Genomic DNA, 50,567 nt, shown 5'->3' with positions numbered 1-50,567 from the left:
TACAAAGTACAAAGTACAAAGTACAAAGTACAAAGTACAAAGTACAAAGTACAAAAATGCTGAAGTTATAGGTTACAGGTGGTTGGTGGAAAAGACACAACAAAAAAAAATACAATATCGGATGGTAAAGGATTGAATTTACAAGAACACTCAATAACTCTAAAGATGCACCAAGAAATTGGGCGATAAATAAAAATGAGCAGATGTCATTTCAATGCGCTATAAAGCTTTCATTGCCATTGGCTATAGCCAACGGTTTAATTAAATTGACAATCTTCTTTACTAAATGGAATTGAGATTTATAATCTCAATTATCAGCTATTCGCGATTATAAATCACGAATAAATATAATCTAAAAAATTAACAACCTACTTTGTACACCGTACTCAGTACCCAGTACTTTTTTATCTTCAATTAATTCCTTACTTTCATCTAATCATAACTAAAGATTAATACTATGTTAAAACGTTTAATTGTTTTCATAACAATTGTTTCCCTAAGCTTGGGAAATCTATTTGCAGATGAAGGCATGTGGTTGCCTTTTTTATTGGGAAAGAATTATGATCAAATGAAAAAATTGGGTTTAAAGATTACACCCGAACAAATTTATTCTGTTAACAATGCAAGTTTAAAAGATGCCATCGTAAATTTTGGAAATTTTTGTACGGGTGAAGTTATCTCGCAAGACGGATTAATATTGACCAACCACCATTGCGGGTTTGATGCAGTACAATCGCATAGCAGCATTGAACATGACTATATTACAGACGGTTTCTGGGCAATGGATCGTTCAAAAGAACTGAGTAACCCAGGTCTTTCAGTAACCTTCTTAATTCGGATGGAAGATGTTACCGAGCGATTTGCAAATAAGACTGAAGAAGAAAAAGCCGCGCTTACAAAAGAATTAGAAAAAGAATATGGCGAAGCAAATGATTATACGATTGATATAGAAGATTTTTTTGCAGGCAATCAGAAAATAGTATTCGTTTATCAAATATTTAAAGATATACGTTTGGTAGGTGCTCCACCCTCTTCTGTTGGAAAGTTTGGTGGAGATACAGACAATTGGATGTGGCCCAGACAAACAGGTGACTTTTCATTGTTCCGTGTATACATGAGCAAAGACGGCAAACCAGCAGAATATTCTAAAGAGAATGTGCCTTATCATCCACGTAAGCATTTATCTATTTCTACCGCAGGTGTAAAGAAAAATGACTTCTCCATGGTTATGGGTTACCCAGGCGGAACAGATCGCTACATGACTTCTTTTGAAGTTGCAATGAATTACAACCAAAGCAATCCAGCAAAAATCAAAATCAGAGAAACAAGACTTGCGCTCATGAAAGCAGATATGGATGCAAATCCAGCTGTTCGTATTCAATACGCTTCTAAATATGCACGTGTTAGCAATTATTACAAATACTTCATAGGCCAAAATCAAGGTTTAAAACGCTTACATGTAATCGATGATAAAAAAGTAGAAGAAGCTGCATTTGCTGATTGGGTAAATCAAGATAGTAGCAGAGCTGAATACCAAGATATACTGGCAAATTACAAACAATTATTCGAAGCGTATAGCAAAGTTAATCTACCCTATATTTACATTCAAGAAGCAGCCTTTGGCACTGAAATATTAGAATTCGCCTATAAATCAAATGCATATTATGGTTTATTAAAATCGGATAAATTTGATGCAGCGGCAAAAGAAAAAATGATTGCAGCGGGCGACGACTATTTTAAAGATTACAATAAAGGAACCGATCAAAAAGTATTTGCAGCTTTATTAAAAATGTATTATACAGACATTGATAAAGCCTTACATCCTGGCATCTTTACTGTAATAGAAAAAAAATACAAAGGAGATTTTGATAAATATGCGACAATGGTTTTTTCAAAATCTATATTTGCAAATAAAAATTTGTTTGATGCGTTTATGGCGAACCCAAGCGCAGCAGCATTAGAAAAAGATCCGGGGTTTGCATGCATGACTTCCATCCTTGGTGATTTCAGACGTGATGTAGGACCAGCTTTGGGTGCATTATTTGGAAGGCTAGAATTAACAAATCAATTGTATTTAAAAGGTATTCTTGAACAACGCAAGAATCAAGTATTGTATCCAGACGCAAACTTTACCATGCGTTTAACCTATGGCACGGTGCAAGACTATGTACCAAGAGATGCAGTACACTATAATTTCTACACAACACTTGAAGGTTTAATGGAAAAAGAAGATTCGACCAACGAAGAATTTATTGTTCCTAAAAAATTAAAAGATTTATACAATTCCAAATCGTACGGAGACTATGCGAACGAGGAAGGCAAACTACCTATTTGTTTTATTACAACGAACGATATAACAGGTGGCAATTCTGGCAGTCCTGTCATGAATGGAAACGGAGAATTGATCGGTGTTGCATTTGATGGGAACTGGGAAGCAATGAGTGGTGATATTATTTATGAGCCATCCTTACAACGATGTATTTCTGTTGATATTCGATATGTATTATTCATGATCGATCAATATGCAGGTGCAAAACATTTGATTGACGAAATGACACTTGTTAAATAAATAGTACGAATAAGATTCACATGAAAAGGTCCTGTAACAAATTGTTACAGGACCTTTTTAAATATATTTAGACTTAGAATACTAAACAAATAAACTGTTTGCAAATTCTTGTGTGAGTGGCTTTACAATATAATTTTCAGCTCCCAATTGATTCATTTGAATGACATCCTTAATATCATCCGAGCTTGACAATGGATATACGCTTGTATTGCTAAACTGAGAAGCAAAATCTTGATGAAATAATTCTAAAAATTGAAATCCATTCATGATAGGCATATTAATATCTAAAAATATAATCCCACGTTTGGTATTCTTTTTATTCTCCATTAAGGCTTGTAATATTTGAATACCCACTTGACCATTTGTAGCTACAATTATTTTACTTTCTGGTACAAATTTGCGAATAATACGCTGATGAATGAAATTTTGTATTTCATCATCGTCTAACAACAGTACCCAGTCAACAATACAATTCATAATACTATAAAAATATTTATACAATTTAGTAAATTAGCACCCGTAAAAGCAAATTAATCCTCTAAAAGTACATAATCAGTTTAAATGATAACCTAAATATTAAAGTACTCGTAGAAGACGGTAGATGCGTGATACAAAACGCCAACCTCTACTTAAAATAAGTGAGACTGTTTTAAGCAAGCGATTGACGTCGGTTTTCTATCTTTATTACACGATTAAAATATAGAAAGCCGTCACCAAAAAAATTAATTTGTTGAATATGTAATTTAAAGTGGCATGAACATACCTGTAAACGCAAGGATTGAATTAATCCTGAAACATTTTAATTTGAATCAAAAACAGCTGGCAAAGCAAGCTGGGCTGCCAGAAAACACCTTATCTAATGCCAAGAAAGGTAAAAATATTCCCAATATTGAGTTTTTCAATTCAATATACAAGGCTCTACCTACGATAAATCCGCATTGGTTGTACATGGGGAATGGAGATATGCTGGCAGATGAAGCAACAATAGCCAACCATCCGATGCGAGAAGAAGGCGAGCTGCTTAAAAAAATAGATAACATGGCGCGGGAAATCGACTATCTAAAAGAACAAATTCGTGACAAAGAAGAAATCATTAATCTATTGAAATCGAATCGCGTCATTTGAGGAAGTATTTGAGGAAGTATGGAGTATAGAGTACTAAGTACGAATATAGAACATTAAAAACCATAAAAAATAGCTCAAACAAATTTGTTTGAGCTATTTTTTATGGTTTTTTTAAATAAAACAACGTCATTATTTAAAACTTGATCCAATTGTTATTTGTGTTCGCAATATCTCTTATCTATGATATTTAAGGCTTTAAGCACTATTCTGAAAATGCTCCATTAATAATTCATAACTTCTAATTCAATGCCGTTTAGTAATGGAAATTTGTATTGTCACTTAAACAGTTGACTAAAGCCAACGGCAATGAATGCTGCGTAGCGAATTATAAGAACATCTACTCGGCTTTCATTGCCGTCCAATTTATTTGACGGTTTTTAGATTTATTGAGTGTTCTTATAAATTCTATCTTTAATAAAAAGACATTACCTTATAATTACTTAGTACTCTATACTTCGTACTAAGTACTTTTTTACTTTCTGCTACTCAATTTGGCCAGCAATTTCAAAATCTCAATGTACAACCAAACAAGTGTTACCAATAAGCCAAACGAAGCATACCACTCCATATATTTAGGTGCACCATTCGCTTCTCCTTTTTCAATAAAATCAAAATCCAAAACTAAATTCAAGGCTGCGACAACGACTACAACTAAGCTGAAAATAATACTGAATATCCCATTTCCATGAATGTATGGAACAGAGATTCCGAAAAAACCAAGAACGAAAGTCACCATATAAATCAGAAAAATTGCGCCAGTTGCTGCTACAATTCCCAATTTGAAATTTTCAGTTGCTTTGATTAATCCAGAACGGTAAGCCAATAATAAACATAAGAATGTTCCGCAGGTTAATAACACTGCTTGTATCGCAATTCCTGGATACATTTTATCCATAAAACCCGAAATAGCTCCTAAAAACACTCCTTCAAATAAGGCATAAGCGGGCGCTGTATATGGCGACCAAGTTGGCTTAAATGAAGTAGCTAAACCAAGTATTAAAGCGATTATAGCAGCTGCAACTACATAAATAATACCGCCTTCTAAATTGGACATGAAATCCCAAGACAATAAAGCAGTTGAAAAAACCAATGCAATTAAAATAAAACTTTTATTCACTGTGCCCTGAATGGTCATCTTTTCTTCCCCTGCTAATGCATAGGTATCAAACGTTGAATCATTTAAAGCCGGATTTGATGTTCTCATTGTTCTTTTTGGTTAATATGAATGGTTATACAAAAATACTACAAATTACCACTTTTCCATGCTATAAGAAATAACTAACTTGCAGCTTCATAAACATGAATAATCGCTTTAAAATTCCTTATGTCTGAAATTCGTAAAACATATTCGCCCGTTGAAGTAGAAAGTAAATGGTATGCGTATTGGTTGGAAAACAAATTCTTCCATTCTGAACCAAATGCAGCTAAAAAACCCTTCACGATTGTAATTCCACCACCCAATGTTACGGGAGTGCTACACATGGGACATATGCTAAATAATACCATACAAGATGTATTGATCCGAAAAGCACGTATGGAAGGTAAAGAAGCCTGTTGGGTACCAGGCACCGACCATGCATCTATAGCTACTGAAGCTAAGGTTGTTGCCTTATTACGCGAGCAAGGAATCAAAAAAAGTGATTTATCTCGAGACAAATTTTTAGAGCATGCATGGGTATGGAAAGAAAAATACGGCGGAATCATTTTAGAGCAATTAAAAAAATTAGGTGCTTCGTGTGACTGGGAAAGAACCCGCTTTACGATGGAAGAAAACCTTTCTGAAGCAGTAATCGAAGTATTCAACAAACTGCATACAGACGGCATGATATACCGTGGATTCCGTATGGTAAACTGGGATCCAGAAGGTAAAACGGCGCTATCAGACGAGGAAGTTATTCACAAAGAAGTTCAATCCAAATTATATTATATCAAATACCAAGTTGTAGGTTCAGACGAATTTGCAGTTGTTGCTACTACCCGACCAGAAACAATTTTAGGAGATACTGCTGTGTGTATTCACCCGAAAGACGATCGTTGGAAACACTTAAAAGGTAAAAAAGTAATCGTTCCACTTATCAATAAAGAGATCCCAATTATTGAAGATGAATACGTGGATCTTGAATTTGGTACAGGTTGCTTGAAGGTAACACCGGCACACGATGTGAATGATTACCAACTCGGACAAAAACACGGCTTGGAAGTAATCGACATCATGAATAATGACGGTACCTTCAATGAAAACGCACAGTTGTATGTAGGTCTTGATCGTTTTAAAGTACGCAAGGAAATTTCTGCTGAACTAGAAGAAAAAGGGTTTTTAACGAAGACAGATAATATCACCAACAACGTTGGTTATTCAGAACGTACCAATGCCGTTGTAGAGCCACGCCTTTCCTTACAGTGGTTTGTAAACATGCGCAGCTTCATGGACAAACATCCAGAAGTATTGTCATCTGTGATGAATGATGAAATTAAATTGCACCCTGCGAAGTTTAAAAACACCTACAAACATTGGATCGATAATATTAAAGATTGGTGTATCTCCCGCCAATTGTGGTGGGGACAGCGTATACCTGCTTGGTATTTAAGCGACGGAAAATATGTTGTTGCATTAAATGAAACCGAAGCGCTAGAAAAAGCGAAAACACTTACTGGAAATGCATCAATTACATTAGCCGACTTAAAACAAGACGAAGATGTATTGGATACCTGGTTCTCTTCTTGGTTGTGGCCTATCTCTGTATTTGATGGTTTTAAAGATCCAAAGAATAAAGACATCGATTACTACTACCCTACCAATGACTTGGTAACGGCACCTGAAATATTATTTTTCTGGGTTGCTCGTATGGTTATGGCAGGTTATGCATTTCGTGGAGAAAAACCATTTAGCAACGTATATTTAACGGGTATTGTGCGCGACAAACAAGGTCGTAAAATGTCTAAATCCTTAGGGAATTCGCCCGATCCATTGGATTTAATTACAAAATTCGGTGCAGATGGCGTCCGCTTTGGCATGTTGTTGAGTTCTCCTGCAGGCAATGATTTATTGTTTGACGATAAGTACTGCGAACAAGGCAGAAACTTTACGAATAAATTATGGAATGCATTCAGACTCATTAAAGGTTGGGAAGTAGATACGAATCTTCCTTACATAAATGAAGCACCCGTAGAATGGTTGAATGCAAAAATAAATGCAAGCTTAGTAGAGATTGAAGATCATTTCAGCAAGTATCGTTTATCGGATGCGTTGATGAGTGTATACAAATTGGTTTGGGACGATTTGTGCTCTTGGTATTTAGAAATGATCAAACCTGAATATGATAGAGAACTAGATAAAAGTTTACCAATTGATGAACAAACGTATCTGAAAACCTTAGCGATTTTCGAAAAGGTATTGAAGATTGTTCATCCGTTTATGCCTTTCATTACTGAAGAGTTATGGCATGATATTAAAGAGCGCGATGCTAAAGATTGTGTAATTATAGCTGAATGGCCAACAGTAACGGACTCGAAAGAAACAGAAATTAGTATTTTATCATTTGTCGAAACTACCTTAAAACCTGCTATCAATACAATTAATAGCCATATTCAAAAAAACAATTTAAAAAGAACGAGTAAACTAAAAAGTCTTTTTATCGTTCCTGCGAATGCTACTAATCCAACTGAATATAAAACTGCTGAATCATTTTTACCCTACATTTCAAAACTTTCTAAATGTGATTTTGAAATAGAAATACTTCATAAAGAGAATCAACAGTTTCAACAGTTCTATCCGTATTCTATTAACAGTAACTATCAAGTTCAGATTGAAAAAGAGAATAATCTCGACTCAGAAGCTGAGAAAGATCGTCTTGAAAAAGAGCTTGTTTATGCAAAAGGCTTTTTAATTTCGGTTGAAAAGAAACTTAATAACGAAAAATTCGTACAAAATGCAGCAGCCTCTGTGCTCGATAATGAAAAACAAAAACAACAAGATGCCATTTCTAAGATAAAATCAATAGAAGAAGCTCTAAAAGAACTTGTTGCATAATTAATTATTAAATTACGAATCCCTAATCGAATGAAACATCTTTTACGAATTTTACTATTAGCCCTAGTGTTATCTGCTACGGGTACTTTTGAGGTTTCTGCTCAAAACCCAGCACAAAGTAAGAAATACAAAAAGAAAGCTCAAGCGGCGAAAAAGAAAAAGAAAGACCCATATACTCCTGTCTACCACGATGCAGATTCGGATAAAGATGGTGTACCAGATAGCCGCGATCAATGTATACGCACTCCAAGAGGCGAACCTGTAACAACATTTGGTTGTCCGTATGATGTGGATTTTGATGGTATTTTCGATTACGAAGATTCTTGTAAAAATGAAGCAGGTCCAAGAGAAAACTTTGGTTGCCCATGGGGTGATCGCGATGGTGACGGCATCATGGATAACGTCGATGATTGTCCAGACGTAGCAGGTTTAAAAATGTATAAAGGTTGCCCCGATACAGATGGCGACGGCATACCTGATAATAAAGATAAATGCCCTAAAGTACCTGGCATTGTTAAATTTGAAGGTTGCCCACCTCCATATAGTGATATTGATGGTGACGGCGTTGAAGACTACAATGATTTATGTCCAAGTACACCTGGAGCAAAAACCAACAGAGGGTGTCCAGAGTTGAAACCTGCAGAAAAAGCAGCGTTACAGAAAGCGTTTGATAATTTATTATTCGAATCGGGTTCCGATGTAATTGTATCTTCTTCTTACCAATCTTTAGATGATTTGGCAAAAGTGTTGAGAAACAATTTGAAATTCGGTTTATTAATTGAAGGCCATACAGACAATGTTGGTGACGATGATGCAAACTTAGATTTATCGAAACGTAGAGCTATATCTGTTAAAAACTACTTAATATCTAAAGGAGTTGCAGCTGCACGTTTAACAACAGACGGATTTGGAGAAAACAAACCAGTTGGAACAAACGACACCCCTGAAGGACGAACTAAAAACAGACGTGTTGAAATGAACATCCTTCAATAAGTTTAAGGCTTAATGCCTAAAGCTTAATGCTCGTGTAGCGTATGCATTGACGATGAAACGCTAACATATATAAAATAAAAAAGAGGCTTGATTTGAATATTCGAATCAAGCCTCTTTTTTATTTACTAGATCCTCAAATTCTTGCTCTCAAGAATTGTAAGAGTTAAATATCATTTTTTACTATCGTTCTAGTTGCTTGTTAATCAACTAGTGTAAAAAGAGAAAATGTATTTTTAAAAGAAACATACATGATTTCAAAGATAAAATGGTAAACAAATGTTAATTCAATTTTTTAAATTTAAGTTACAAAAATTTGAATGTTAATTACTTAGTATTTAATAACTATTAAAATGTAAAATATAATTATAACTTTGCACTACTTATAACGTACATAATAAAGAAATTTATTTTTTAATGAATTTAAGTATGACAAATTTTATTTGTAACAATATGAAACAGCTAGTACTAATCGTATTACTTATTACTTTACTACCTATATCTGAATCTTTTGGTCAGTGTGCTGTAGATGTTAATCTTGGACAGAATCAAGTTGTTAATGGTGATTTCTCACAAGGTTACACAGGTTGGACCTATACTCCAGATTCAGATGGTGATTTAAATACACCTCCAGGTTCGCCAGATGGCTACAAAGTATTTACCGGAGGTTTTTCTGTACCAGGAAATATCTACGTTGGTACAGGTGCAGACATGTATGGATTTAACAATGCATTTAATCAACCATTTAATGGCCATACTACAGGTGCTGCAAATGATAAATTTTTAATGGTAGATGGTGTTTGTGTTGTTGGTATTAAACTTTTTAGCCAATCAAATATTCCTGTAATTCCAAACACAAGGTATTACTTTTCTATTTGGATAAACTCATTAAAAGATCAACCAAATTATCCTGGGATTTTAAATTTTGATGTTAACGGGACTAATCTTGCCACCGGAATTATTGCTCCTGCAATAGGTGGAGGTAATGTAGGTGGAGCATGGAGAAAAGTAGAAGCATTCTGGGATTCAGGTATTGCCCCCCCTACTACCGTAACGATTAGTATTAAAGGAAATCAAACGATCGGTTGCGGAGGAAATAGCGGTGAATCAGATTTTGCAATTGATGATGTTTCTTTCATTCCTGGTTGTGGATATTCTGATAATGGACCTATACCAAATTTAGGAGCAGACCGCACCATTTGTGGTACAGGTGGTTCTATAACACTCGATTCCAATGTGCCACACACAGATTCAACGTTGGTAACGTGGAGTGCCAATACACCTGGTATTAATTCTGGTTTCGGTTTAGGAGCTCCATATTCTAAAGTTATAACAGCCCCTGGAACGTATTCTGTTTGTGTTACTGCCGGAAATGCATGTACAAAATCAGATATTATTGTCGTTTCAAGTACCTTTACACCAAACAGAACGCCGGATGCAGATCTTTGTGGCATACCTACTGCACCCTTAGATGCTGTATTTACAGGTATTGGCGTTACATATCAATGGAAGCTGAATGGCTCTAATCTACCTGCACCGAGTACCAATAGAACCTATGGTGCTACCACAGTCGGAGCATATACCGTTGATGTTACTGTTCTTGGTTGTGGTACAGTAACAAGTGGCACGACTACAATTACGTCTAGTGCAACAGCAGCACCCACTACTTCCCCTGGCGCAGATCTTTGTAAAACCAATCCAGTACCTTTAGATGCTGTTTTAACTGGTACCGGTATTACGTATCAATGGAAACGTGATGGTGTTAATTTACCAACACCAAGTACTAACAAAACATATACAGCTACATCTACAGGTACATATACCGTTGATGTTAAATTACCTGGTTGTACTACTACGACAAGTGGTAATACAGTGATTACTTCTAACTCATCTATAACCCCAACAAATGCATTTTACTGCGCAACTGGCCCTATTGTAGATCCCATAACATTGAAAGCAACCGGAACAAATAGCGCAACCTTTAACTGGTATACAACATTAAATGGTGTAACTTCATTTAACACGGGTTCTTCATATACATTTACTCCACCAGTAGGTACAACAGGTGATATAACGTATTATGTAGAGGATAATACCATTACAAATGGTACTGTGGGACCAACAACTAAATTTACAACAGGTAGTGCATCTGATTTAGATGCAGGAAATGTTCAAGGAAATCAATATGGCGTTAATTTTACAACCACTCAAGATTTCACTTTAAACTCTTTGCAAATACCTATTCGTGTTACGAATGGAAAAGCAGGCACTCCAATGGTTGTAACTTCTATAAAACTACGTGTCTATTTAGATAACAATGCAACGCCAGGTAGCCAAACATCAACTAGTCTTGTATTTACATCCACCTCTGCACCAGTAACGATAGCCGGTGGTGGCGCTAATGTTGCAGTCGATTCGTTATATACCTTTAGCTTTACAAATTTTGATATCCCAATTTCCTTAGGGACTAAATTAGCTTTAAAAATAGAAACAATTTCGACCGTTTATGAAACATGGAGATATAAAGTTGGCGGTAGAACAGGCCTTACAAACCCCTATCCATATGCATCAACTATTACGCCAAACCCTGTAACCATAGTAAGTTCGTCGCTAAGTAATAGTAAGAAAACGGATGCATATTTTAGCTTATACAATTGGAATATTTCTGCTAAAACCCCTTGCTCTCGCACTCCAGTTGTTGCAATTAACAACTGTGTTACTCCAGTTACTTGGACCTCATTCTATCTTGTTCCACAAAACAATGCGTGTAAATTGGTTTGGAATACTGCGGAAGAAACCAACAATGCCTATTTTGTTGTTGAACGTTCTACAGATGGTATAAACTTTGAAAGTATTGCTACTCTTTCTGGCGCTGGCAACAGAGACATTGCTTCAAATTATTACTATATAGACAATGCACCTGTATCGGGTAATTCATATTACCGTATCACACAACACGATTACGACGGCAAGTCTTCTTCTACAGCAATGCAACCGTATTCATCAGAAAGTTTTGTAAAAGTAACAATATACCCTAACCCGTTCCAAAATAATACAACGCTTTTAGTAAACGGATCCAATGCAAGCACATATACGTATATGCTTTATAGTGTAAGCGGACAATTGGTAGAACAAGGTTCAGGCACAATGAATCAGGCTCAATCTATTGGAGAAGCACTGGCGAAAGGAATGTATATGTTAACGGTTCTTACAAGTACAGATATTGTTACAAGTAAGATTGTGAAACAATAAAAGCTGAAGGCGGAGGGTTTAAGGCCTAAAGCAAATTGGCGCATATATTGAAAATGAAACATTAACACACAAAGCAAAAAAATAAGGGTTGATTTGAATATTCAAATCAACCCTTATTTTTTTGCTTCTGTTTTGTGCTCAATTTTCAAAAATCTAGCGCATCACCGCTTTAGGCCTTCAGCTTTAGGCGTTACGCCTTCATTAAAACATACTTGCCGTTAACAGCTTAATATCCTTATAAGACACATTGTATTTTTTTGCCATAATAGAATTGGTTAGATATCCTTTATAGGTATAGATACCATTCATAAACCAGTCTTTGTGGTGTATCATCTCTTCTACCCCACCCGATTCTGCTATTTGCAAAATGATTGGTGTGAATATATTGCTTAGGGAAATCGTTGCTGTACGGGCTACACGCGATGGAATATTAGGGACGCAATAGTGAATCACATCATATTTTCTGAAAATAGGTTCAATGTGGTTTGTTATTTCAGACGTTTCAAAACAACCTCCTTGATCGATACTTACATCTACAATAATAGAGTTTGGTTTCATCTCTGCAACCATCTCATCTGTTACCAAACAGCTTGTACCCTCTTCTGCTCGCAAGGACCCTATAACAACATCTGCTTCTCTAAGTTCTTTTCTAAGGTTTACCGTATCAATCACGGAAGTGTATAATTGCAAACCCAAATTCAATTTCAAACGACGTAGGCGATACAAATGACTGTCGAATACTTTCACCTCTGCACCTAAGCCTATAGCCGTTCGCGCAGCATATTCGGCAACTGTACCTGCTCCTAATATTAATACTTTGGTTGAAGGTACGCCTGTAACTCCACCTAGTATAACACCCATGCCGTTTTTAGAAATAAGATATTCCGCTGCAATTTGCATTACAGCACTACCTGCAATTTCACTCATGGATTTCACAACCGGCTTACCTGCTGCTTTGTCTTCAATAAACTCAAAGGCAATACCCGTAATACGTTTTTTATTAATTTCAGAAATGTAACCTGGGTGCAAGGTAGACATCTGCAAAGCAGAAATTAATGTCTTCCCGGTTTTCATATATCCAATTTCTTCAACCGTTGGTGGGTCTACTTTCAATACAATTTCAGAGTCAAAAACTTCTTGTTTTGAATACACAATCTTCGCGCCTGCTTCACTGAATTCACGATCAGAGTATTTTGCATTTAGGCCTGCACCTGTTTCGACCTGAACAATGTGCCCATTATTTACAATCAATGCAACGGCTTCGGGTGTCAAACAAACCCTATTTTCAATACCATCTATTTCTTTCGGAATACCAATACACAATTGGGGTAATTGCTTACGCACCTTTTGTAATTGCTCTTTTGGATAAAGAATTTGTTCTTTAACCAACACGTCTAATTCAGACTTCTTTTTCATGAGACAAGATTGTTCATTGTATTAAAATCACCTTGCTACTGTCGTAGAAATACCCTCCACTCGAGTAATTGTATACACTCTTGTTTCTTCACTTAGAGCGTTAATTTTTATATGAATATACTTTTCTGGAAGCAAGGTTGGTATACGCGATGCCCATTCAATAAAACATAGATTTCCTGAATAGAAATAATCCTCGCACCCAATTTCATATGCTTCACGTTCAGCATTGATTCTATAAAAATCAAAATGATAATATATTTTTCCGCTATTGGATCTGTATTCATTCACAATTGAAAAAGTAGGACTTGTAACGTGTTCTACAAAGCCTAAAAATAAACCGCATTGTTTTACAAATGTAGTCTTGCCTGCACCCATTTCTCCGTCCAAAACCCAAATATGAATGCCCCTTGAAAATAACATCAACTCCTCCATAAAAGCAGTACTTTCTTCTGGGGTGTGACATTCAAATTGCAAAACGGAATTTGTAGATTCTAACGATGCCATGAACACGTATTTAGTAGTTGAATCTACTAAGAAAAGTTGGTGTATGAAAGAGCGTTTGAAAGAAATTGTTGGTGTAACCCCAAAACTTGCGGTACGACCAATTGTAGATCATCATTAACAACAATATGATCTGCCAATGCTTTTTTTTCTTCTTCGGACCATTGCCTAGAAATGATGTCACGTATTTGTTTTTCAGTTCGCTGTGGATCACGCTTCATCACCCGATTGATACGCAATTCCAAAGGAGCGGATACAACAATCATACTGTCTAATTCTTTAGCTGAACCAGATTCAAACAATAAAGCAGCCTCTTTTACAACGTATGGTGCACCTTCTTGCGTGATTACCCAGGAAGCAAAATCTTTGGCAACTGCGGGATGAATAATTGCATTTAATGTCTGTGTTTTGGTAGCATCTGCAAATGCAACAGCTGCTAAAAAGGGCCTATTTAAAGATTCTCCAATAAATACTTCAGAGCCAAATATTGCAATCAATTCTTTCCGTATCTGTGGATCTTGTTCGGTAAGCCATTTGGATCGAGCATCTGCATCGTAAGTAGGAATACCAAGTACCGAAAAAATAGAACAAACAATAGACTTCCCTGTTCCAATGCCACCTGTGATACCAACTTTATACATATATTATTCCGTAAAAGGGCGTTTATGTTTGGTTACGTTAAAAGATACTTCCACTTTATTTGTGTTGTATTTTATTTGGCTATTCGTAGATTTTGAAATTGAAATGGTTTCCTTATACGCATCAGAAATATTTTTTTCTGATAGCTTCAATAATATTTTATGGGACATGGTATCCATTATGGATGCTGGTCCCGTAGCTATAATGTATTCTGGATTGATACGTATATTCCCATCAATTTTATAATCCTCATCTAAAAAGGAATAATCGCGATCTACATAAATTTTAAATCGTTCTTTTTTGACTTTATCTAAACCCGTAAAAATGGTATCGGATGAAAAATATCGAATTTCGACTACGGGTAGTTTATCTTCTAAGTACGGACGAATATCCGAAGTTAATAAGTATTTATATCGCTTTTTAGATTTTAGATTTATCTCAATAGGATCTACAAACCAATTCAACTTTAACTTTAATAAATCCCAACCCAAACCATAGGCATGAAATTCAATCATTTTTTGCTCATCACTATCCAACATCAATTCTTGATGGTCGTATTTAAAAACAATCGGGTAATACACATCCGCCAAGTGATATCTATTCATAGCATTTAACAACCAAATACTAATCGTAGCCACTAGGCATAAAAACATTACCTTCCAATCATACTTTCGTTTAAATAATCTAATGATGGCTTTCAAAATGTGCATTGTGGGATATATTAAAATAAAAACCTCCAATGAAGTAGTAATACAAACAATGGAGGTTTTAACGAATATGTGTTAAACTTATTCTGCCTTAGTAGAAATACCTTGAACAGCAGATTTTTCAAATTTCATACGAATACGATCTACAATTAATATAATTGTTCCATCATCTTCAAGACTTGCAATTGTTCCATGAAGTCCACCTATCGTTTGAATACGATCACCAGGTTTCAAATCTGCACGAAATTTTTCTTGATCTTTTGCTTTCTTTTGTTGTGGGCGAATCATGAAGAAATAAAATACCCCAATCATTAAAGCAATTAAACCAAATTGCATGTAACCACCACCTGCACCACCTGGAGCTTGTAATAAAATTAATTGAACATTCGCCATTTTTATTTTTATTTAGAAATTGAATTATAAATTAAAACTGATGATACTATTAATTCGCATCTTTGATATAAGGACCAGAGATATCTTTCTCTTTTGCAATTACATGTCCTGTAATTGTAATAACAGTTGCTTCAGGTTCTGTATTAGCTAAAACAGTAACTGTTTTATGGAAATCACCCGGCCTGCCGCTGCTATTAAATTGCACTAAAATTTTACCTTCGCCACCAACAGGAATGGTGTCTTTTGTCCATTCTGGAGTTGTACAACCACAAGAAGCTTTTGCGTCTCTAACATACAATGGTTCTGTACCCGTATTTTTGAAAACGAATTCATGTTTTCCAAATTCTCCTTCATTGATATCTCCAAACTCATGTTCAGACTCAACAAATGCTAAAGTCGTTTGCTTTAATTCTTGAACGCCCGTTGTACCTTCCGTTTGAGTTACCGCAGCTTCTTCATCTTTTTTCCCATCACAAGAAAATACTAAAGATGCACCCGAAATCATTAAAGCATAAATTACAATACGTTTCATAGATTCATTTATTTTATATTTTACGAATTTAATTAAAATTGCTTATCTCCTATTTACAAATTTATATAATCTATTAACATAGACATATACTTTTCGGTATTTAATACCCCACGCTGATCTGGTGTTGTTTGGCTCCGATTTTCATAATAGGCATTTACTATTTGATTTTCAATACGTTGAGACAAATTTACATGACCAATATCAGATAATAAATTGCAAAATGCCATAAGCAAGGCATAGGGATTTGCTATACCCATGCCTACGATATCGGGTGCATGACCATGTAAGGGCACGTAAATACTACCGCCATCAACTTGTATTTTGGTATGAGAACGATTTAAGGCATTATAAACCGAGGCATACAGGGCATTTAATACGTTTGCCCCCTCAAAAGAGGTAACAATTTGATTGCTATTTTTATACTTGCCGTGTTTAATGAACGATACGATATTGGCATCTTCAAAACGCGATTGATAATTGGTAAATGCTAGTTTAGTCCATGCCTTCATGGTATTCTCCCATATTTGGGGTTGCTCTTGATATTGCTGCACCATCACTATTCTCTCGTCCAATTTAAAGCAAGACTTCATTACAGAACTATCCTTTAATACACCTGTAAGCATTTGATTCTCTAAAATGGGCACAGCCAAAATACGTGTAGCATCTCTTGCTTCATGAGGGATATGTGTTAGTGCATAAAAGGGCTTTAATGCTAAAAAAGCTTCTGTTTGTTGGTTTTGAGATTCAAATGGACCACACAATACAGAGTACGGTTTATTTAAACCCCATAAATCTTGAAAAGAATTTAAATAATGTAATTCAATAATATCATCAAATAAATGAAAGAATGTTTGAAGAGATTCAAACAACTCTGGACCGATGCCATTTCCTGGATATAAAAATATGTTTGTTTTCATTTCAGGCTTTTCCTGATTGTATTTTTTTAATTAAACTTTCAATTTCAGAAACCAATTCTTCTGCGGTTTCTTTGGTATCGGAAAACGTCTCTGAATCCACAATTGCATCTTTGCTGGTTTCTATCTCTTCCAATATATCTTTCAATTGTTCTTTATAACGAGCCAATTTAAACTTCAACCGCGCACGCGTATTTGAACCCTTATCGGGTGCAAACAAAATACCCAATACAGCACCAGCCGCTATGCCAATAATGAGGGTAGTTAAGGTGGAGTAGTTGTTGTCTGAAGCCATGGTAAGAAGTATAGAGTACTGAGTACAAAGTATCTGTTTATTTTTGGATGTTACAATTGTCAATGATTGAACCGTTTCTGAATTCCGTTCTGTATGCGATAGAAAGAGTTGCAGAAGTCTTTTTGTACTATGTACTATGTACAAAGTACTTTGCACATAGTACATAGTACTTTTACTCGATAATCAGTACTCTATACTTCCTACTTATTATCCATCAAACCTCTACCACTTTTCAAAATCACACCTGATTTTTGTAAGTCAATAGAAATGGTATCTAACAAACCATTTACAAACTGTTTACTTTTAGGAGTACTATACGATTTTGATACTTCAATATACTCATTAATGGTTACTTTAACAGGTATATTCGGGAATTTAACCATCTCTGTAAGCGCCATTTTAAGGATAATACGATCCGTAAAGGCCAATCGTTCGATGTCCCAATTTTGAACTTTTTCTGTAATCAATTTTTCTGCTTCGGCGTCAAAGGCAGCAGATTCTTTATATAAATCCAACATAAATGCCTTGTCATCTTCCCAGTTTGGAGATAAGGAAGGCAGCTCGTAATTCTCGTCGGTAGTTTCTTGTATACCTTTTGCAGCCTTCAATGTAAGACTACGGATCGCTTCATCATTTTCTGTCCAATTATAATCCAAATCTTCCCAATACGAATCGAGTTGTTCGTTTTTGAACAAATACGTTTTGATTAAGTGCAACACAATTTCTTTATCTTTTTCAAATGAAGATTCTGGAAATTTTTGATATTCGATGTATAACGGATCTTGTTTTATTTTTTTCTTGTAAACAACTTTTAAGAGATCTACAGGAGGATTTAATTTATGCTTTTCAACAAAACTTCTCAAGGATTTATTGCTTTCGATCGCTAATAAAACAGGGTTTTTCTTCAGTTTATAAAAATATTCCGGTATCTCACTCTTCACAACAGAGTGTATACCTTCTGTAGCGTCTGCTTCCGCAATAGACATAAAACGTGTAACACTAAATAAAACCAATTTATACATATTTTCAACACGCTCTACATCTTCAAGTAGCATGTTTTTAAAATGTGTAATGTCTTTGGTATGCGCATTATCATAATGATTAATGGCTTCAACAATGGCTTTGCGTATATCGGGTTCTTGCTCTAAATAGGAGAGATCGTTTTTTTCAAAAAACGATTCATAAAACGTATGTGCTGCTTTTTTTCTAGATTCTAAAAATGGAATGTCTTGAACATCGGGAGACATTAAATCAGGAGCAAATACTTCTGAGATCTCATCCAATCCTAAGTAAAAATTCGAAACTTTTGTTTGGTACAATGCATATAAAGATTGCATAACCTTGATCCGTAGAATTCTTCTATTCAGCATAACGTATAAAGAACATTTTTTTGGTTTACAAAGTATTTTCTGGGAATTAGTATATAAGTATTTTTGTTTCTTGAAACATAACAAACAGAAATTTCTTACTTTGTATTGAATTTCAAAGGTACTCCTTTTACAAGAGTATTCCAATTGAAAATAGTACAGAAACATACATAATTGTGAAAAAAAGGGCATTAAGTCATCTCAATAAATACTTAGTTCAATATAAATATTATCTACTTACAGGTATCTTATTTGTTTTCTTAAATAACTTCTTTGGAAGTTATCAAGGACCAGTTATTCGGGAAACCATTGATTATTTAGAACAATCACTGCCAATCCTCAAAAGTGCAACAGGTGTAGAAAAAGAACATTTACAAACTGAATTTGGAAAAGAAGTAACATTTTTGGTATTAAAAATATTGGGATTAACCATATTCAGTGGCATTTTTCTGTATTTCCAACGAAAAATTATCATTGGAACTTCAAGAAGAATTGAATATGATTTGAAGAACGAAATCTATCATCATTATCAAGTTTTACCAGTAAGTTTCTACAAAAGAAATAACACAGGCGATATCATGAATCGCATTTCTGAAGATGTAAATCAAGTTCGAAATTATCTAGGCCCTGCGATTATGTATGGCATAAACTTATTTGCAATATTTAGTGTAACCATACCGCTTATGATTTCGGTGAATGTGGAGCTAACCTTATATACACTAATACCCCTACCCTTTTTAGTAATCAGTATTTATACCGTACAAAGCATTATTACCAAACATTCGGAGCAGATACAACGCAGCATGTCCAATTTGTCATCCTTGGTTCAAGAAACTTTTTCAGGTATACGTGTTGTAAAATCATTTGGCAGAGAAGCAGCTATGAGCAGTCAGTTCAATGACCAAAGCAACGGCTATAAAGACAAGTCTATCCGCTTAACACAAATCAATGCACTGTTTTTCCCTTTAATGGTTTCATTGATTGGTGCATCCATTATTTTTATTATTTGGATTGGAGGAACAAAAGCAATTTCTAAAGATGGAATTACTACAGGTAATATTGCTGAATTCATTTTCTATCTAAATAAATTGGCTTGGCCAGTTACATCCTTAGGCTGGATAACGGTGATGATTAAACGCGCAGAGGTATCTCAAGGACGTATCAATCAATTTTTAGATGAAAAGAATACGCTTATTAAAGGGAAAGAATTAACGACTCCAATAACTGGTGCAATTGAATTTAAAGACGTTTCATTTAAATACCCAGACACGGGGATTGAAGGTGCTCGAAATATTAGTTTCAATGTATTACCCGGACAAACGATAGCCATCATAGGAAACACTGGCTCGGGTAAATCAACCATTGCGTCCTTGTTATGTCGATTATACGATACAACTACAGGCGCCATTAGCATTGATGGGATTAATATAAAGGATTATAATCTTCAATACCTGAGAAGTCAGATTGGCTTTGTACCACAAGATGTATTTTTATTTTCAGATACCATTCGTAATAATATTGCCTTCGGCTTTGACAATGTTAGCGAAGAGCAAATTATTGAAGCAGCTACCTTTGCGGACCTATACACTTCAATTCAACAATTCCCTTTAGGATTGGATACTATTTTAGGAGAACGTGGGATTACCTTATCGGGTGGACAAAAACAACGTTTATCGTTGGCGCGTGCATTTATTCGCAACCCTCGTTTATTTATTCTGGATGATTGTTTATCAGCAGTTGATACTAAGACTGAGGACACCATTTTAACCAATTTAAAAGAGGTTTTGGGCGACCGCAGTACCATAATAATTTCTCATAGAGTATCATCGGTAAAACTTGCCGACAAAATTATCGTATTAGAAGATGGACAGATTGTTCAAAGTGGTTCGCACAATGAGCTGATTCAACTGGATGGCATTTATAAGAACATTTATATGATGCAATTGCACCAGCCCGTTTGATTTTTGCCAAATGCAAAATAGTATTGAGTACGAAGTACAGAGTACAAAGACGGCACATGCAGATGACATTAAATATGGTCTGTGACGCACAGACCATATTTAATGTATTGATATACAAATAAATAATTCACATTTGGTACTTAGCATTCGATACTCCGTACTTCATACTTCCTCCATACTTTTCAAAATTTATGAAAAAACTACAACTCATTTTCGCACTCATTTTGTGCAGTGCAACAATATCTGTTTTTGGTCAAAAGCAATTAGAACTAAAAGATACGCTTACAGGTAAAGTAAAGGTGTTTAAAATTGGAGATACCTTTCGGTATAAGGCTGTAGGTGATAGTGATTATGAAAAAGTAAAAATTCAAAATATCAATGCATCTGGGATTGTTTTTTATTTACCGGATGAAGATGAAGTAAAGCCCATTAAAGAAGTTTTTGTTAGCGATATTGAATCGATTCAAAAAGCTACAACTTTACACAACATCACAAGAGCAATTGGAGGCGTGTTTATTATTGCAGGTGCTTATACAATGGCTAGCTCTAGCGCTTTAGCAGACAATAGCGGTGGCTCAACTGGAGCCTATCTTGGAATAGGTGCAGGAATATTAGCGGTTGGGGTTATTCCATATCTTATTAAGCCGAAAGTGTACGTATTAGGCAAGTCGCATACTGCTACGTTAAGATAAAAAAAATTATCTCATGACTTTAATAATTATTTTCGTTGTGTTTGGATGTTGCTTCCTTTTGGAGCGTTTAATCCCAGGATGGAAATTACCCGAAGTGCCTACATGGACTATTCGAGTAATGGCTGTCAATTTTATACAATTAGGCATTGTAATTTTTGCGGGTTATACTTGGGAGAAATGGTTTTCCAGCTTTTCTCTTTTTCATTTATCGAATGAGGTAAATCCTTTTATTGGAGGAATGATAGCCTATTTCATTGCAACATTTATATTTTATTGGTGGCACAGATGGAGACATAAAATCGATTTTTTATGGACTCACTTTCATCAAATACATCACAGTCCCCAACGCTTAGAAGTAATTACTTCATTTTACAAACATCCACTAGAGATGACAGTCAATTCATTGATTGGAGCTTTATTGGTATATTCATTTCTTGGATTAAGTCTTGAAGCAGGCGCTACATATACATTATTTACAGCACTTGGAGAATTTTTCTATCACACAAATGTTAAAACACCCCAATGGATTGGATACATTTTTCAACGACCAGAAATGCATCGAATCCATCATGAATATAATAAACACACAAACAATTATGGTGATATTGTATGGTGGGACATGTTATTTGGAACATATGATAACCCCAAAGAATTCACATCCACATGTGGGTTTGATGCTGAAAAGGAACAACGTTTAATAGATATGTTGAAGTTTAAAGATGTACATAAAGAATAATCCGTTTGAATCCAACTAACGAATGGTACTCATACAATATATATATATCGTCAGGTATACATATATTGTATGAGTTAGATTTTTTATGACACACATTGGTCCATATAAGTATCACTACCGACCAGGCTATGGATCTGCAATACTTTTGCTGGAGTTTATAAGTGGTGTTGACGATGAATCATTCACAAGCGATTTATTGTATGCTTTAAAAAGCATAGAACCTAAAATAATGGGCCATTCAGATATATGGATGAATGATACATTCACCTATACGATACATTCTACTGCTGGAAATTTTACACTATCAAAAGATACCTGGGGATTTGCATTCATTCATGCAGAAGATAATCAAGATTGTCTTGGCACTATAAATCTATTATTATTAGAAGATGTACGATTTAAAAAAATAGAAATAAATTTTGATGATTATAAAACTACAAAATAACAATATGTATATTCGTAATTGGATGGAAAATATAAAAAAAATCAGTCATATAAATTGGATTAAAAAATTTATTTTATTATTCAAGCAAAAACAACCTATTGAGAAAATCAATCCCAATTGGCAGCCGCATAATCTTCAAAATTCAATTGTAACCCTTCAACCACTTAAAGAAACTGATTTTGAAAAACTATTTGAAGTTGCTTCAGATCCACATATATGGGATCAACATCCTAGTAAAAACAGATACATTAAAACTGCATTTAGAATATTCTTCGATAGTTTAATTTCTAATCCGACAGCTTTCTTAATCATTGATAAAACAACGAATAAAATAATTGGCTCCACACGTTATAACGAATACAATCGTGAAGAATCACGCATTTGTATTGGTGGTACATTTTTGAGTCGCAATTATTGGGGCACACAATATAATAAAACAATTAAATATTTACTTTTAGATTATGCCTTTAAATTTGTTAAAAATGTATTTTTTCACGTTTCTAAAGACAATATTCGTTCACAAAAATCACTATTATCTATAGGGGCAAAAAAAGTAGGAGAAGTTGAGTTTGACCATTATGGTGAAAAAGTATTACATTATAAATACTTAATAAAAAAAACAGATTGGATACAAAATTTGTAACCTTTATTCATACATTTTCAGTGAACATGACAGGTCCATATAAATATCACTACCGTCCATGGCTTGGCTCTGAAAAACTTTTTTTAGAGTTTATAAGCGGTGTTGATAATACTTCTTTTTTAACAGACATACTGGATGCATTAAAAAGTATCACACCCAACGTTATTGGATATCCAGAAGCATGCATGAGTGATGACACCATCTATCTCATCGATTCCCTAAACGGAAAATTTACACTTTCAAAAAGCACATGGGGAAGTGCAAGTATTTTTGCAGACGACAACCAGCAGTGTATTGATAAAATAAATAACACATTAATAGAAGATGTACGATTTAAAAAAATCGAAGTAGATTATAATGATTATAAAAAATGAGATAATTAAAACACTTGTTCTTGATCTAAAGAGAACATTAAATTAAACAGGATATAAACCGAGGTATAGTGAGAGCGCACGGTGGTTACTTGAAAAGATACAACCACGGCAAAAGTAAAAGTGGAAGGTTGAAATAAAACGATTACGAATTGATAATAATAACAAATTCAATGTGAGTTAATAGTTTTTCATTTTAATAACCTTACCTTTTTTATTAAAATAAATCCAACAGCCAACAGGTAAATTCTTTTCCATATTTCCACCAGAAGATAAAAAACCTTTATTATTGTATAGTTTAGCTGGTCCATTCAATTCCCCATTTACATAGGTATACTCTTCGGTAAGCATTCCATTTTCAGAGTAAAATTTCCATATTCCATTCGGTGTTCCATTTGTATAACCACCTACTGTTTTAACTGTTCCATTTTCATAATACGTATACCAGATACCTTTATACATACCATAAAAATAAATACCTCTGCGTTTTATAGTTCCATTAGTATGATAATACCACGCACTATCTTGCTCTAAACCATTCCTCCACTGCTCTTTCGCTGTAAGATGACCAAGTGTATCATAGTAAAATGACATCCCCTCTAATGCGTCTTCTTTATAGTGTTCTTTTGCAGAGAGCAATCCGTTGGGGTAATAAAAAAACCAATCCCCTTCTCTCAATCCTTCTTTTTTAATTCCTTTGGACTTAAGTGTACCTGTTTTGTATGTTTCAATTAGCGAATCGTTGTTTTGAGCAACAACAGAAGCCTGCATACATATACAAAAGAAAACAACTAAATATTTCTGCATCCTATTATTCTTTATCTTCTTCGTCTACATCCACATTTTGAATACGTACAAGTTTTCCTTGTTCGTAATATTTCCAGATACCAGAAATATCATCGTTGGTATACTCTCCTTCTGCTTCAAGCAAACCAAGCTCTGAATAAAAGCGCCATTGTCCTTCGCGCAAGCCTTCTACATATAATCCATCTCCTGATAAGAAACCATTGCTGTGATAATACTTCCATTTACCATCGGGCAATCCATTTTTAAACGAACCTTCAGAAGCAAGTTTATCGTTGGAGTGGTAACTTTTTAATATTCCATTCCCGTCTTTGAAAGATCCTTTATTCAACTTAGAACCACGCATAGAAGTAATATCACTGATAGACATCAACTTTCCTGCAGCATACGTCTCTTCAGACATTAAAATACCATTAGACCAATAGTTTTTCCAAACGCCTTCTTCCAATCCTTTTACATATACGCCTTCAGATTCTATCTTTCCATTGCGATGATATTCTTTCCAAAAACCTTCTTCATCACCCATTACATAAGACCCTTCTAAATTCATTCGACCTGTTTCGAAATAAACTTTCCATGGACCATCTTCATATCCTTGCACAAAATTTCCTTCCATGGAAACTTTTCCATTATCGTGATAGCTTTTCCACAAACCATCTTTCATACCATCTACATAATAACCCTGGGCCGTTATCTTTCCATTAGGATAATAATCTGTCCACAAGCCATCTGGTTTTCCATTTACATACACTCCCATAGAAGCAAGCGTATCGTTATCGTAATGCTCAAACCATTGACCTTCTTTCTTACCATCGATAAAATATCCTTCGCTAAATATTTTTCCATTTGCATGATATTCAAACCACAGACTATCTTCTAAGCCTTTCTTATAAAATCCATATGCTGATAAGATGCCTTCTTTATTAAACTGCTTATACGATCCATTTTCAACATCATTTTCATACGTTGTTACGGATGCCAATGCACCAGTAGAATAATATTCACGCATGATACCATCTTGCAAACCATTTACATAATATAGTTCTGCTTTGATAACACCATTTTCATAATAACTTGTGGCAAGACCATTTTCTAAACCTTTATCAAAAGGGATATCCATCAACAATGCGCCTTTGGGATAGTAAATATTGCGTGTACCAGCTCCATCCTTTAATGTTCCAGCATCTAATGAAACACCCAATTCAGAATAGAATTCTGGAGCAGCCATTAATTTACCTTTACTCCAAACTTCTACACTCTTCTTCGTTCCAGTTTCATTCTCATAAAAATAAGTCCATGTACCATCTGCTTTTCCAGATACATAATTACCTGAGAATAATTTAATTCCTTTGATTGAATAGTCTTCAAACAATCCATTTTCTAAACTATCTGAATAATGCGAAACAGACTGTACTTTCCCTGAAGTATAAAAATCTTTCCATTCTCCATCCATATTACCATGGATGTATTGCCCTTGTATACTTGGCTTTCCAGTGACATGATTCCAAACCACAGAACCTTCAATCTTTCCATTAACATAATTAGCAGAATGATATAGCGTACCATTCGCATAATATTCTTTCCACGCACCTTTACGAGCGCCGAGATCATAGATACCATCAATCTTGATTTGTCCATTTGGGAAATACTCTTTCCAGATCCCGTCTTTTACATCTAATTTATAAATCCCATCAATAGATAATTTTCCATTCGAATAAAACTCTTTGTATACACCATTTCGTTTTCCATCTTTAAATATAGCTTGAACCGTAGGTTGACCATTGTTATAAAATTCTTTCCAATCTCCTTCCTCTCTTCCATTGACATAATTTCCTTGTAACGAAATTTTTCCATTTGGATGATAATGTATTACAGAGCCATTAAAAAGATTGTTTGTAAAATGTTCTTCTGCTTCAATAGCACCTGAATAAAAATAGCTTTTCCATAAGCCTTCATGTTTGCCATTAACTAAGGTACCTTCAGCCTTTACAACTTTTGTATTCTCATAATATTCTTTTGTTTGTTGTGCTTGCACACACACTGAAAAAAGTAAACAGAAAACAACACTATTAAATCGCATCATATTAAATACAGTTAAAACCGAATTATTATAAAGTAAAATACAAAAAAAACCTCAAAATTAGTGTTTAATGATAGAGAAAAGGCTAGAAATAGGCAAAATGGGACAGATTTAAAAGATATACCGCCCGCTTTTGATTATTAACAAAGGTTAAATAAAACGACGAAATTTTAACAACTCCTTTTTATTAAGTTTATTCGTAGTCAATACAATAAAGCTATGTATTTTTTTATACGAATACAGGTAGTATTCTTTCTCTTTATATTACCTGTACAATTATTATTTGCACAAGATTTTTCAGCTGGTGCACGAACACGTTCTATCGGCAATGCATGCATTGCCGATACGAATGCATGGACTATTTTTACGAATCCTGCAGGCTTAGCGCAAATAAAAAAAGCGAACATATTAGTAAGTGATGAGTACGTATATAATCTACAAGAAATAAGAAGTTTTTCAGCAGCAATCATCATTCCCATAAAGAAAAAATTTATCATTGGGTGCACCTTACAAAAACAAGGATATACTTGGTTTAACGATCAACAAATTGGTGTTCATCTTGCTCAAAAAATAGGCATTTATAGTTTGGGGGCAAGTTTTATAGTATGGCAACGCGTAGCAGGCGAAACGTTCAGACAAACGCATCCTTTATTCAATATTGGTGGCACCATGTCCTTAAACAAACACCTTCAACTGGGATTGCATTTTAGTAATTGCACTAATACACAGAATGACTTACAAAATTTACCTGTCTCCGTTCAAGCAGGCTTTATGTATATACTTTCGAAAGAAATTGTTTGGTATACAGATTTAAAAAAACAACTCAACAGTGGAATGATGTTCCAAACAGGTATCGAATATAAAATACATAAATACTTTTTTTTACGCAGTGGTGTACAATTAAATCCCATACGCCTAAATGGCGGTATTGGATTTTGTAATAAGCGTAGTTCAATTGATTATAGTATGACGTATCAATCTCCACTTGGATTTAGACATCAATTATCATTGCGTATTTCACTAACTAAGAAATAACAATGAAACCTATTTGTATAGTTATTTTACTTTTATTCATGCATACCGTTTTTGCCCAAAATGGATTTGAAGAATCTGGTATTATTGAAAATTTTACAGCAAATGAAGATATCATTGAAACCAATTCGGAAGTAGCAGAGAACATGGCCTTAATGATTAAAAATCCCTACAATATAAATAAAGTAGATGCTTCCATTTTATTGAGCATCGGTTTTCTAACTGAAAATCAAATAAGGGAAATTATGGAATATAAAATTACCTATGGCCCTCTCTTACATATATTAGAATTACAAACATTGCCCTCCCTTTCGGAACAAACATTTTCATACCTACAACTTTGTTTTACTGTCTCTGAAACAAATGAAACATCAAAGCTCTTAAAAAACATGTTTGGGAAAGACCATAGTATGTTGTTATTACGCTATGGATTTGCGCCTTCTGTGGTACCTGAAAATTGGAGAGGAACAGGTGATCGAATGTCCATACGTTTCCAAACCAGCATACCAAATAAAATGCGATTTGGACTTAGTCTTGAAAAAGATGCAGGCGAGCAAATAAAGTGGGATAGTAAAAAAAATTACTACGGATTTGATAACATCAATTTTTACATAGATTATATTCCATCTAAAAGATGGAAACAATTAACCATTGGCACACAAACATGGCAGTTTGGTCAAGGTGTTTTAATGGGAGCAGGTTTTTATGCGGGCAAAGGATCTGAAACGATTACAACGCTTCGAAAAAGTGGCAGAGCGCTTATACCAATTGGAAGTACGACTGAATACAACAAACGTTTTGGTATAAGTACAACGTATCAATTAACAAAGCGCCTTTCCATTACAGGATTTTATTCCCGTACTAAAGAAGACGCTCGCATAGACACAAGTACCTACAATCAAGGTTTTCAATCTATTTCAGAAACAGGCTATCATCGCACAGATTCAGAAATTGAAAAGCGCAAAATGCTACTGGTTCAGACTGCAGGGTATCACGTACGGTTTGAGAAACGGAATTTTTCTATTGGAAACACAAGTGTTTATAGATTGCTATCAGCCGATTTGCAACCTGAAAGAACCTATTACAATCAATTTTACAATCGAGGTCGCAAATTTGTCGGAAGCTCCATAGATATTCAATGGCAATTCAAAAATATATTATTATTCAGCGAAGCCGCAGTAACATTTACTGGAGGGAAAGCGCTATTAATTGGTAGTATGATTGCTCTGCATCGGAAAGTAGATGTATCTATTTTATATCGAAATTATGGAAAAACATATGTAAGTCCTTTTGCGCAAGCGTTTGGAGAATCAAGCACTGTTAACAATGAAAAAGGATATTACATAGGATTAAAAATTCGTCCAAAGAAAGAATGGAATATTCATGCATACGCAGATGTGTTTGTTTTTCCATGGTTGAAGTATCGAGTGCACACTCCAAGTAATGGAGAAGAATACTTTATTAAAATTGAATACAAACCAAACAAAAAAACAACGATTTATTTTCAACATCGGTTCGAACAAAAATACTGGGATATTACAGGAACCTTTTTAACAGTACCCGCAACAAAAAAAACAACGATACTTTATTTTCAACATACCATTGGATTTTCAATCACCTTGAGAACGCGCATTCAATGGGGCAGCTATGAATTAAATGGAATAATAACTACAGGAAGTTTGATTTCTCAAGACATTATATACAAAAGAAGAAAGTATCAACTTACCTTACGATGGATGTTTTATGACGTTCAAGATTACAATGCCCGACAATACGCCTACGAACCAGATGTTCCGTATAGCTTCTCTATCCCAGCCTATACAGGCAAAGCCATTCACCCCTTTATCATTATCAAATATAATTTAGTAAATAACATAGACTGTTGGTTTAAAGTCGGAATCACAAAACCGCTGAATCAGTATGGTGTAAATGATGCATTGCAATCAATGAAATCTATATATACAGGCACTTGGTTGGTACGGTGGACGTTTTAAATAAATTCCAAATAACAAAAAACAAATTCCAAACGGCGGAAAGGTATAAAATGTATTTTTAACAAACTTTCAAATTCAGAATGAATCCCTTAAACAAATTGAAAGGAAAAAAATAATCGTTTTATAAATCTCTGTATAATTTCATCCTTTATATTCCGACAACAGTTAATCAAAAAAGAAAAATAGTAAATACCATATCCCATTTAGTATAAGCATACATTTTAAATTATGCGAATACACGTTTCAACCTAAACTTTTCACCTTTCGCCATTTGGAATTTGTTTTTTGTTTTTTGGAATTTAATAATGGTTATCCGAACTTACATAACAAATAAGCCACGAATGTCCAAGTCCAATTATTACGATTTATTAGGAATACCTAAATCTGCAACAAAACAACAGATTCGTAAAGCATATCGGACCAAAGCGAAAGAATTTCATCCAGATGTAAACGGACCGTTCAATTCACATATGCATTTTTTACTTTTGAAACAGGCTTATGAAACATTGATGGATGCAAATATGCGCCATGTATACGACATGGCATTGATATCAAATTCAGAACAAGTATTAACATATGCGCAATGGAAAGAAATTGAGCGCAGAAAGATACAAGAAATAGAAGCCGTAGCGCACGAAGCTTTTTTAACTAAAAGAGCATTATTTCAACAATCCAATTATTTTAAATCTGCTAAAATACTATTATATATTGCTCCAATTTTTAGCTACCTGTTTGCAATTTTAATACTATTTAGTTGCGTTTGGATAATGTGGCAATATCATTTCATGTTCATTTTTCTTTTTCTTCCTTTTCTAAGTTTATCAATTTTTTTGATTCTTGCTACTCCCAAATGGATTCGGGAAGCGAAAAGATATTTCTAATATTTTTAGTAATTACTATTATTTTTAGTAATTTTATGAATATAAATAGCTTTGGCATTCAGTTAAAAGAATCATTTAATAAAAAGGTAGAGTTGTTGGTACACCGCGTTATCTAGTACTCATTAAATAAAATTAGCTCATCCGGAAACACACAACAATAGCTTGAGTTTATCATTAGATAAAAGTCAACACGATTTACATCGTCGTTGTTCATCCCCTTTTTCTTCCTTCACACTATTAACTATTGAAAATTCTTATGGAAGAAAATTCAGATTTCATAAAAGGTCGTGGTGCGCAAATGCAAGCACATAGTAGATTTCATGCACAAGAAATTGTGCACGAACACATCGAAGGTATTGATGAAGCAACAGACATCAATTCTCCAACAGAATATTTTTATGAAACAGCAAAACAAATCATAAATAAAGTATCGAGTGTGGATGTGGGTGCAGCGTATTCCATGAATCCGTATCAAGGATGTGAACATGGTTGCATTTATTGTTATGCACGTAACACCCATGAATTTTGGGGATACAATGCAGGAATGGATTTCGAGAAAAAAATTATAGTCAAAAGAAATGCAGCGAGTCTATTGGCCAAGACATTTGAAAAGCCCAACTGGGAAGTATTGCCAATCATGTTTTCTGGCAATACCGATTGCTATCAACCCATAGAAAGAAAATTACAAATCACTCGAAACATGTTGCAAGTAGTTGCCCGATATAAACATCCTGTGAGTATGATTACAAAAAATCATTTAATCACGCGCGACATTGATATTTTTAAAGAACTTGCCGAACAACACTTAGTTCATGTAAGCATTTCCATTACTTCTGCACGCGATGAAATAAGACAAAAACTTGAACCGCGTGCTTCCGCCATCTCGCAACGTTTAAAGACCGTTGAAGCCTTAGCGAAGGCAAATATACCTGTAAATGTTATGATTGCCCCTATCATCCCCGGAATCAATCATCATGAAATCCCTCAGATCATGAAACAAGTTTCCGACGCAGGTGCATCCTCTGCTGGTTATACAATCGTCCGATTGAATGGTTCCATTGGTATTGTGTTCGAAGATTGGATTCGGAAAGTCTACCCAGACAGAGCAGATAAAGTATTGAATCAAATTAAAGAATGCCACGGTGGTACGCTGAACGACAGTAGATCTGGCACACGTATGCGTGGAGAAGGAAACATCGCAGAAAGTATCCGTGATTTGTTTGTGGTATCGAAGAAAAAATATTTATCAGACAGGGTATTTCCAAAACTACGTACAGATTTATTTGTGCGCAGTAATAAAGGTCAGTTGGGATTATTTTAATAAATTTAATAAAGCCTAAGGCGGAAGGCATCATCTCTAGTCATGAAATAACTTCAACAACAATAAATAAACGCATAAGGTGTTAGTATGTGCCCATTAAGTCTTGCATTAATAATACCTTCCGTCATCATCAAAAGATTCAAACATCTTTAATCTACCCATAGAAGTATAATTGTGATCTACCAATCTATATTGATTTAAATATTGCACATATACATCGCAATTCAACTCAATTTCCGAATAATATGCACGTGTGTCGGTATCAAGTAAGGCCTTAAATGGTAACTCCTTCTGTATAGTATAACAATAAGCTAGATTCAATTGTGCGAGTGTTTGTATTTTTTTATCCAATAAATTATCTGCTGCTTTTTTAATATATGGTATGGCTCTGGCACATTTATAATAATTATTTTCAAAAGTAGTACTCCCTTTTGTTCTATATTCATAACCACTACTACTCCAACGTGTATCAGACATATACCAATTCTTACCATACCAAGTAAGCGATAAATAGGCATTTCCAACATAATAGTTTAATAGCGCATCGTTGGGTTTTAAAGCCAACGCCTTTTTATAAGATATTAATTTTTCGAGGAATTGCTTTTTTGTATATCCAATTTTATCTGACTTGCCATGATTATGACCATCAAAAATGCTAAATGTAAAGGGATCATCAAAATACGAATTCAGCCAATAGGAATCCGGAAACGTATTGTAAACAGCCAGTGCCTTTTCCAACTCATCGGTATTCATATGTTTCATTGCAATCAAATTTTTAATTTTCAATGTATCATAAAAAGTCCATTCTTCTTTCATTGTATGTTTCCATGAATATCTATTTTCATTCTTCCTAGATATATACATTTCTAATGGAAGATTATTAGGCGAACGGATAATCTTTAATACTTCGTACACTTCACGCACACTTGCATGTGTATGAAGATTATCGTATAAATCATTTCCAAAATTTTCTCTTGGATAACTACTCTGACTTAACAACAAAAATGCCTTTGCTTTACAGCTAGGTATTCTAAATAATAAGCTTGCACAACTACGTATAAGTTGATTACGAAATACAAGATTGGGAGATAATTTAATAAGTGCAACTATTTCATTCTCTACCTCTCTATCGACCTTTTGTGTTGAGAGCCTTATTAATAAGGAAATAGTTCTCGCTTGAATTTGTAATAGTGGGTTTGAATACGAGCTTGTATTTTTCAACATGTTAAAGGCTTCTTCAGGTTTACCTAATACATAATTGAGATACGAGTTTACAAGTGTTAAAAATACGGCATTGTTTGTTCCGCTTAGCTGACTAGTAAAATTGAGCACATCATTTGCGTAAGCAACATCCTTGCTATGGTTACGAAGTGTCTGTTCCGATCCAGTGTAGGGCTCAAAATCGGTAAACTCAGGCGTTAAAACCCAATCTTCAATTTTATTAATTTCTCGATTCAATAAAAAATTAAAATAGATGTTTTTAGGATTCAACTGATATATTGCTTTCAGATCTGATAAACAAGGTCCCATCGTACGCATAGCGCGTATAGCCAATAAATAAGATTTTTTAATTGAATCTTTTTCAGTAGCCAGATTATTTTTAAATGTAGGAGAAGCATATAACAATTCAATATTACGTGCTTGCTTATCACTGCCATTCATGATACAATCTAAACGGATGTCATTTTGATTGGACATAAAGTAGGCAGCATAATGCAATGCAGAGTAATACATCCAATCCTTATCGGCATGCTTAAAGTACGTATCAAACACGTTTAACAGTTGCACTTTATCGATTCTTTCTTCATAATATAATGACACCAAATACTGATAAGCGTATCTACGTTTTAAAAATGTATTTTTTGTTTGTGTGAGTAATCCTTTATAAATCTGTGTTGGATATATTCGTGTACCTTCATTGAAAAAATAAGAGGTATAAACATCCCCTTCAAAATTGTCCCAAACAGTTTTGAAATCGTATGTTGGATTTCGTTTTATTAAAAATAAATAGTCCAGAACTTCTTGATTGTCCTTAAATACCTTTAAAAATGGATTTTCTAACAAGAGCATGTTTTTATTTTTTATGACATCCTCATTTGATACTACATACAAAAAATTATAAATATCTTTTCGATCCACATTCGTATTCTTACAATACCTAAACCATTGGTCTATATTTTCTGTATACGATTCATTTGTAGGAATTTCATCATATTCATAAAAATTAGTTGAAAACGTATACTTGGCAAGTTCATTAAAGCCGATGGCATTACCCATAAAGTTAGTCACACGCACTTGCTCTGCATTGTAATAATCTCCACATGGTTTTGCTGAAATCAGCGGAAGCAGAATAATAATGCTACTTAATAAAAATCGATTCATATAGCGGTTGATTATTTTCTTTGGTTTGTGTATTTAATAGTTTTGCATTTAGATCAAACAATGCAACCGTATAGGAATCGGTATTTTTAAATGATTTAATTAAACCGTAGGCGTCTTTTAAACCTTCCTGATTTATTGTTTCTATTTTAATCTTATACCCTTTTCGTAAATAATAGGGATCAATGCTTGTGTCTGCAATTATTTCGTAGGTATTGTCTGACACCGATTTGAGATAGGTCGTTTTTTCATTTAGTTCTTCAGTTTTAAGAAAGCCAACAAATTTATTTTCTTCATTGTAGACTACATTCCATGAAAATGCAGGCAAAGCAAAATCAAGCGGTAATGCATACTTCGCATCTGTTATATACTTACGTGCTTCTCCTTCGTCGAAGATGCTATTTTCAGCTCTATAAACAACAGGGGAATTGAAGTTATACAACATGAGCATTGCTCTATCTACTGGTGGCACTCCTGTCTTTTCAGGATACTTATATTGATACAATCGAAGGGTCGCAGTTAGACTTATTGAATCTAATTGTTTTTTCAATTGTGTTAAAAAATAAAAATACTGATCCTTGCTAGTAGCCGACCAATCACAATCTATTTGACATGATTTTGTTTTTGAATCGTATTTTTTTACTCGTGAAGCTATTTTTTTTGCCATATATTCCAATTCCGGCTTCGTACTTTTTAGCATCACACTATTTTCAATAAAAACACATGGAATAATTGTTAAAAATGTTTTTAACACATCATCTCCGGGCAATTCTTTTGTATCATTGGGATAGGCATGATTCACTTCGTCCCAACTTACATCTGTCAGTTTGCAATAAATTTGTTTTATGTTATTTTCTTTGAGAAAACTCAACTCTTCCGTTGAAAAATAATTATACGAAGACCGTTCATTCCATACATAAATTGCATTGGATATGGTGTCTGGTTTTGAATCCGTGCATCCAACCACAATCAAAACTATAAAACTCATATAAAGTATTCTCTTCATATCTCTTAAAATAGTAACATGCTTCATTCTTTTCATTTTTTTAAAACGAACAATACGGATATCAATCTAAGGTATTTTTCCATCTGAAATAAATTTCCTTCAAAATAAATTATTTACAAATTATTGTGTTTTGATTCTTCAGACACTATCATATAAGTTTTCTGAATACTATAACCCAATTTATACTTTGAAAGGCTTATCAAATAAAAAAGAGTCCTACCAACAACATTGATAGGACTCTTTATATTATATATTTTCAGCATTAGGCTTTAAGCCTTCAACGTTAAGCTTTATTATATCGCACTTGGTATCTGCTCAAATTTAACCTTCACACCATCACCATTTTTAAATGATGCACGAGGTTTTAAGTTTAATATTTGAAACATTTCTTTATCAGCATTTACTTCCGGATTTGGAGTCGTCAATAATTTATCCCCTGCAAAAATAGAGTTTGCACCTGCAAGAAAGCACAATGCCTGCTCTTCAGTATTCATACGCACCCGACCTGCAGACAAACGTACCATCGCTTTAGGCATTATAATACGAGCTGTTGCAATCATTCGAACCATTTCCCAAACAGAAACACGGGGTTGATCCGCTAATGGCGTTCCTTCAACAGGTACCAATGCATTTACAGGAACCGATTCTGGATGCGCTTCCATGTTTACTAAGGTATGCAACATTCCTATTCGATCGCCATGACTTTCGCCCATACCAATAATACCACCAGAGCACACAGATATGTTTGCTTTACGCACATTATCTAATGTTTCTAAACGGTCATCGTAGGTTCTAGTCGTAATTACTTTATCGTAGTGCTCTTCGCTGGTATCTAAGTTGTGATTGTATGCATACAAACCCGCATCTTTTAATTTTTCAGCTTGTGTAGGAGTTAACATACCAAGTGTACAGCATACTTCCATACCCATTGTACTTACTCCTTTAACCATATCAATTACTTTATCGAAGTCTTTGTTATCGCGCACTTCTCTCCAAGCAGCACCCATACAAAAACGTGTACTACCAGATTCTTTGGCTTCTAAAGCAGACTTTAACACTTCGTCTACATCCATCAACTTTTCTACCTTCACATCTGTGTGGTAGCGCGCTGCTTGCGGACAATACGAACAATCTTCTGGACAACCGCCAGTTTTAATCGACAATAAGGTACACACTTGTACTTCTTGCGAATCATGAAATTCACGATGCACAGTTGCACCACGATACATTAAATCCAAAATAGGACTATTATAGATTTCTGAAATCTCTTCTTTTGTCCAGTTATTGCGAATTTCTGTCATTTCTTTTCTTAATAAACTAAGCGCCAAATATACGAATATTTGAGTTTTGAAGTACTAAACCAACGATGCCACATGCATTTTACATGATAAGTAATTCAATATGAACTTCTAAGGCGTAGATATTTTCTATTTTATGTCCATAAAATACGGAATACGAGCTTGTACACCTTGATATTTAGGCAAAGATTGCAGCGTTTTGAACTGCGCATAATATGCTCCAAAGGTTTTCATTTTAGCATCTTCTTCTCCAGAAAAAGAATTAAAAAACTCAATCCATGCCTGGTTTTTTTGTTCTGGGTAATACACCAATTTATACCCATCAGCAAGCTTAGCTCTTTTAGCAGCAATACCGATGGCTGTATTCATTCCGCCAAAAACATCTATCAAATTATTTACTTTCGCATCTTTACCCGCCCATACTCGACCTGAAGCCTTTTCTTCAATCTCTTCTACCGTAGTATGTCTTCCTAAAGCTGCTTTTTGAATAAACGTTGCATAAATTGAATTTACTTCATTTTGAATGATTGCTCGTTCGCCATCCGTAACTGGGCGCGTTAAGGAACCGATATCGGAATATAAACCTGTCTTTTCAGAATCCGTATTGATTCCTAATTTATTATTCAATAAATCTTCTGTATTCATCAATAATCCAAACACGCCAATAGAACCGGTAATTGTTGCAGGTGAAGCAACGATGGTATCACAAGCCATGGCAATATAATATCCACCAGAAGCTGCTACGTTAGCCATAGACGCGATAACAGGTTTTACTTCTCTTGTTAATATTATTTCTCTCCAAATAATGTCTGAAGCCAATGCACTACCACCTGGAGAATTAATACGCAATACAATTGCTTTCACATTCTCATCTTCTCGCAATTTTCTTAAATCTGCACAGATGGTTTCTGAACCAATTACTTCGCCATCGCCTTTACCAGATTGAATTTCACCATTCGCAAATAAAACCGCAATGTGTGGTTCTGTTGAAACAGCAATTTTATCTTTATTAAATTGTATCAGTTTTTTATATGAAATAAAGTTTATTTCCGTCTCGTCTTCCAATTTCAATTTTGATTTAATAGAAAGAATAAGTTGATCAAAATATGCTTCGTGTGAAATTAAACCAAGTTCTCTGGCATCTCTAGCATTACGCACCAACATAGAATCCGAGATGTTTTTTAACGTTTCCAAGGGAATATTTCTACTTACAGCAATATCTTCTAACATCACCGAATACAAAGAATTGATGTATAAATGAACCTGCTCGCGATCTGCATCACTCATGTGATCGTTGACCAAAGGCTCAATAGCACTTTTATATTTACCAACTCTGAATACTTCTGTTTTAACGCCAATTTTACTTAACAAATTTTTGAAGTACATCATATTTACACCAATTCCGTTAAACTCTAGCATGCCAGATTCAGGCAAATAAATTTCGTCTGCTACCGATGCCAAATAATACGCCGCTTCGGTATACATTTCACCATAGGTAACAACAAATTTTCCTGATTTTTTAAATTCCACTAATTCGTCACGTAATTCTTTCCAAGTAGCAATCCCAGCCGTTGCGAATTTAAATTCAATGTAAATTCCTTTAATTTTATCATTTGTTGTAGCTTCTTGAATTGCCTTTTTCAATTCCAACAAGCCAATTTTAGAAGAAGCTCCTCTTGGATCTAAAAGACCACTAAACAATTTATCCGATTCGCGTTCAACAATTTCATTGTCCAAGGTAATTTTCAATACAGAATTATCCTTTAACGAAGATGTTTCATCTTCTTTGCCAGATGAAACCATTGCCACAACAATAACAATTCCGATAATGGTTAATAAAATAAAACCAACAATAACGGCAAATACATTTTTTATAAAACTCATATGAAAACGGTTTAAGAGATTAAATATACAAAACTAGTAGGTAGTAAAATACCCCTCAATTTTTTAATTCGTTTGGTATACTATTAAAGTCGAATAATCCTTTAGTTTATTGTATGGGTGCAATTATTTGATCGGAATGCAACTCATTTTAAATTGACTGAATTGGGATTTATGGGATTTAAAAAATAGAAATAGCGTCACTATGAAAGAAAACGGCAATCTACCACAGCAAAGAACATCGTGAGTCATTTCCCATTCATAACTTATAATTCAATGCCGTTTAGTTAAGACCGCCCCCAGTCGGGGTCGAATATTTATAGTAAAATAATATCCAATAGATAGATACGCGGAATCCCGAAGGGATTGATCGCTTTTATACCTTGAATAACATGCTCCCTTCGGGAGCGCGTATATGTTTATTGTGTTGTTTGTGCTATAAAGATATGACCCCGACTGGGGTCAGTGCTGAAATAGAAAGCGTATATGTTCGGTATAAAACCAAAACTGTTTGCGTATACATAGTACCTCTCGCAGGTTACAACAATCGTTAACTAAACGACATTGACTTATAATTTATAATTGATTACCTATCTTTGTCTCCACATGGATCAAAACAAACATACCGTAGTCATTTTATTAGGAAGCAATATAGGTGCGCGTCAAGATTGGATGCAACAGGCAACAAGTCATATCTCAGATGAAATAGGTCAAATCAATGCAACTTCCAATTATTATGAAACCAAGGCGTGGGGAAATGAAGACCAAGCAGATTTTTTAAATCAAGTACTGGTATGTACTACAAGCCATACACCAATTGAAGTATTGGTATTGTGTTTATCGATTGAGAAAAAATTAGGTAGAAATCGGAAAGAAAAATGGGGCAACCGAACCATTGACATAGACATTTTATATTACGATTCAGAAATTTGTGCAACCAATAAATTAAAAATACCACATCCCTATTTGCATGAGCGGAGGTTTACATTGGTACCACTTGTTGAGGTACTTCCAGATTTTGTACATCCCGTTTTTAATGTTACAAATAAGGAGTTGTTGGAGCGGTGTGGAGATGGGCTGGAAGTCACCAAATTAAATTCCAAATAACAAAAAACAAATTCCAAACGGAGGATATTTTCTCTGTTTGGAATTTGCTTTTTGTTATTTGATCATTTTAGATTTTTTAAATCGACACTACTTCCACTCCTGGTTCAATCTTTTTAACCAAGCCTTGCAATACTTTACCTGGGCCACATTCTATAAATTGCGTAGCGCCATCTTTCACCATATTTTGCACGGACTGTGTCCAACGTACAGGTGCAGTTAGTTGTGCTATTAAGTTTAATTTAATTGCTTCCACATCGGTAGATGGCTTAGCATTCACATTTTGGTATACCGCACACGTTGGTTTACTGAACAAGGTGTTTTTTATAGCATCTTCCAATTCAATACGTGCAGGTTCCATCAAAGGTGAGTGGAACGCACCACCAACAGGCAATACCAATGCACGTTTAGCGCCAGCTGCTTTCATCAACTCACATGCCTTTTCAATTCCTTTTACTGAACCAGAAATAACCAATTGTCCGGGACAGTTATAATTTGCAGCTACAACAACTTCATCCGAAATAGATGCACAAATTTCTTCCACTTTATCATCTGCTAAAGCCAATACAGCCGCCATTGTGCCAGGCACTAATTCACATGCCTTTTGCATTGCCATGGCCCTTTTAGAAACCAATTTTAATCCATCTTCAAAAGATAAGGTACCGTTTGCAACCAATGCAGAGAATTCTCCTAATGAATGACCTGCAACCATTTCAGGTGCAAAAGTCTCGCTGATTTTAGCAAGAATTACAGAGTGAATAAAAATGGCAGGTTGAGTTACATTCGTTTGTCTTAATTCCTCATCTGTACCTGTAAACATGATTTTTGTAATATCAAAACCCAAAATGTCATTCGCTTGAAGAAACAATCCTTTTGCTTTGGCAGAGTTTTCAAAAAGTTCTTTACCCATTCCAGAAAATTGAGACCCTTGGCCAGGGAAAACGTATGCTTTCATATTATTTTTTTAAAATGTAAAACAGATTTGAATAGTAAAACTATTCCTTTATTTATTGATATGCAAGTATAGAATACAGAGTACTGAGTACTAAGTACTAAATATAAAATTGAAGAGAGAATTTTAAAATATAAAAAATCACTATATTAATAAGTAGGCACACAAATAATTATACATCTACAATGCTTGAGTTGAATTACTAATTTAGATTTGTACTTTGTACTCCGTTCTCAATACACTGTAATTCTCAAAGAAATCGTTCTCTTTCCTCCGCAGTTGGGAAACGGCAGGCTTCCATTTTACCAAACCATTTGTATCTATTATTTGCAATAATATTGTATACAAAATCGCGTATAAAACCAGGTACAACAATAAATACATAGCATAGCGGCCATAAGCCATTCAATCTTTTCGCAATTTCTAGCGATGCTCTAGAGCGTTTATAGATTCTATTATTTTGAACTAAGATAATAGAATCTATAAGGATATTTTTTTCACCCAATTGTTTCAAAATATTTGTTGCCATTTCAGATTGCAATGGAGCAAATACAAATTTATTTTTCGGATCGTGATCGATAATAAAATTTACTGAATTGTTACAGAAATGACACACGCCATCAAACAAAACCAAAGAACTATCCTTTATTATTTTGTTGTCAGAATCTGCAACCATCCTTTTATATTTTTGATTTCATCATCTGCATTTACACGTCCATAAAAATGAACTTCTGCTAAGAAATAATAGATACCATCCGACAAGGATTCTCCACTATCTATTCTTCCATCCCAATTGATATTGGGGTCTGTATCTTTATAATATACCAATGAACCCCAACGGTTGTATACATAATATTTCACAAATGCTGCACCACGAGGAACAGGAAATGGTTCAATTATATCATTTTTTCCATCATTATTTAGAGTAAGCAAATTTGGCAAATCGTAATAGATACAATCATCTACACAAATTTTTTCACTGCGTGCACCTTCTACACCTGCAAGATTTGTTGCTGATATTTGATAACAACCAGCAGTGGTAAATTTATTTTTGTAGATATACGTGGTGTCTTTTGTTTTTTGAATAACACTAAGATAATCTGTATTATGTTTTGCAAAATAAACTGAGTAATGGTCAATGGTATTGCAGTTGGGATCTGATAAATTAGACCAATTCAACACATTCTGAAACACACTCAAATCTCCATTACAGCCTTCCACTGTTAGTTTCGGTGCTTTAGGAGGATTGTCATTTAAGGGTCTTACCGAATCAATTGCAGAAGTTTGTGTAGCAATTTTTGTGAGTGCTTTATCACAATACACACCATATTGCTTGATATAATAATATACCGTATCACAATTGACAACAGTGTTGTCTTTGTATTTAGTTGCAGTTGATGCAAGGGTTTTAATTTTAATAAATGAACCCGAGTTTATTTTACGATATACTTCTACGGAATCGGTAATCCAAGGAGTCGTGTAGGTCCAAGATAAAGAAGCCGATGCATTACCTGCCACTGTTTCTAAATCGAACGTTGGAACCACAGAAGAATAAAAACCATTATTCACTAATTTAATTCGGTAACTATAAATTTTATTTTTAGTGTTTAAATTATCATCTGTGAATATTGTATCTGTAGATATCGTAGGTATGATGGTTGTATAGCTAATGGGATTAAGTCCTTCCCCTCTTTCAATTTCATACGCATATGGCCCCACTACAGAGCTTGCCGATGGATTATACCATTTTAAAAACACCTTACCCGTTGTTGAAGATGTTTCTATCACATCAACAGAAGAAAATACAGCAACATCTCTATTGAGTTCTGCACATACTTGATTGGATGGATAGCTTTCACCGTAACCTGGTGCAGGATATGTTGCTACTAAAATATAACAGTAGGATTTCCCTTTATTTAATCCTTTTGTATTATTATCATCTAAGTAACTTGTAGCTGTTGCAGGTACTGAACCTATAAGTGTATAACCTGTAAGCGGACCCGTTTTACAAGGATCAGTATTTGGTGCAACAGAATCACAATCTCTTCTATATATGTTAATAAAATCTGCATTGGAACTACATGTATACAAAGGCCAGTTAAGTGTTACAGATTTAACGCCTGGTGTAGCAATAATACCTTTCACTCTTGGCCCTTTAACAGAAACCAACCAGGTACGAATATCCACCAAAATGGGCACTTGAAATTCATCGATTGCCTTAAAAACTACTTGATAGGGTTGATTTCGAACATGCGAACAATTGGTTTGCCAAGAAAAATTTCCTGAAGGGTTTTGCGTATTTTGTCCAATAAAATTTATAGATGCAGGACTAGAAGGTACATTATATGGCTGTCCATACGTTTCCAATCGAACAATATCCCCATCCGGATCACTTGCTTTCACGAAACCTTTCAACAAGGATCCAGCCTCAATACAAGTATCCTTGGGCATTACAAGTTTAGGAGGGTTGTTTTGCGTTTCTTTAATTTCAACCTGCATATCGCGCACGATGTAACCAATAGGTCGACCATAACGCCATTCGGTTATTTTTATAGCTATATTATAAAACCTTGGATCACTGCCATAATTACTTGGAGCATTCCAAACAATATCACCCGTAACAGGATTCAGCGTTAAAAAGGCAGGTCCACCTAAGGTACTTTGTCCACCAAAAATTGGAGATCCAGGAACATTATACCCAACGATAGGCTTATTCAAAGCACTTTTAGCTGATATTAATTCATACGAAAGACTGTCTCCGTCTGGATCATACGCACCTGCATTATGTGTAAATATTTTACCTACGGCCCCAAAATCTATAGGAGGTACGGTCATGATTGGACTGCTATTCAAGCCCGTAATTGGATTGATTTTTAATTGCATTTCAACATAGAAGGCTACATTGGATGAACCTGGAATGTTTTTTATATTATCATTGCGATTTTCATCTCTCATACCTATAATATATGTACTGGCTCCATTGTAGGTATGGTTCACAATAAAGGTATTCTGAGAGGTATTATTACCAATATTAATTTTAGGCTGTCTATTAACAAGCTGAGAGGAGCCATCACCAAAATCTATAGTAACAACGTCCGGATCGACATTCGTACCACTCGTATTATAGTAAAGTGTTAAGGTAATTTCATATGCTAAAGCAGAACCAGACAATCTTTTTGCTGAAAATTCACCTGCTTTTATGTGTGTAGCATGGCTCGAAAAACTAAAAGTAAGTACAAGCAAAACTACGTACGTGAAATTTCTTATATAATTAAAATAGTTCATACTATTATAAAACAATGAAGGACAGTTTGTTGTTATTAATATAACGAAGTTAACTCAATTTAGAATACATCCAAATAATAATTTAGGTTGCAACAATTCAAGTCTGAAGTTAACTTTGGCAAGTTAATAAAAAACATTTATCGAACAGGCAAAAATAAAAGGATAAAAGATGAGTTGGTTTACAAAAACAGTTTTCTCAACAAGTGTTGGTAGAAAAGTAATAATGGCCTTAACAGGCTTGTTCTTATGCACGTTTTTAGCGGTGCATTTGGCAGGTAATTTTCAATTACTGCATCAGGATGGTGGTGAAGCATTTAACTTGTACACCAAGTTTATGACTTCGAATCCATTAATTAAGGCTATTTCCTATGTTAACTTCGCCTTCATCTTAGCACACGTTGTTTGGGGAGCTTACATCACCTACAAAAACAAATCTGCGCGTTCTGTCGGATACGCAGTAAACAATCCAGGTAAAACAAGTTCATTCTCCTCTCGTTGGATGGGTGTTTTGGGTACCATGATTTTGATCTTTTTGGTAATTCACTTAAAAGACTTCAAAATGGCCTACTTAGGTATCACGAAAGATTTACCTATGGTTACCTACACATTGGAAAACGATGAAAAAGTAATTGTAAAAGATATGTTTTCTGAAGTAAATCTTGAATTTCACGAACCGATTGTTGTTGGAATTTATGTAATCGGTATGATTGCTTTAGGCTTTCACTTATTCCATGGTTTTCAAAGTGCATTCCAATCCTTGGGTTTAAGACACCCTAAATACACGCCCATAATCAAAACCGTAGGTTTTGTATTTTGGGGCTTAATTCCCTTTGGATTTGCCATTATTCCTTTAATAATCTTCTTTAGATAATTTAAACCTTCTGATATAGCACTATGAAATTAGATTCAAAAATACCAGACGGGCCATTAGCAGATAAGTGGACGAAACATAAGTTTAATCTTAAGTTGGTTAACCCTGCAAATAAAAGAAAGTACAACATTATTGTTGTTGGTACTGGTCTAGCAGGTGCCTCTGCTGCTGCTTCGTTAGCAGAATTGGGTTACAATGTACAATCGTTTTGTTTTCAAGATAGTCCTCGTCGTGCGCACTCTATTGCTGCACAAGGTGGTATCAACGCTGCAAAAAATTATCCAAATGATGGTGATTCTGTTTACCGTTTATTCTACGATACAATTAAAGGTGGTGATTATCGTTCCCGTGAAGCAAACGTACACCGCTTAGCGGAAGTTTCAGTAAATATTATTGACCAATGTGTTGCGCAAGGTGTTCCCTTCGCACGCGAATATGGTGGCTTACTTGATAACCGTTCTTTTGGTGGTGCACAAGTTTCTCGTACGTTCTACGCACGTGGCCAAACGGGACAACAATTGTTATTAGGTGCGTATAGCGCACTTAGCCGCCAGATTCACAAAGGCACAGTAAAAATGCACACGCGTGAAGAAATGTTGGATCTTGTTATGATCGACGGTCAAGCGAAAGGTATTGTTACACGTAATTTAGAAACGGGTACAATTGATACGCATTCTGCACATGCAGTTCTTCTTTGTACAGGTGGCTACGGTAACGTATTCTTTTTATCTACCAATGCACAAGGTTCAAATGTAACTGCAGCTTGGAGAGCGCATAAACATGGTGCTTTGTTTGCAAACCCATGCTTTACACAAATTCACCCTACTTGTATTCCAGTATCCGGAGACCATCAGTCTAAATTAACATTGATGTCTGAGTCTCTCCGTAACGATGGTCGTGTATGGGTTCCAAAACAAAAAGCAGATAAACGCAAGGCAAGTCAAATTCCTGAAAACGAAAGAGACTACTTCTTAGAACGTAAATATCCTTCTTTTGGTAACTTGGTTCCACGTGATGTGGCATCTCGTAACGCAAAAGAACAATGCGATGCAGGCTTTGGTGTAGGTACAAGTGGCTTAGCTGTATTCCTAGATTTTGCAGATGCAATCAAACGTTTGGGTGAAGATACAGTTCGCGCTAGATACGGCAACTTGTTTGATATGTATGCACAAATCACAGGTGAAAATCCGTATGCAGAACCCATGCGTATTTACCCAGCGGTACATTATACCATGGGTGGACTTTGGGTTGATTACAACTTATCGACAACAATACCTGGTTTGTATGCATTAGGTGAAGCCAACTTCTCGGATCACGGTGCAAACCGTTTAGGAGCTTCGGCTTTAATGCAAGGCTTAGCAGATGGGTACTACGTTATCCCAAGCACAGTAAGTGATTACTTAGCAACGATTGGACCGAAACCTATTGATAAAAACCACCCCGCATTTGCAGAAGCAAAAGCAAAAGTGGAAGCACAAACAAAAAAATTACTAAGCATAAAAGGAACTAAAACGGTTGCTGAATACCACCGTGAATTAGGTCTTATCATGTGGGAATACTGCGGAATGGCTCGTAACGATGCTGGCTTGAGAAAAGCACAAGTATTGATTCAAGAATTACGTGTAGATTTCTGGAAAAATGTGAATGTAACGGGAACAAACGAAGAACTAAACCAACAATTAGAACGCGCAGGTCGTGTAGCTGATTTCCTTGAGTTAGGTGAATTGATGGTTGTAGATGCATTGGCACGTGCAGAATCTTGTGGAGGTCACTTCCGTGAAGAATCTCAAACAGAAGAAGGCGAAGCATTACGTAAAGATGATGAATACTGCTACGTTTCTGCTTGGCAATACACAGGCGAAAACCAGCCTGAAGTATTACACAAAGAAGAATTGAATTTTGAAAATGTTAAATTAACTCAAAGAAGTTATAAGTAATATGTCAGGTCACATGAATTTAACGTTAAAGGTTTGGCGTCAGAAAGATGCGAAATCTACTGGAAAGCTTGAAAATTACGAAGCTAAAGATATTTCTCCAGACATGTCATTTCTTGAAATGATTGATGTTGTAAATGAGAGTTTAATCAAAAAAGGTGTAGAACCGATTGCATTTGATCACGATTGCCGCGAAGGTATTTGTGGTGCATGTAGTATGTACATCAATGGTGAAGCGCACGGACCGAAGAGAGCAATCACTACGTGCCAATTGCACATGCGTAGCTTCCACGATGGCGAAACCATTACAATCGAACCATGGAGAGCAAATGCCTTCCCTGTAATTAAAGATTTAGTAGTAGATCGTTCTGCATTTGACCGTATCATACAAGCAGGTGGTTATGTTTCTGTAAACACAGGTGTAACGATTGATGCAAACTCCATTCCTATTGAAAAAGAAATTGCAGACGATGCAATGGATGCTGCAGCGTGTATTGGTTGCGGTGCCTGTGTAGCTGCTTGTAAAAATGCCTCTGCTACCCTTTTCTTATCTGCAAAAGTTTCTCAATTAGCATTGTTACCACAAGGACAAGCTGAAAGACAAATACGTGTAGAAGCAATGATTGATCAAATGGAAGAAGAAGGTTTTGGTAACTGTACCAACACGGAAGCGTGTTCTGCAGTATGTCCAAAAGAAATCGGACAGCATCACATTGCGCGTATGAACAGAGAATTTTTCGGTGCGAAGTTGTCGTCTCCAAAAAAATAGTTTCCTCTTTTAAGAGTATTGTATAGTAAAAAGTCCCGCTTGTTAGCGGGACTTTTTTTATTGAACAGGATTGAAGAGATAGAAGTTGATGGACAGCATTTATTGACTGTGTTAGCCCTGACCTGGAGCACACCATAGCCGTCAACATAAGAAAATTGTCAACACCGATGAAAGGTGGTTGGTAGTTTACGCAAAAGAACAATTTCGCATTATCTATAATACTGCTGCGTAAACGTACCAAACCACGGCATGTTTAGAGTCTATTGAAAATAAGCCGTGGTTCGGTACGTTTAAGTGTTTGTTCTCTATGTTTAACCACTACTAATTATTACACTTAAACTACCAACCACTAAAGTATGAAATGCAAATCACTTAAGTTCACGGCTATAGTGGTACACACTAGCCGTCAACCCTACCCATAGAATGTGACACACAGTCCATCTTTGCAATCTTTGTTCCAACGACCGAGCTTAAAAGACCAAAATGTAATTAGTGATACCTACATATGGTTATTACACGTTAAAGCATTAATATTGAACCGTACCAACTTATTAAATAATGATACCCCTAATATCAATTTTATTGTTTGTAATTTTTCTTTTTTTATCAAGCATTCATTTCTATTGGGCGATAGGTGGGCGCTGGGGAAGCGAAGCGGTTTACCCAACCATGGACGATGGGATTAAACCAAAAATGCCGGGAGTTGTTCCTACCTTAATTGTAGCAGTTGGATTACTATTTATGGGTCTTTTTATTTTATTAAAAGCAGGATTTATAGCTGTTTCAATACCTTTATGGATTAGCAGTTACGGATTATGGATCCTTGCAGCAATCTTCACAATACGAGCAATCGGTGATTTTAAATATGCTGGTTTTTTCAAGAAAATTAAACATACAACATTTGGTCAGCAAGACACGAAATATTATTCGCCCTTATGTCTTTTAATTGTTGTTTTGATATTGATATTAGAATTAAATTCGTAATAAGTATCCATTAATAATATTGGTGTATACCAAGTTGCTGTCTTCATAAAATTAGTTTTAATATGTTGTTTTTAACATCAATAGACTGGATAGTTAACTCGTAGCTTAATATCAATAGTCGTAGAAACAGATCTTGAGCAACTATTAGAACTGCAAACATCCTGTTATTTAGAGGAAGCCATTTTATATAATGATTTTACAATTCCTCCTGTAACACAAACCTTGGCGTCCATTAAACTTGATTTTCGGAAGGAAGTATTTCTAAAAATCGAATTCGATAGAAATATCATAGGCTCTGTTCGAGGATATGTAGAATCAAACACGTGTAAAATTGGAAGGCTTCTAGTTCACAAAGATTTTAGAAATCAAGGACTCGGAAAAGCCTTAATGAACGGTATTGAATCACATTTTAATAGTCCAAACCGCTTTGAATTATTTACGGGTTTCAAGAGCACAAAAAACATATTACTCTACAAAAAATTGGGGTATTCTGAATATAAAAAACAATATATACACGAAGAACTCAGTTTAGTTTTTCTTGAAAAAATCAATACGCAGTAATTGTCTTATAAAAATAAAACTTAGCACAAATAGGCTTTACTATCGTTTAACACAAAAAAATGCATTACCATTGATGCATCAAATAAACTTCTCTTATTAAATCATAAAGGACTTTAAATTAGTTTGGGACGTAATCTAAACCCGAATCTAAATGCTGTTGGGTCTTTTCTGGTCAACGATATAAAATATATTTTGGACTATTTTCAATTTAGAATTGGTGTAATTTCCTGTGTGTCCCTGAAACCAATATAAATAAGGGTTCAGACAATGAGTATACATTTTCGCCCTTTTTCTGAACTGGGATTTATTGGATTGAATGGGTAAGACAGGAGATTTTGTTAAAATGTAAGCTATTTAAAATACGCTCAAATTTTTCATAAAAAACATATAATTACACGTTAAGTTAGTTGAATGTTTTTTGTACATTATACCCTTCAACCAAATTAAACTTTTATCTATGAAATTTTTATTCCCCTTTTTATTATTTATTGCAAGCGCATTTCATACTAGTTTCGGTCAAAAACTAAGACAAGAATACCAAACCAAAATCAACATATTCATTGGGCATGTGATTAATAACAATAGCAAAGAGATTGCGAAAATGATTTCTTATCCATTAAAACGAGATTACCCAATTCCCGATATTAAAACCAAAGAAGATTTCATTTTAAGATATGATGAAATCTTTGATGACTCGTTGAAAAATTTAATCATAGATTCGGATGCTGCAACAGATTGGTCAGAAATGGGCTGGAGAGGGATTATGTTGAATCGTGGTGAGGTTTGGATGGATACCGAAGGGAAAATAATTGCGATCAACTATCAATCTAGCCTTGAAAAAACAAAACAAAAAAATATCATCAAAGCAGATAAAAAGAAGTTATATCCTACTTTAACCGAATTTAAAAATCCAGAGTATGTATTAGAAACTGCAAAATTCAGAATACGTATTGATCAATTAAACAATGGCAAATACCGGTATGCCTCTTGGCCTATTTCCAAACCGATGAGCGAAAAACCCGATTTGATTTTAACCAATGGCGAAGTATTTATGGATGGCAGTGGTGGCAATCATCATTTTGAATTTAAAAACGGAATCTATACCTATCAATGTTTTATTTGGCGCCTAAGAGGAAGTGATACATCACCCGCTGATTTAAGTGTACTTAAAAATGAGGTAGAAATTTTATCTCAGAGTGCAGTGATTGTTGAGTGAGAGAGGATCATTATCCATTATCATAAATAACACACCACCCTCTTTTCGTTATAACAAACATTCAAGGTTTTATTTAAAAAGCAGACAATGTTAAATTTATTACCAGCTATTGTTTTTACTACTGAAAGAATTGATATTTAAAGAGTAGCTTATTATTAATTAAGAATGAACATATCAATAGCCGTAGAATCAGATCTTGAGCAACTATTAGAACTGCAAAAAGCATGTTATTTAGAAGAAGCCATTTTATACAATGATTTTACAATTACTCCATTAACACAAACTTTTGCATCCATTCAGCTAGATTTTCAAAAAGAAGTATTTTTTAAAATGGAATTCGATGGGAAAATTATAGGTTCTGTTAGAGGACACGTTGAATCAGATACATGTATAATTGGTAAGCTATTTGTACATAAAGAATTTCAAAATCAAGGATTAGGAAAAATCCTTATGAAAAGTATTGAAGCACATTTTGAAAAGACAAAACGCTTCGAATTATTTACTGGTTACAAAAGTGAAAAGAATCTGTTGTTATATAAAAAGCTAGGTTATTCTGAATATAAACAACAATATGTACATAAAAATCAATGTCGTTTAGTTAAGGAAATTTAAAATAAAATTGATAATTTTACAATAC

General features: G+C 34.7%; 43 protein-coding genes. 23 read left to right on the top strand and 20 right to left on the bottom strand.

Annotated elements, in window-relative coordinates; all coding sequences use genetic code 11:
* Positions 1-457: 457 nt before the first annotated feature.
* A complete protein-coding gene (locus tag Q0543_RS05345) occupies positions 458-2,569 on the top strand; it encodes a S46 family peptidase (RefSeq protein WP_299250138.1) in 2,112 nt (703 codons plus the stop codon).
* A gap of 81 nt (positions 2,570-2,650) precedes the next feature.
* On the opposite strand, the gene Q0543_RS05340 is transcribed toward Q0543_RS05345, so the two are convergent.
* Entirely contained in the window at positions 2,651-3,046 is a 396-nt protein-coding gene (locus Q0543_RS05340; RefSeq protein WP_299250136.1) for a response regulator, read from the bottom strand.
* 276 nt (positions 3,047-3,322) lie between these two features.
* Here Q0543_RS05340 and Q0543_RS05335 point away from each other — a divergent pair, with 276 nt between their 5' ends.
* The gene (locus tag Q0543_RS05335) at positions 3,323-3,694 is read left to right on the top strand and encodes a helix-turn-helix domain-containing protein (RefSeq protein WP_299250134.1); all 372 of its coding nucleotides are present in this window, start codon (positions 3,323-3,325) and stop codon (positions 3,692-3,694) included.
* A gap of 472 nt (positions 3,695-4,166) precedes the next feature.
* Here the strand turns inward: Q0543_RS05335 and Q0543_RS05330 are convergent, their stop codons facing one another.
* Positions 4,167-4,898 (bottom strand): Bax inhibitor-1/YccA family protein, encoded by a 732-nt coding sequence (locus tag Q0543_RS05330; RefSeq protein ID WP_299250132.1) that lies wholly within the window; start codon positions 4,896-4,898, stop codon positions 4,167-4,169.
* A gap of 120 nt (positions 4,899-5,018) precedes the next feature.
* On the opposite strand from Q0543_RS05330, the gene Q0543_RS05325 reads away from it, so the two are divergent.
* From Q0543_RS05325 to Q0543_RS05315, 3 genes are all read left to right on the top strand, one after another.
* Entirely contained in the window at positions 5,019-7,724 is a 2,706-nt protein-coding gene (locus Q0543_RS05325; protein ID WP_299250130.1) for a valine--tRNA ligase, read from the top strand.
* 30 nt (positions 7,725-7,754) lie between these two features.
* Positions 7,755-8,717, top strand: a complete 963-nt coding sequence (locus tag Q0543_RS05320) for an OmpA family protein (RefSeq protein WP_299250128.1) — start codon at positions 7,755-7,757, stop codon at positions 8,715-8,717.
* Between the two features lie 450 nt (positions 8,718-9,167).
* Positions 9,168-11,966, top strand: a complete 2,799-nt coding sequence (locus Q0543_RS05315) for a T9SS type A sorting domain-containing protein (protein WP_299250126.1) — start codon at positions 9,168-9,170, stop codon at positions 11,964-11,966.
* Between the two features lie 201 nt (positions 11,967-12,167).
* Here the strand turns inward: Q0543_RS05315 and Q0543_RS05310 are convergent, their stop codons facing one another.
* From Q0543_RS05310 to nusB, 9 genes are all read right to left on the bottom strand, one after another.
* On the bottom strand, positions 12,168-13,382 hold the full coding sequence (locus Q0543_RS05310; protein WP_299250124.1) for an alanine dehydrogenase: 1,215 nt from the start codon (positions 13,380-13,382) through the stop codon (positions 12,168-12,170).
* Between the two features lie 27 nt (positions 13,383-13,409).
* Positions 13,410-13,886 (bottom strand): tRNA (adenosine(37)-N6)-threonylcarbamoyltransferase complex ATPase subunit type 1 TsaE, encoded by a 477-nt coding sequence (gene tsaE / locus Q0543_RS05305; RefSeq protein WP_299250122.1) that lies wholly within the window; start codon positions 13,884-13,886, stop codon positions 13,410-13,412.
* A 26-nt stretch (positions 13,887-13,912) separates the two neighbouring features.
* Complete coding sequence (coaE, locus tag Q0543_RS05300; protein WP_299250120.1) at positions 13,913-14,524, bottom strand: dephospho-CoA kinase; 612 nt, start codon at positions 14,522-14,524, stop codon at positions 13,913-13,915.
* Between the two features lie 3 nt (positions 14,525-14,527).
* Positions 14,528-15,127 carry a hypothetical protein gene (locus tag Q0543_RS05295; RefSeq protein ID WP_299250119.1) on the bottom strand — a complete coding sequence of 200 codons (600 nt, stop codon included), beginning with the start codon at positions 15,125-15,127 and terminating at the stop codon, positions 14,528-14,530.
* A 183-nt stretch (positions 15,128-15,310) separates the two neighbouring features.
* The gene (gene yajC / locus Q0543_RS05290) at positions 15,311-15,622 is read right to left on the bottom strand and encodes a preprotein translocase subunit YajC (RefSeq protein WP_299250117.1); all 312 of its coding nucleotides are present in this window, start codon (positions 15,620-15,622) and stop codon (positions 15,311-15,313) included.
* A gap of 49 nt (positions 15,623-15,671) precedes the next feature.
* The gene (locus Q0543_RS05285) at positions 15,672-16,154 is read right to left on the bottom strand and encodes a DUF1573 domain-containing protein (RefSeq protein ID WP_299250115.1); all 483 of its coding nucleotides are present in this window, start codon (positions 16,152-16,154) and stop codon (positions 15,672-15,674) included.
* 53 nt (positions 16,155-16,207) lie between these two features.
* Positions 16,208-17,071, bottom strand: coding sequence for an isocitrate/isopropylmalate family dehydrogenase (locus Q0543_RS05280; RefSeq protein ID WP_299250113.1), 864 nt, complete (start codon positions 17,069-17,071; stop codon positions 16,208-16,210).
* 1 nt (position 17,072) lies between these two features.
* Positions 17,073-17,363 carry a YtxH domain-containing protein gene (locus tag Q0543_RS05275; protein ID WP_299250111.1) on the bottom strand — a complete coding sequence of 97 codons (291 nt, stop codon included), beginning with the start codon at positions 17,361-17,363 and terminating at the stop codon, positions 17,073-17,075.
* Positions 17,364-17,563: 200 nt separating this feature from the next.
* Positions 17,564-18,700, bottom strand: coding sequence for a transcription antitermination factor NusB (gene nusB, locus Q0543_RS05270; protein WP_299250109.1), 1,137 nt, complete (start codon positions 18,698-18,700; stop codon positions 17,564-17,566).
* Positions 18,701-18,906: 206 nt separating this feature from the next.
* Between nusB and Q0543_RS05265 the strand changes: the two genes are divergently transcribed.
* The 6 genes from Q0543_RS05265 (at position 18,907) to Q0543_RS05240 (ending at position 23,581) form a co-directional block, all read left to right on the top strand.
* Positions 18,907-20,691 (top strand): ABC transporter ATP-binding protein, encoded by a 1,785-nt coding sequence (locus tag Q0543_RS05265; RefSeq protein ID WP_299250108.1) that lies wholly within the window; start codon positions 18,907-18,909, stop codon positions 20,689-20,691.
* A 191-nt stretch (positions 20,692-20,882) separates the two neighbouring features.
* Positions 20,883-21,383 carry a hypothetical protein gene (locus tag Q0543_RS05260; protein ID WP_299250107.1) on the top strand — a complete coding sequence of 167 codons (501 nt, stop codon included), beginning with the start codon at positions 20,883-20,885 and terminating at the stop codon, positions 21,381-21,383.
* 13 nt (positions 21,384-21,396) lie between these two features.
* Positions 21,397-22,119, top strand: a complete 723-nt coding sequence (locus Q0543_RS05255; protein ID WP_299250105.1) for a sterol desaturase family protein — start codon at positions 21,397-21,399, stop codon at positions 22,117-22,119.
* Positions 22,120-22,204: 85 nt separating this feature from the next.
* Positions 22,205-22,564, top strand: coding sequence for a hypothetical protein (locus Q0543_RS05250; protein ID WP_299250103.1), 360 nt, complete (start codon positions 22,205-22,207; stop codon positions 22,562-22,564).
* Between the two features lie 4 nt (positions 22,565-22,568).
* On the top strand, positions 22,569-23,207 hold the full coding sequence (locus Q0543_RS05245; RefSeq protein ID WP_299250101.1) for a GNAT family protein: 639 nt from the start codon (positions 22,569-22,571) through the stop codon (positions 23,205-23,207).
* Entirely contained in the window at positions 23,189-23,581 is a 393-nt protein-coding gene (locus Q0543_RS05240) for a hypothetical protein (protein ID WP_299250099.1), read from the top strand. The genes Q0543_RS05245 and Q0543_RS05240 overlap by 19 nt, the downstream gene beginning before the upstream one ends.
* Before the next feature lie 177 nt (positions 23,582-23,758).
* Here Q0543_RS05240 and Q0543_RS05235 read toward each other — a convergent pair whose 3' ends face one another.
* Together Q0543_RS05235 and Q0543_RS05230 are read right to left on the bottom strand one after the other, a co-directional pair.
* On the bottom strand, positions 23,759-24,385 hold the full coding sequence (locus Q0543_RS05235) for a toxin-antitoxin system YwqK family antitoxin (protein ID WP_299250097.1): 627 nt from the start codon (positions 24,383-24,385) through the stop codon (positions 23,759-23,761).
* A gap of 4 nt (positions 24,386-24,389) precedes the next feature.
* Positions 24,390-26,465, bottom strand: a complete 2,076-nt coding sequence (locus Q0543_RS05230; protein WP_299250095.1) for a toxin-antitoxin system YwqK family antitoxin — start codon at positions 26,463-26,465, stop codon at positions 24,390-24,392.
* 216 nt (positions 26,466-26,681) lie between these two features.
* On the opposite strand from Q0543_RS05230, the gene Q0543_RS05225 reads away from it, so the two are divergent.
* From Q0543_RS05225 to Q0543_RS05210, 4 genes are all read left to right on the top strand, one after another.
* Positions 26,682-27,497, top strand: a complete 816-nt coding sequence (locus Q0543_RS05225) for a hypothetical protein (protein ID WP_299250093.1) — start codon at positions 26,682-26,684, stop codon at positions 27,495-27,497.
* Positions 27,498-27,499: 2 nt separating this feature from the next.
* Entirely contained in the window at positions 27,500-29,488 is a 1,989-nt protein-coding gene (locus tag Q0543_RS05220) for a hypothetical protein (protein WP_299250091.1), read from the top strand.
* Positions 29,489-29,829: 341 nt separating this feature from the next.
* Positions 29,830-30,369, top strand: a complete 540-nt coding sequence (locus Q0543_RS05215) for a J domain-containing protein (protein ID WP_299250089.1) — start codon at positions 29,830-29,832, stop codon at positions 30,367-30,369.
* A 256-nt stretch (positions 30,370-30,625) separates the two neighbouring features.
* Entirely contained in the window at positions 30,626-31,690 is a 1,065-nt protein-coding gene (locus Q0543_RS05210; RefSeq protein ID WP_299250088.1) for a PA0069 family radical SAM protein, read from the top strand.
* A 108-nt stretch (positions 31,691-31,798) separates the two neighbouring features.
* Here Q0543_RS05210 and Q0543_RS05205 read toward each other — a convergent pair whose 3' ends face one another.
* From Q0543_RS05205 to sppA, 4 genes are all read right to left on the bottom strand, one after another.
* Entirely contained in the window at positions 31,799-34,072 is a 2,274-nt protein-coding gene (locus tag Q0543_RS05205) for a hypothetical protein (protein WP_299250086.1), read from the bottom strand.
* Positions 34,050-35,057, bottom strand: a complete 1,008-nt coding sequence (locus tag Q0543_RS05200) for a hypothetical protein (RefSeq protein ID WP_299250084.1) — start codon at positions 35,055-35,057, stop codon at positions 34,050-34,052. Before Q0543_RS05200 ends, Q0543_RS05205 begins: the two co-directional genes overlap by 23 nt.
* Positions 35,058-35,368: 311 nt before the next feature.
* Entirely contained in the window at positions 35,369-36,376 is a 1,008-nt protein-coding gene (gene bioB / locus Q0543_RS05195) for a biotin synthase BioB (RefSeq protein WP_299250082.1), read from the bottom strand.
* A 126-nt stretch (positions 36,377-36,502) separates the two neighbouring features.
* Positions 36,503-38,257 carry a signal peptide peptidase SppA gene (gene sppA, locus Q0543_RS05190; RefSeq protein WP_299250080.1) on the bottom strand — a complete coding sequence of 585 codons (1,755 nt, stop codon included), beginning with the start codon at positions 38,255-38,257 and terminating at the stop codon, positions 36,503-36,505.
* Between the two features lie 603 nt (positions 38,258-38,860).
* Here sppA and folK point away from each other — a divergent pair.
* Entirely contained in the window at positions 38,861-39,361 is a 501-nt protein-coding gene (gene folK / locus Q0543_RS05185) for a 2-amino-4-hydroxy-6-hydroxymethyldihydropteridine diphosphokinase (protein ID WP_299250078.1), read from the top strand.
* Positions 39,362-39,437: 76 nt separating this feature from the next.
* Here folK and fabD read toward each other — a convergent pair whose 3' ends face one another.
* The 3 genes from fabD to Q0543_RS05170 all read right to left on the bottom strand — a co-directional run bounded on the left by fabD (position 39,438) and on the right by Q0543_RS05170 (position 43,553).
* Positions 39,438-40,313 carry an ACP S-malonyltransferase gene (gene fabD / locus Q0543_RS05180; protein WP_299250076.1) on the bottom strand — a complete coding sequence of 292 codons (876 nt, stop codon included), beginning with the start codon at positions 40,311-40,313 and terminating at the stop codon, positions 39,438-39,440.
* Between the two features lie 247 nt (positions 40,314-40,560).
* Complete coding sequence (locus tag Q0543_RS05175; protein WP_299250074.1) at positions 40,561-40,986, bottom strand: thiol-disulfide oxidoreductase DCC family protein; 426 nt, start codon at positions 40,984-40,986, stop codon at positions 40,561-40,563.
* Entirely contained in the window at positions 40,959-43,553 is a 2,595-nt protein-coding gene (locus Q0543_RS05170) for a gliding motility-associated C-terminal domain-containing protein (protein WP_299250072.1), read from the bottom strand. The genes Q0543_RS05175 and Q0543_RS05170 overlap by 28 nt, the downstream gene beginning before the upstream one ends.
* A gap of 211 nt (positions 43,554-43,764) precedes the next feature.
* Here Q0543_RS05170 and Q0543_RS05165 point away from each other — a divergent pair, with 211 nt between their 5' ends.
* From Q0543_RS05165 to Q0543_RS05135, 7 genes are all read left to right on the top strand, one after another.
* Positions 43,765-44,466: a succinate dehydrogenase cytochrome b subunit gene (locus tag Q0543_RS05165; RefSeq protein ID WP_299250070.1), complete on the top strand. Its 702-nt coding sequence runs from the start codon at positions 43,765-43,767 to the stop codon at positions 44,464-44,466.
* A 23-nt stretch (positions 44,467-44,489) separates the two neighbouring features.
* Positions 44,490-46,403 (top strand): fumarate reductase/succinate dehydrogenase flavoprotein subunit, encoded by a 1,914-nt coding sequence (locus Q0543_RS05160; protein WP_299250068.1) that lies wholly within the window; start codon positions 44,490-44,492, stop codon positions 46,401-46,403.
* Positions 46,404-46,416: 13 nt separating this feature from the next.
* Positions 46,417-47,169, top strand: coding sequence for a succinate dehydrogenase/fumarate reductase iron-sulfur subunit (locus tag Q0543_RS05155; protein WP_299250066.1), 753 nt, complete (start codon positions 46,417-46,419; stop codon positions 47,167-47,169).
* A gap of 558 nt (positions 47,170-47,727) precedes the next feature.
* The gene (locus tag Q0543_RS05150) at positions 47,728-48,153 is read left to right on the top strand and encodes a DUF3995 domain-containing protein (protein ID WP_299250064.1); all 426 of its coding nucleotides are present in this window, start codon (positions 47,728-47,730) and stop codon (positions 48,151-48,153) included.
* A 108-nt stretch (positions 48,154-48,261) separates the two neighbouring features.
* On the top strand, positions 48,262-48,714 hold the full coding sequence (locus Q0543_RS05145) for a GNAT family N-acetyltransferase (protein WP_366800010.1): 453 nt from the start codon (positions 48,262-48,264) through the stop codon (positions 48,712-48,714).
* Between the two features lie 457 nt (positions 48,715-49,171).
* Positions 49,172-49,930: a hypothetical protein gene (locus tag Q0543_RS05140; RefSeq protein ID WP_299250061.1), complete on the top strand. Its 759-nt coding sequence runs from the start codon at positions 49,172-49,174 to the stop codon at positions 49,928-49,930.
* Between the two features lie 165 nt (positions 49,931-50,095).
* The gene (locus Q0543_RS05135) at positions 50,096-50,542 is read left to right on the top strand and encodes a GNAT family N-acetyltransferase (protein ID WP_299250059.1); all 447 of its coding nucleotides are present in this window, start codon (positions 50,096-50,098) and stop codon (positions 50,540-50,542) included.
* The last annotated feature ends 25 nt before the right edge of the window (positions 50,543-50,567 follow it).

It is taken from the genome of uncultured Cytophaga sp. (assembly GCF_937863595.1).
In the GTDB taxonomy this organism is placed as follows: domain Bacteria; phylum Bacteroidota; class Bacteroidia; order Cytophagales; family Cytophagaceae; genus Cytophaga.
The sequence above is the reverse complement of the archived record's forward strand: the minus strand, read 5'-3'. Positions and strand labels throughout refer to the sequence as shown.

Bases quoted from the DNA above. Each gene is read 5' to 3' on its own strand.
- Q0543_RS05345 (WP_299250138.1), top strand. From the start codon at position 458: ATGTTAAAACGTTTAATTGTTTTCATAACAATTGTTTCCCTAAGCTTG.
- Q0543_RS05340 (WP_299250136.1), bottom strand. From the start codon at position 3,046: ATGAATTGTATTGTTGACTGGGTACTGTTGTTAGACGATGATGAAATA.
- Q0543_RS05335 (WP_299250134.1), top strand. From the start codon at position 3,323: ATGAACATACCTGTAAACGCAAGGATTGAATTAATCCTGAAACATTTT.
- Q0543_RS05330 (WP_299250132.1), bottom strand. From the start codon at position 4,898: ATGAGAACATCAAATCCGGCTTTAAATGATTCAACGTTTGATACCTAT.
- Q0543_RS05325 (WP_299250130.1), top strand. From the start codon at position 5,019: ATGTCTGAAATTCGTAAAACATATTCGCCCGTTGAAGTAGAAAGTAAA.
- Q0543_RS05320 (WP_299250128.1), top strand. From the start codon at position 7,755: ATGAAACATCTTTTACGAATTTTACTATTAGCCCTAGTGTTATCTGCT.
- Q0543_RS05315 (WP_299250126.1), top strand. From the start codon at position 9,168: ATGAAACAGCTAGTACTAATCGTATTACTTATTACTTTACTACCTATA.
- Q0543_RS05310 (WP_299250124.1), bottom strand. From the start codon at position 13,382: ATGAAAAAGAAGTCTGAATTAGACGTGTTGGTTAAAGAACAAATTCTT.
- tsaE (WP_299250122.1), bottom strand. From the start codon at position 13,886: ATGGCATCGTTAGAATCTACAAATTCCGTTTTGCAATTTGAATGTCAC.
- coaE (WP_299250120.1), bottom strand. From the start codon at position 14,524: ATGTATAAAGTTGGTATCACAGGTGGCATTGGAACAGGGAAGTCTATT.
- Q0543_RS05295 (WP_299250119.1), bottom strand. From the start codon at position 15,127: ATGAATAGATATCACTTGGCGGATGTGTATTACCCGATTGTTTTTAAA.
- yajC (WP_299250117.1), bottom strand. From the start codon at position 15,622: ATGGCGAATGTTCAATTAATTTTATTACAAGCTCCAGGTGGTGCAGGT.
- Q0543_RS05285 (WP_299250115.1), bottom strand. From the start codon at position 16,154: ATGAAACGTATTGTAATTTATGCTTTAATGATTTCGGGTGCATCTTTA.
- Q0543_RS05280 (WP_299250113.1), bottom strand. From the start codon at position 17,071: ATGAAAACAAACATATTTTTATATCCAGGAAATGGCATCGGTCCAGAG.
- Q0543_RS05275 (WP_299250111.1), bottom strand. From the start codon at position 17,363: ATGGCTTCAGACAACAACTACTCCACCTTAACTACCCTCATTATTGGC.
- nusB (WP_299250109.1), bottom strand. From the start codon at position 18,700: ATGCAATCTTTATATGCATTGTACCAAACAAAAGTTTCGAATTTTTAC.
- Q0543_RS05260 (WP_299250107.1), top strand. From the start codon at position 20,883: ATGAAAAAACTACAACTCATTTTCGCACTCATTTTGTGCAGTGCAACA.
- Q0543_RS05255 (WP_299250105.1), top strand. From the start codon at position 21,397: ATGACTTTAATAATTATTTTCGTTGTGTTTGGATGTTGCTTCCTTTTG.
- Q0543_RS05250 (WP_299250103.1), top strand. From the start codon at position 22,205: ATGACACACATTGGTCCATATAAGTATCACTACCGACCAGGCTATGGA.
- Q0543_RS05245 (WP_299250101.1), top strand. From the start codon at position 22,569: ATGTATATTCGTAATTGGATGGAAAATATAAAAAAAATCAGTCATATA.
- Q0543_RS05235 (WP_299250097.1), bottom strand. From the start codon at position 24,385: ATGCAGAAATATTTAGTTGTTTTCTTTTGTATATGTATGCAGGCTTCT.
- Q0543_RS05230 (WP_299250095.1), bottom strand. From the start codon at position 26,465: ATGATGCGATTTAATAGTGTTGTTTTCTGTTTACTTTTTTCAGTGTGT.
- Q0543_RS05225 (WP_299250093.1), top strand. From the start codon at position 26,682: ATGTATTTTTTTATACGAATACAGGTAGTATTCTTTCTCTTTATATTA.
- Q0543_RS05220 (WP_299250091.1), top strand. From the start codon at position 27,500: ATGAAACCTATTTGTATAGTTATTTTACTTTTATTCATGCATACCGTT.
- Q0543_RS05215 (WP_299250089.1), top strand. From the start codon at position 29,830: ATGTCCAAGTCCAATTATTACGATTTATTAGGAATACCTAAATCTGCA.
- Q0543_RS05210 (WP_299250088.1), top strand. From the start codon at position 30,626: ATGGAAGAAAATTCAGATTTCATAAAAGGTCGTGGTGCGCAAATGCAA.
- Q0543_RS05205 (WP_299250086.1), bottom strand. From the start codon at position 34,072: ATGAATCGATTTTTATTAAGTAGCATTATTATTCTGCTTCCGCTGATT.
- Q0543_RS05200 (WP_299250084.1), bottom strand. From the start codon at position 35,057: ATGAGTTTTATAGTTTTGATTGTGGTTGGATGCACGGATTCAAAACCA.
- bioB (WP_299250082.1), bottom strand. From the start codon at position 36,376: ATGACAGAAATTCGCAATAACTGGACAAAAGAAGAGATTTCAGAAATC.
- sppA (WP_299250080.1), bottom strand. From the start codon at position 38,257: ATGAGTTTTATAAAAAATGTATTTGCCGTTATTGTTGGTTTTATTTTA.
- folK (WP_299250078.1), top strand. From the start codon at position 38,861: ATGGATCAAAACAAACATACCGTAGTCATTTTATTAGGAAGCAATATA.
- fabD (WP_299250076.1), bottom strand. From the start codon at position 40,313: ATGAAAGCATACGTTTTCCCTGGCCAAGGGTCTCAATTTTCTGGAATG.
- Q0543_RS05175 (WP_299250074.1), bottom strand. From the start codon at position 40,986: ATGGTTGCAGATTCTGACAACAAAATAATAAAGGATAGTTCTTTGGTT.
- Q0543_RS05165 (WP_299250070.1), top strand. From the start codon at position 43,765: ATGAGTTGGTTTACAAAAACAGTTTTCTCAACAAGTGTTGGTAGAAAA.
- Q0543_RS05160 (WP_299250068.1), top strand. From the start codon at position 44,490: ATGAAATTAGATTCAAAAATACCAGACGGGCCATTAGCAGATAAGTGG.
- Q0543_RS05155 (WP_299250066.1), top strand. From the start codon at position 46,417: ATGAATTTAACGTTAAAGGTTTGGCGTCAGAAAGATGCGAAATCTACT.
- Q0543_RS05150 (WP_299250064.1), top strand. From the start codon at position 47,728: ATGATACCCCTAATATCAATTTTATTGTTTGTAATTTTTCTTTTTTTA.
- Q0543_RS05140 (WP_299250061.1), top strand. From the start codon at position 49,172: ATGAAATTTTTATTCCCCTTTTTATTATTTATTGCAAGCGCATTTCAT.
- Q0543_RS05135 (WP_299250059.1), top strand. From the start codon at position 50,096: ATGAACATATCAATAGCCGTAGAATCAGATCTTGAGCAACTATTAGAA.